This window comes from Citrobacter sp. MGH 55 (genome assembly GCF_016906145.1).
Lineage (GTDB): Bacteria > Pseudomonadota > Gammaproteobacteria > Enterobacterales > Enterobacteriaceae > Citrobacter_A > Citrobacter_A amalonaticus.
On the sequence record NZ_CP070239.1, the window covers coordinates 3,614,821 to 3,670,986 of the forward strand.

The following is a 56,166-nucleotide window of genomic DNA, read 5'->3' on the forward strand; positions in this document are numbered from 1 at the left end:
AGCGCTAAATCTGATGTTTTTTGAGCAATGCGCGCAACTGGTGATAGGTCAGCCCGAGTAATTCCGCCGCCCGTTTCTGATTAAATTTTGCCTGTTCCAGACTGGTTTGCAGCAGCTCTTTCTCCTGTTGCTGCTGAAACGCACGTAAATCGAGGGGCAGCGAAGGACCCGTTGCTGCGGTTTCAGCGGCAGGGGGCGTTGGCGCGTGGCGTTTAAATGGGTCGATCACAATCTCATCCAGCGGCGTTTCGCTGGTGCCATGCCGGTATACCGAACGTTCGACCACGTTTTTTAATTCGCGGATATTTCCCGGCCAGGCGTAGTTCAGCAGCGTCTCTCTGGCATACGCTGTAAATCCGGGGAACAGCGGCAGACGAATTTCCCGGCACATCTGAATAGCAAAGTGTTCCGCCATGAGCATGATATCCGCCTGACGTTCGCGCAGCGGCGGCAGTTGCACCACGTCGAACGCCAGTCGGTCGAGCAAATCAGCCCGGAAGGACCCTTCGTTAACCATCGACGGAAGATCCGCATTGGTCGCACAAACCAGACGGACGTTTACCTGTAATGGCTGACTGCCGCCGACGCGCTCGAGCTCGCCGTACTCAATCACTCTGAGCAGCTTTTCCTGTACCAGCATTGGGGCGGTGGCGAGTTCATCCAGGAACAGCGTGCCGCCGTCGGCCCGTTCAAAACGTCCGGGATGGCGCTTTTGCGCGCCGGTAAACGCCCCGGCTTCATGACCGAACAGTTCACTGTCGAGTAAATTTTCATTCAGCGCCGCGCAGTTAAGCGAAATAAACGGCCCCTGCCAACGAGAGGAGAGATAATGCAGACGGTTGGCAATCAGTTCCTTACCGGTACCGCGCTCGCCGATAATCAGTACCGGTTTGTCCAGCGGTGCGAGGCGGGAAACCTGCTCCAGTACCTCCAGAAAGCTGTTGGCTTCCCCTAACAAATTATCTTTGTATTCTGCCATGATGAATTTCGCCACATGTTAGTGTATTTCACCACTTTACTCTGTTTTCTCGTCGAGGTAAAACCGTACATCTCAATATAAATCAATAAATTAAAAAGTTGGCACGCGGATTGTATTAGAGAATCAGCAGGGCATCGCCCGACATCAGAAAAATGTGAGGATAGAATTATGGGTATTTTTTCTCGTTTCGCCGACATCGTGAATGCCAACATCAACGCACTGCTCGAGAAAGCGGAAGATCCGCAGAAGCTGGTTCGTCTGATGATTCAGGAAATGGAAGATACGCTGGTTGAAGTGCGTTCCAATTCGGCACGTGCGCTGGCGGAAAAGAAACAGTTATCACGCCGCATCGAACAGGCGACGGCTCAGCAGGCAGAGTGGCAGGAGAAAGCGGAGCTTGCGCTGCGTAAAGAGAAGGACGATCTGGCCCGCGCCGCGCTGATCGAAAAACAGAAGTTGACCGATCTGATTGGCAATCTGGAGCATGAAGTGACGCTGGTGGACGATACGCTCACGCGCATGAAAAAAGAGATTGGCGAGCTGGAGAACAAACTCAGCGAAACCCGTGCCCGTCAGCAGGCGCTGACGTTGCGCCATCAGGCCGCAAGCTCATCCCGTGACGTGCGTCGTCAACTGGACAGCGGTAAGCTGGATGAAGCGATGGCGCGCTTTGAATCTTTCGAGCGTCGCATCGACCACATGGAAGCGGAAGCTGAAAGCCACAACTTTGGCAAACAGAAAACGTTGGATCAGCAGTTTGCCGACCTGAAAGCGGATGATGAAATCAGCGAACAACTGGCGCAACTGAAAGCCAAAATGCAGCAAGACAAGCAATAATAATACCTGGCGGCGCCCGAACGCGCCGCCGCTCATCACCTGTAAGGAGACCTCATGAGCGCGCTATTTCTGGCCATTCCGTTAACCATCTTCGTGCTGTTTGTGTTACCGATTTGGCTATGGCTGCATTACAGCAACCGTTCCAGTCGCGGAGAATTATCGCAAAGCGAACAGCAACGTTTAGTTCAGTTGACCGATGACGCGCAGCGCATGCGTGAACGTATTCAGGCGCTGGAAGATATTCTCGATGCGGAACATCCGAACTGGAGGGATCGTTAATGGGCGGCATTGATCTGAACAAAAAATTATGGCGTATTCCGCAGCGGGGCATGCTGCGAGGCGTGTGCGCAGGGATCGCGCAGTATCTGGATGTGCCGGTAAAACTGGTGCGTATTTTAGTGGTGTTGTCGATCTTCTTCGGGCTGGCCTTTTTTACCCTGGTCGTCTACATCATTCTGGCATTTGTGCTTGATCCGATGCCGGATAACCTTGCCGCAGGCGAGCAGCAACCGTCCAGCGGTGAGCTATTGGATATCGTCGATAAAGAACTGGCGGCGGGGGAGAAACGCTTACGTGAAATGGAGCGTTATGTCACCTCGGACACGTTTACTTTGCGTAGCCGTTTCCGTCAATTGTAAGTCATTAAGAGAGCTGAGATGAATAATCGCTGGCAACGCGCCGGGCAAAAGGTAAAACCCGGTATGAAAATAGCAGGTAAGCTGGTGCTTCTGACTGCGCTACGCTACGGCCCCGCGGGTGTCGCAGGGTGGGCAGTAAAATCCGTCACCCGTCGTCCGCTAAAAATGTTGCTGGCGTTGGCTCTGGAACCGTTTTTAAGCCGTATGGCGGCGAAAATTTCAAAACGTTATTCTGGAAGTTAATTTCCATTGCCTTCTTTTTAACAATTAAATCACATCCTGGTTATTAATTTGCGGCAGCTCACAAATCGATTGTTGAGCTGCTAAAATTCTATTAATTCCTGCTTTTAACCTCTTTCACTGCATTGACAGTTAATTTCCTCGAGAGTAGTCTTTTTTGCCATGGGACCGCTACCACGGAAAAACAAAGTGAACCGAAAAATTAAGGAATGCCTCAGCGCCGTCTATGGCGATACATGGACAGGGCTTCACGATGGGTCATTAAAAATGCGCATGGAAAGGGCGCGTAAGATTATTAATAAAAAGCGTAAACCTCATTGGGATGAAAGTGATGTGGTGCTCATTACGTATGCCGATCAATTTCATAGCGAGAAAGAAAAACCGCTGCCAACCTTTAATCAGTTCTGGACGCGCTGGTTTTCCTCGGTATTCTCACATGTTCACCTTTTGCCATTTTACCCCTGGTCATCAGATGATGGCTTTTCGGTTATTGATTACTATCAGGTGTCTCCCGAAGCCGGCGAGTGGAATGATATTAGTGAGTTAAACCGCTCCTGTTGTTTGATGTTTGATTTTGTTTGCAATCATATGTCAGCAAAAAGTGACTGGTTTGAACGGTATTTGCGGCAAGCTCCTGGATACGAAAACTTTTTTATTGAGATGGACCCAGAAACTGATTTACATGCAGTAACGCGTCCACGGGCATTGCCGTTATTAACACCGTTTACCATGCAAGATAAATCCGTTCGTTATTTATGGACGACATTTAGCGAAGACCAGGTTGATCTCAACTACAGTAACCCGGACGTGCTACTTGCCATGATTGACGTACTGCTGACCTACCTGGAACACGGAGCCGATTATGTACGTCTGGATGCCGTTGGCTACATGTGGAAAACACCGGGTACGACCTGCATTCATCTGGAAAAAACGCATCAACTGATCAAGCTGTTTCGCGCGCTGGCAGATGAGGTTGCCCCCGGCACGGTCATCATTACTGAGACCAATGTCCCGCACAAAGACAATGTTTCCTATCTGGGTAACGGGCATGACGAAGCACATATGGTTTATCAGTTCTCTTTGCCGCCACTTGTCCTGCACTCCCTGCATCGCCAGGATTGCCGGGTGCTGTGCCAATGGGCGCAGTCATTATCATTGCCTTCGACAGAGACCACCTGGTTCAACTTTCTGGCTTCGCATGATGGCATTGGATTGAATCCACTGCGCGGGCTGTTAGCGGAAGACGATATTCTGACACTGGTGACGGATCTGCAGAAAGAAGGGGCCTTAGTGAACTGGAAAAATAATCCAGATGGCACCCGGAGTCCGTATGAATTAAATGTGACCTGGATGGATGCGTTAGGCCATCAGGATGACAGCGATGAAGAACGTCTTGCCAAATTTATTCTCACCCATGTTCTGCTATTAACCTTCCCTGGCGTTCCTGCGATTTATATTCAGAGCATTCTGGGGTCGCGCAATGACTACGAAGGCGTCGAAAAACACGGTTATAACCGGGCTATTAACCGAAAAAAATATGAGCAAAAATCAATTGAACAGGAATTGATGACTGAAGGTTCTCTTCGTCATGAGATTTATCAGGCGTTGTCCCGATTAATTGTTATTCGCAGGGGTAATAAGGCGTTTCATCCCGAGAGCATGTTTGATATTCGCTGTCTGACACCTTCTGTTCTGCGGATTATTCGCTCGGCCGATGAACATGAAAAAATCAATGCACTTTTTAATTTTAGCGATCGCCAACAAATCATTGATGCCGGTATTTATACGGGCGTTGATTTAATTAGCGGAGTGAGTGTTTCCGGAGAGACATTAACACTGCAACCCTGGCAGGTTATGTGGATTAAAAAATAAAAAGGAATATCTGATGATCAAAACTAAAATGGTGCTGTTATCAGCACTGGTTTCCTGCGCCCTGATTTCTGGTTGTAAGGACGATAAACCCGCCCATGTTTCAATTGAGTTTATGCACTCTTCTGTGGAACAGGAGCGCCAGGCCGTTATTACCACGCTGATTAAACGCTTTGAAAAAGCGAACCCGGATATCAGTGTTAAACAGGTTCCGGTTGAAGAAGATGCCTATAACACCAAAGTTATTACGCTGGCGAGAAGCGGGTCGCTACCGGAAGTGATCGAAACCAGTCATGACTATGCCAAGGTCATGGATAAAGAGCAGTTAATCGATCGGGATGCGGTGGCGAACGTCATTCAGAAGGTCGGGGAAGATATCTTCTACGATGGCGTATTGCGCATCGTTCGTACCGAAGATGGCAGCGCGTGGACAGGGGTTCCGGTGAGCGCCTGGATCGGCGGTATCTGGTATCGTAAAGACATCCTTGCTCAGGCGGGACTGGATGAACCGAAAAACTGGGAAACGCTGCTTGCCGCTGCGCAAAAACTCTATGATCCGGCGCATAAAAAATATGGCATTGCCCTGCCGACTGCAGAAAGCGTGCTGACGGAGCAATCTTTCTCGCAGTTTGCCTTATCCAATAATGCCAACGTCTTTGATGCCCAGGGCCACATCACGTTCAACACGCCTGAAATGAATCAGGCGTTGGGATATTACCGCGATCTGGCCGCCACCACGATGCCGGGCTCTAACGACATCATGGAGGTGAAAGATGCCTTTATGAATGGTACTGCGCCGATGGCGATTTATTCCACCTACATTCTCCCCGCGATAATTAAAGAAGGGGATCCCCAGAACGTGGGCTTTGTGGTTCCGACCGAAAAGACAGCGGCCGTTTATGGCATGTTGACCTCACTGACGATCACGAATGGGCAAAAAGAAGAGGAGACGGCGGCAGCCGAGAAGTTTGTCGCGTTTATGGAACAGGCAGACAACATCGCTGACTGGGTAATGATGTCGCCGGGCGCTGCGTTGCCGGTCAATAAGGAGGTCGTAAAAACCCAAACCTGGCAAAACAACAGCGTGATTAAAGCGTTAGGTGAGCTCCCGGCACAACTCATTGCTGAGCTACCGAATATTCAGGTTTTTGGCGCGGTAGGGGATAAGAACTTCACCCGTATGGGGGACGTCACCGGTTCTGGCGTGATAAGCACGACGGTACATAACGTGACGGTAGGCAAAGCCGATCTCCCGACAACGCTTCAGAAAAGCCAGCAAAAACTGGATGCCCTGGTAGGGCAGCGTTGATGGGTAAGAGGAACGTCGTTATGGCCCGATTATTCTCCGGTCGCTCCGATATGCCCTTTGCGATGCTATTGCTGGCACCCAGTTTGATTCTGTTGGGTGGCCTCGTGGCATGGCCGATGCTATCGAATATTGAAATCAGCTTTCTGCGCCTGCCGCTGAATCCGCGTATCAACGCCACGTTTGTTGGGGTCGCGAATTACGTTCGCATCCTTTCCGATCCGGATTTCTGGCATTCGTTGTGGATGACGGTCTGGTATACCGCGCTGGTGGTGACGGGCAGTACCGTGCTCGGACTCGGGGTGGCGATGTTCTTTAATCGCGAGTTCCGGTTACGCAAGACGGCGCGCTCACTGGTGATTCTCTCTTATGTCACGCCGTCTATCTCGCTGGTCTTTGCCTGGAAGTACATGTTCAACAGCGGATACGGCATCGTGAACTATCTGGGAGTCGATCTGCTGCATTTGTACGATCAGGCCCCCTTGTGGTTCGACAATCCCGGTAGCAGTTTCGTGCTGGTGGTGCTGTTTGCCATCTGGCGCTATTTCCCGTACGCCTTTATTTCGTTTCTGGCAATTTTGCAGACCATCGATAAATCGCTCTATGAAGCGGCCGAAATGGATGGCGCAAATGCCTGGCAGCGTTTTCGTATCGTCACGCTGCCCGCCATTATGCCGGTCCTGGCGACGGTGGTTACCCTGCGTACCATCTGGATGTTTTATATGTTTGCCGATGTGTATCTGCTGACGACAAAGGTCGACATTCTCGGGGTGTATCTCTACAAAACAGCGTTTGCTTTTAATGATTTAGGTAAAGCTGCAGCCATTTCCGTCGTGCTTTTTATCATTATTTTCGCCGTCATTTTACTGACCAGAAATAGGGTGAACCTCAATGGCAACAAATAAACGCAGACTCGGACGCGTGGGCTTTTATTGTGGCCTGATTGTGTTTTTGATCATCACATTGTTTCCCTTTTTTGTGATGTTAATGACGTCGTTCAAAAGCGCGAAAGAAGCGATTTCATTGCACCCGACATTGCTGCCGCAAGAGTGGACGCTTGAGCATTACATCGACATTTTTAATCCACTGATTTTTCCGTTTATTGATTACTTTCGTAACAGCCTGCTGGTCTCCGTTGTGTCATCGGTGGTGGCGGTATTCCTGGGCACGCTCGGTGCCTACGCGCTGTCCAGACTGCGTTTTAAAGGGCGGATGACCATCAATGCCAGTTTTTACACCGTCTACATGTTCTCCGGTATTTTGCTGGTGGTCCCGCTGTTCAAAATCATTACCGCGCTGGGCATTTACGACACAGAAATGGCCTTGATTGTCACCATGGTCACCCAGACGTTGCCGACCGCCGTATTCATGCTGAAAAGTTATTTCGACACGATTCCGGATGAGATTGAAGAAGCAGCGATGATGGATGGGCTGAATCGCCTGCAAATCATCTTTCGCATTACCGTGCCGCTGGCGATGTCCGGACTGGTATCGGTTTTTGTCTACTGCTTTATGGTGGCCTGGAACGATTATCTGTTCGCCTCGATCTTTCTTTCCAGCGCCAGCAATTTCACGTTGCCGGTGGGCCTGAACACCCTGTTCAGTACGCCGGATTACATCTGGGGGCGGATGATGGCGGCGTCGCTGGTGACGGCATTACCGGTTGTCATTATGTATGCGCTTTCGGAACGGTTTATTAAGAGTGGTTTGACCGCGGGTGGCGTGAAGGGCTAAAGCGGCCAGTTTAAACAAGGAGTGGTAAATGAAGAAGTTAGTCGCAACAGAACCGCGCGTCGCGGCGCTGGTAGAGTATGACGATCGCGCCGTCATGGCGAATGAGGTGAAAATTCGCGTGCGGTTTGGCGCACCGAAACACGGTACGGAAGTGGCGGATTTTCGCGCCGCCAGTCCGTTTATTGATGAAGATTTTAATAGCGAATGGCAAATGTTTATGCCGCGTGCGAAAGACGCGCCGCGCGGTATTGAGTTTGGTAAGTTCCAGCTCGGCAATATGGTCGTTGGCGACATTATCGAGTGCGGGAGCGACGTCACTGACTATGCCATTGGTGATAGCGTCTGTGGTTACGCCCCTTTAGCCGAAACGGTCATTATTAACGGCGTCAATAACTACAAACTCCGCAAGATGCCGCAGGGGGCGAGCTGGAAAAACGCGGTGTGCTACGACCCTGCTCAGTTTGCGATGAGCGGCGTGCGTGATGCCAACGTGCGGGTAGGTGATTTCGTCGTCATCGTTGGTCTTGGCGCGATTGGGCAGATAGCCGTCCAGTTGGCAAAGAAAGCTGGCGCGTCGGTAGTCATCGGCATCGATCCGATCGCCCATCGTTGTGATATCGCTCGCCGCCACGGCGCGGATTTCTGCCTGAATCCGATGGGTACTGATGTCGGTAAAGAGATCAAAATGCTGACCGGTAAGCAGGGGGCGGATGTCATCATCGAAACCAGCGGCTATGCCGACGCGTTGCAGTCCGCGCTACGTGGTCTGGCTTATGGCGGCACTATCTCTTATGTCGCGTTTGCCAAACCCTTTGCCGAAGGTTTCAATCTCGGGCGCGAAGCCCATTTCAATAACGCCAGAATTGTCTTCTCGCGCGCGTGCAGCGAGCCGAACCCGGACTATCCGCGCTGGAGTCGCAAACGTATTGAGGAGACCTGCTGGGAACTGCTGATGAATGGTTATCTTAACTGTGAGGATCTTATCGACCCGGTGGTGACCTTTGCGGCTAGTCCGGAAAGCTATATGCAGTATGTCGACAGACATCCGGAACAGAGCATCAAAATGGGCGTCACATTTTAAGCGTAAAGGAAGACGAGCAATGAAAATCGGCACACAGAATCAGGCATTTTTCCCGAAAAATATTCTGGAGAAGTTTCGCTATATCAAAGAGATGGGTTTTGATGGCTTTGAGATCGACGGCAAATTGCTGGTTAATCACCTTGATGAAGTCAAGGCTGCCATTAAAGAAACGGGTCTGCCAGTCACGACCGCCTGCGGTGGTTATGATGGCTGGATCGGCGATTTCATCGAAGAGCGTCGTCTGAACGGATTACAGCAGATCGAACGCATTCTTGAAGCGCTGGCGGAAGTGGGTGGGCAGGGCATCATTGTGCCTGCGGCATGGGGAATGTTTACCTTCCGTCTACCGCCAATGACCTCGCCGCGCAGTCTGGCTGGCGATCGCAAAGCAGTCAGCGACTCGCTACGTTACCTTGACAGTGTGGCAGCACGTACCGGTACCACCGTATATCTCGAGCCGCTTAACCGTTATCAGGATCATATGATCAACACGCTGGCGGATGCGCGTCGGTACATTGTGGAAAACAATCTGAAGCACGTAGAGATCATCGGCGATTTCTACCACATGAATATCGAAGAAGATGATATGGCGAAGGCGCTGCACGATAACCGCGATCTGCTGGGACATGTGCATATCGCGGATAATCATCGCTATCAACCGGGCAGCGGCAGCCTGAACTTCAGCATGCTGTTTGATCAGTTGCGCGAAGATAACTATCAGGGCTACGTGGTGTATGAAGGGCGGGTGCGGGCAGAAAATCTGCCGGAAGCCTACCGTCAGTCATTGGCCTGGTTGCGTACCTGCTAAGAGGTTGCCGTGAAAAGTGCAATGACTCGTTCTCCGCTTCGTGTTGCCATCATTGGCGCCGGACAGGTAGCGGATAAAGTTCATGCTTCGTACTACTGCACCCGCGAGGATCTGGAACTGGTGGCTGTCTGTGACAGCCGCCGTTCTCAGGCGCAAACGCTGGCAGATAAATACGGTAATGCGCAGGTCTGGGACGATCCGCAGGCGATGCTTCAGAAGGTAAAGCCCGATATCGTCAGCATCTGTTCACCGAATCGTTTTCATTACCAGCATACTTTGCTGGCACTGGAGGCCGGTTGTCACGTGATGTGTGAGAAACCGCCAGCGATGACCCCGGATCAGGCGCTGGAGATGCGTAATACCGCGCGTCGTATGGGTAAAGTACTGGCTTATGATTTCCACCATCGGTTCGCGCTGGATACGCAGTTACTGCGTGAGCAGGTCATGGCGGGCGTTCTCGGTGAAATCTACATGACCAACGCCAGAGCGCTGCGTCGCTGCGGCGTTCCCGGATGGGGGGTTTTTACCAATAAAGCGCTGCAGGGCGGCGGGCCGCTGATCGATCTTGGTATTCACATGCTGGATGCTGCGATGTATGTGCTGGGGTTCCCAATGGTGAAACGGGTCTGGGCCCACAGTTTTCAGAAAATTGGCACACAGAAAAATTGTGGCCAGTTCGGTGAGTGGGATCCGACGACCTATACCGTAGAGGATTCTCTGTTTGGCACCGTCGAGTTCCACAACGGCAGCATTCTGCGTCTTGAAACCTCCTTTGCGTTGAATATCCCCGAACAATCCATCATGAATGTGAATTTTTGTGGTGACAAAGCGGGGGCAACGCTGTTCCCGGCGCAGGTCTATACCGATAAGGGCGGCGAACTGGAGACGCTATTTGCCCGCGAATGTGCAGACGATCAGCGTCATTTTCGCAGTATGGAAGCTTTCGTGAATCATGTTCGCGGTGAGCCGGTCATTATCGCGGACGCCGAACAGGGATGGCTGATCCAGCAACTGGTGGCGGCGCTGTATCAGTCTGCAGAAACAGGGATGTGTGTTGAATTATGAGTAAGCCAGTTACGTTATCCGAATCGGGTTTTTGTCCGCACAGCCTGAATAAATATGCCTCACTACTGGCGACAGGTAATGGTTACCTGGGGTGTCGAGCCAGCCACGAAGAAGCTTATACCCATCAAACGCGTGGGATGTATCTGGCCGGGTTGTATCACCGGTCCGGGAAGGGGGAAATCAATGAACGGGTGAACCTTCCGGACGTTATTGGCGTCGACATCTTCCTGAATGGTGAGCTTTTCTCGTTGCTCAGCGGAACTCTCGAAAGCTGGCAGCGAGAGATCGACTTCGCTACCGGCGAGTTAACGCGTTCGCTGATCTGGCGTGCGCCTGACGGGGCGCGTTTCGCCATTGAGAGTCGACGCTTTGTCTCAGCAGAGCAATTGCCACTCCTGGCGACGACGTTGTCGATTACCCCGCTCGACAGCGATGCCATAATTGCGTTATCGACCGGCATTGACGCAACAATCACCAACCATGGTCGCCAGCATCTGGATGAAACGCAGTTGCGGGTGTTCGGCCAACATCTCCTGCAAGGGATTTACACCACTCAGGATGGTCGAAGTCATGTCGCTGTTTCCACACATTGCCGCGTCAACGGTGATGCGCAGTCCTGCTTTACAGCAAAAGAACGGCGGCTGATGCAGCACACCAGCTCGTTGATGAAAGCAGGGGAATGCCTGACACTGGAAAAACTCACGTGGGTGGACTGGACCACAGAGTGCGATGTCTCACTGGAAAGCTGGGGGCAAAAGGGGATTCTGCACCTGAATGCCTGCGTGGGGCTGGGTTATGACGCGTTACTGGCGCAATCCGCCGCCAACTGGCAGCGCTGGTGGCAGCATTGTCGAGTAGAAGTGAATAGCGTAAACGCAGACGATCAGCGTGCGCTGGACTTCGCCCTGTATCATTTACGGATTATGACGCCTGCCCATGATGAGCGTTGTAGCATCGGCGCGAAGGGGATGACCGGTGAAGGTTATAAAGGACACGTTTTCTGGGATACCGAAGTCTTTCTGCTTCCTTTTCATCTGTTCACTTACCCTGACGTCGCGCGGAATTTGTTGCGCTACCGTTGGCATAATCTGGCCGGGGCGCGGGAAAAAGCGCGAATCAACGGCTGGCAGGGGGCGCTGTTTCCGTGGGAAAGCGCGCGCAGCGGTGATGAAGAGACGCCGGAGTTCGCGGCGATCAACATTCGAACCGGATTGCGTCAGAAGGTGGCCTCTGCGCAGGCGGAACATCATCTGGTGGCCGATATTGCCTGGGCCGTTGTGGCGTACTGGCAGGTCACAGGCGATGAGCAATTTATGTCCCATGAAGGACTAACGCTTTTACTGGAAACGGCACGGTTCTGGCTGAGCCGTACAACGGAAGTGAAGGGACGACTTGAGAACCATGATGTCATTGGCCCGGATGAATACACCGAACACGTGAATAATAACGCCTTCACTAACTATATGGCGTATTACAACGTCGAGCAGGCACTGCATTTTGCCCGTCGCTATGGTTGCACGGACGACGCGTTTATTCATCGTGCCGAGCATTTTCTCCAGTTCTTATGGCGACCAGAGGTTCTGGCAGATGGCATTTTACCGCAGGATGATACGTTTCTCAGCAAACCGGCTATTGATCTGAGCGCGTACAAGACAACGGCGGGCAAGCAGACGATCCTGTTGAATTACTCGCGGGCGGAAGTCAATGAACTGCAAATTCTGAAGCAAGCGGATGTGGTCATGCTGACCTATATGCTCCCGGAGTTGTTCACAGCGGAAGTTTGCCTCAACAATCTCCATTTCTACGAAGCGCGCACCATACATGATTCCTCTTTAAGTAAAGCGATCCACGGGATCGTGGCGGCACGCTGTGGCAACCCAGAACAGGGTTATCAGTTCTGGCATGAAGGCGCGCAGATCGATCTTGGCGACGATCCGCACAGTTGCGACGACGGTATCCACGCGGCGGCAACGGGGGCCATCTGGCTGGGGGTGATTCAGGGATTTGCGGGGCTGAGCGTACGTAACGGTGCACTGCACCTCGATCCGGCGCTGCCAGAGGGATGGAAAAAACTGACGTTCCCTCTGTACTGGCAGGGAAGCGAGATGATGATTTCGCTCAGCAAAAGTCACGTGACGATAAGCAGTTCACGACCGGTTACGCTGTGGCTTAATGCAAAGCCAATCATTATTGACGGTGAATACAAACTCGCATTTCCTGACATGATTTTGCCTGTTTTTGGGACCGCTACCACGGAAAGGGGAAAAGAATGAAACCACAGGCAATAGTGTTTGATCTTGATGGGGTCATTACCGATACGGCACATCTGCATTTTCTTGCCTGGCGAGAGGTGGCTGCTGAATTGGGAATCGTGATTGATGAGGTGTTCAACGATCGCCTGAAAGGCATCAGTCGTGGTGAGTCGCTGCTGCGTATTTTGCGTCACGGTGGAAAAGAAGGGGTATTCACCCAGGCGGAACGGGAGCAGATCGCCGCGCGTAAAAATGCGCTTTATGTTGACTCGCTGCGCTCACTGAGGCCGGAGGCGGTACTGCCGGGAATTAAGGAACTGCTGACTACGCTGCGTACGGAACAGATAAAAACCGGACTGGCGTCAGTGTCACTGAATGCGCCCGCGATCTTACAGGCGTTGCAAATGACATCGTTATTCGATTTTTGCGCCAATGCCGCGCTGATCCGCCGTTCTAAACCGGATCCGGAGATTTTTCTCGCGGCGTGCAACGGTCTGCACGTTAATCCGCGAGCATGTATTGGAATAGAGGATGCGCAGGCGGGGATTGAGGCGATTAATGCCAGCGGAATGCGTTCGGTGGGTATTGGATCCACCTTAACCGGCGCAGATTTGCTACTTCCGACAACGGAATTTTTGACGTGGCCGCGCTTATCGGCTTTCTGGCAACTCGACAAGTAAAGGAATCAACATGGCACAGCTTTCGTTGCAGCATATACAGAAAATTTATGACAACCAGGTGCATGTGGTTAAAGACTTCAATCTGGAAATTGAAGACAAAGAATTCATCGTGTTTGTCGGCCCGTCGGGATGCGGAAAATCAACCACGCTACGAATGATTGCGGGGCTTGAGGAGATCAGCGCCGGCGAACTGTTGATCGACGGCAAGCGGATGAATGATGTGCCCGCAAAGGCGCGCAATATTGCAATGGTCTTCCAGAACTACGCGCTGTATCCGCACATGAGTGTCTATGACAACATGGCGTTCGGTCTGAAGATGCAAAAGATTGATCCCGGCGTTATTGACGAACGCGTCAACTGGGCAGCGCAGATTCTTGGTTTACGGGAGTACCTCAAGCGCAAACCTGGCGCATTGTCGGGCGGGCAACGCCAGCGTGTTGCGCTGGGCCGGGCCATTGTGCGTGAAGCTGGCGTGTTTCTGATGGATGAGCCGCTCTCTAATCTCGACGCCAAACTCCGTGTCCAGATGCGCGCAGAGATCAGCAAACTACACCAGAAGTTGAATACCACCATGATTTACGTCACGCACGACCAGACAGAAGCCATGACCATGGCGACGCGGATTGTGATCATGAAAGATGGGATCGTCCAGCAGGTTGGAGCGCCCAAAATGGTTTATAACCATCCCGCAAATATGTTTGTTGCAGGTTTTATCGGTTCTCCGGCAATGAATTTTATCCGTGGTGCGATTGACAGAAATAAATTTGTTACGGAAACCCTTAAATTAACCCTTCCGGAAGACAAATTACGGATATTAAAAGCGAAGGGTTATGAACATAAAGCTGTCGTGCTGGGGATCCGCCCGGAGGATATTCACCCTGGAATACAAGAAGAGAATAGCGTGACAGCAAAAATAAGCGTGGCGGAACTGACCGGCGCAGAATTTATGTTGTACAGCACGATTGGGGGGCACGAGCTGGTGGTCCGTGCCGGGTCTGTTAATGACTATTATGCAGGAGACAATATCACCATCCATTTTGATATGGCGAAATGCCATTTCTTTGACGTAGAGACGGAATTCGCTATTTAACAATAAATATCTCCAGGGGCGTGGCCCCCTGGCTTTCGCGATATTTTATTTATCTGTACTTTAACAAGGAATAAAAATGAAAACCTTACTGTCCTCTTCAGCGCTGCTGATATGCGCTGGGATGGCCTGCGCGCAGGCTGCCGATAATAAAGACTGGCATTTTAATATTGGTGCCATGTACGAAATTGAAAACGTTGAAGGTTACGGCGAAGATATGGACGGACTTGCTGAACCGTCTGTCTATTTTAATGCCTCGAACGGTCCGTGGAGAATATCCCTGGCCTATTATCAGGAAGGCCCGGTTGACTATAGTGCTGGCAAACGCGGTACCTGGTTTGATCGCCCGGAACTGGAAGTTCACTATCAGATCCTGGAAAGTGATGATTTCAGTTTTGGTTTGACGGGTGGCTTTCGTAACTACGGCTATCACTATGTGAATGAAGCGGGCAAAGACACCGCAAATATGCAGCGCTGGAAAGTGGCGCCGGACTGGAATGTGAAGCTCACGGATGATTTGCGCTTTAGCGGATGGCTGGCGATGTATCAATTCGTCAACGATCTGAGTACCACCGGCTATTCAGACAGTCGTATCGAAAGCGAAACGGGCCTGAATTATTCCTTTAATGAAACGGTGGGACTGACGGTAAATTACTATCTGGAGCGCGGTTTCAACCTTGCTGAACATCGTAATAATGGCGAGTTTTCTACTCAGGAAATTCGCGCCTATTTACCGATTTCGCTGGGCAATACCACGCTGACACCCTATACCCGTATAGGTCTGGATCGGTGGTCAAACTGGGACTGGCGAGACGATCCGGAGCGTGAAGGTCATGACTTCAACCGTCTCGGATTACAGTATGCCTATGATTTCCAGAATGGTCTGTCGATGACGCTGGAATACGCCTATGAGTGGGAAGATCACGATGAAGGTGACAGTGACCGGTTCCATTATGCGGGCATAGGCGTTAACTACGCCTTCTGATAGCCCTGGCTGCCCGTCAATTACGGGCAGCCATTCGCTCAGGCCAGAGATGCGGTCAGAGAGATACGGGTTTCGACGGTGATGGAGCGAGCGTCAGTTTTCCCGGCAATATGCTTAAACAACAGATCGCAGCTTTGCTCGCCGAGTTCACGTGTCGGGACGTCAATGCCGCCGGGCGGAGGGGTGAGAATAAAAGAGAGCATTTCGTTGCTGTAACCGACGACCGCCAGCTGCTGCGGAATGGCAATTTTTCTCTCCGACGCTGCGCGATATAAACTGAGGATCTTAATGCTGTCGGTGGCAAAAACAGCATCCGGTAAGGGGTGCTGGTTTAATAATGCTCTCGCCGCTTCCAGCGCACTTTCGTGCGTATAGCCACCATCAATAATCCAGCGTTTATTCTCTGCCAGTTGATGCGTCGCCAGACTGCGCTTATAGCCATTTACGCGATCAACAGAAACATGGTATTCCAGCGGCGCATGCAAACAGGCAATATTCTGATGGCCGCTGTCAATCAGGGCATCAGTCAGTGCAATACTGTCACGATAATTATCGGTATCGACCGAGTAAACGTGAGTGTATTGACCTTCTACCTTACCGATGACCACCACTGGAATATCATATTTATCCAGACGCTCGAAAAAAGTCTCATCTGCGGGCGAACTAAGCATGATAATGCCTTTGATCATCTTCTGCTTAATTTTGCTCTCGCACTTTTGCAGATCGTCTTCAGTACTACGTGACGTTTGTAGGATCACGTCGAAACCTTCCTCCTCTGCTTTTGCGGTAATGGCGTGCAAAACTTCAGAGAAGAAGGGGTTACCAGCAGTTGTTTTGGTCGAGCGTGTTGAAATCACCATGATGGCGTCAAACCCGGATGAGGTCAGGGCGCGGGCCAGTTTATTCGGCTGATACTGCAGTTCATCAATAGCGCGCTGCACTTTTTCCAGCGCTTCCGGTGAGATATTGGTTTGCTTGTTTAATACGCGCGAGACCGTCGACTTCGACACACCCGCCACGCGAGCAATATCATAAATAGTGGGGGTCATACTCCTGCAACTCCATCGGAGAGTTAATACTATACATCTTAGGGAGTTAGTCTGCGGTTGACAACACAGCGTGGTGGATTGTGCCGTGTAGCAATGAACTTCATGAATCAGCATTTCTGTGGCAGCCCGAACCTGGCGCGGCAGATTGATTGCAGACCATTGCATGAAGTTATCGGGTTTGATAAAACCTGATATCCCATCCTTTAATAATGCGACGCTCATGATGCAAAGCCACTCTTTCCTGGTCCCTTTTCAGGGCGAAACGCTTTACGCTGAAAGTACGTTTGGCCGCAATGGACATGTCCTGATGCTACACGGCGGCGGGAAAGACAGAACCATTTTCCACAAGTATCGCGTTATGTTGGATGAGTCAGGTTTTGGAACGACGATATTCGATTTTTTAGGTCATGGAGAAACCGGCGGCGACATTCGCGATTCCTCGTTGTTGAGCCGCACCCAACAGGCAACGGCGGTGATGGATTATCAGGGGCAGATTTTTACCGGTTGTGTGGGCGTCAGCATGGGGGCGTACAATGCGCTTCAACTCAGTAAAATGGTTCCGCTGCGCTCGCTGATTCTGATGGTGCCAGGTGTCTATGCAACGCCTGCGTATCCGGTTAAATTTGGCCCCGATTTTTCGGCCATCATACGCCAGGATCGCAGTTGGGACGCGACGGATGCGTGGGCCATCGCCGCTGAATTTACCGGTGATTTGTTGGTTATCGCTGCCGAAAATGACACCATCATCCCTGCCGATATACCGAAAAAACTGGTCTCGTCGGCAGCGCTGGCCTGCCAAAAGACACTACTCACGATCGATGGGGCGGGTCATAACTCGATCTGGGAGCAGTTGATGCGTTCAAGAGCATGCTATGAAAGTGTTCGCTCGGCTTTTGAACGCTGCTTAGCTCATTAGCATACTTTTATTTCAGCCTGTCCTGTTTTCCCTTAACGGGGTCAGTCGGGTGAACATCCCACTCGACACAACCCGATTGAAAATCAACGACCTGCCCCTATATTAGAGGGATGCGTTATACTTTTTTTTGGTCTTCAGGCATAACGGGATGGCGATGAAGAGACTCACCAATGAACTCAATGCGCTGGTTAATCGCGGTGTAGACCGGCATTTGCGCCTCGCGGTCACGGGGCTGAGCCGGAGCGGAAAAACCGCATTTATCACGGCGATGGTTAACCAGTTGCTCAATATTCATGCCGGGGCGCGACTGCCTTTGCTCAGCGCGGTGCGTGAAGAGCGCCTGCTCGGGGTGAAACGCGTTCCGCAGCGCGATTTTGGCATTCCTCGCTTTACCTACGATGAAGGGCTGGCCCAGCTGTATGGCGATCCGCCGACGTGGCCGACGCCCACCCGTGGGGTCAGCGAAATTCGCCTGGCGCTGCGCTATAAATCCAATGATTCCCTGTTGCGTCACTTCAAAGAGACGTCGACGCTGTACCTGGAAATTGTCGATTATCCCGGCGAATGGCTGCTCGACCTGCCGATGCTGGCGCAGGATTATCTGAGCTGGTCGCGGCAGATGACCGGGTTGCTCACCGGGCAGCGGGCGGAATGGTCGGTGAAATGGCGACAGCTGACGCAAGGGCTGGATCCGCTGGCACCCGCCGATGAGAACCGCCTGGCCGACATTGCGGCAGCGTGGACGGAATACCTGCATCAGTGTAAACAGCAGGGGCTTCACTTTATCCAGCCGGGCCGATTTGTCCTGCCCGGCGATATGGCGGGTGCACCGGCGCTGCAATTCTTCCCCTGGCCGGATGTGGAGGCGTGGGGGGAATCCAGACTGGCTCAGGCGGATAAACACACCAACGCCGGGATGCTGCGTGAGCGTTTTAACTACTACTGTGAAAAAGTGGTGAAAGGGTTTTATAAGAACCATTTTCTGCGCTTCGATCGTCAGATTGTGCTGGTGGATTGCCTGCAACCGCTCAACAGCGGGCCGCAGGCGTTCAACGACATGCGTCTTGCCTTAACCCAACTGATGCAAAGTTTCCATTACGGTCAGCGTACGCTGTTCCGTCGGCTGTTTTCACCGGTGATCGACAAACTGCTGTTTGCTGCCACCAAAGCGGATCATGTGACGATCGATCAGCACGCCAATATGGTGTCGCTGCTGCAACAGTTGATTCAGGATGCCTGGCAGAACGCCGCGTTTGAAGGAATCAGCATGGATTGTCTGGGGTTGGCCTCCGTTCAGGCTACCACCAGCGGACTGATTGACGTTAACGGCGAGAAGATCCCGGCGCTGCGCGGAAATCGCTTAAGCGATGGCTCGCCGCTGACGGTCTACCCCGGTGAAGTGCCGGCACGTTTGCCGGGACAGGCGTTCTGGGACCGCCAGGGATTTCAGTTTGAAGCGTTTCGACCGCAGAAAATGGACGTCGATAAGCCGCTGCCGCACATTCGCCTGGATGCCGCGCTGGAGTTTTTAATAGGAGATAAATTGCGATGAGCGAACCGATAAAACCGCGGATTGATTTCGCCGGTCCGCTTGACGTCGAGCAGAGCCCGGCTTTTAAAGCGCAACAAACGTTTAGCGAGACGCAAGCTCAGTCCTTTGCCCCGGCCACCGTTGATGAACCGCCGGAAGAAGAGGGACAAGCCGAAGCGGTGATTGACGCAGCGCTACGCCCGAAGCGCAGTCTGTGGCGCAAGATGGTGATGGGCGGCCTGGCGCTGTTCGGCGTAAGCGTGGTGGGACAAGGTGTTCAGTGGACAATGAACGCCTGGCAAACCCAGGACTGGGTGGCGCTCGGCGGTTGCGCGGCCGGGGCGCTGATTATTGGGGCGGGAGTCGGATCGGTGGCAACCGAATGGCGACGTCTGTGGCGTTTGCGTCAGCGTGCTCACGAGCGCGATGAAGCGCGTGACCTGCTGCACAGCCACGGTGCCGGCAAAGGACGGGCCTTCTGTGAGAAACTGGCGCAGCAGGCCGGAATCGACCAGTCGCACCCGGCGTTGCAGCGCTGGTATGCCTCGATTCACGAAACGCAGAACGATCGCGAAGTGGTCAGTCTTTACGCCCATCTGGTTCAGCCGGTGCTGGATGCCCAGGCGCGGCGAGAAATCAGCCGTTCGGCGGCGGAGTCGACGCTGATGATCGCAGTCAGTCCGCTGGCGCTGGTGGATATGGCATTTATTGCCTGGCGCAATTTACGACTAATTAACCGCATCGCCACGCTGTACGGGATAGAGCTGGGCTATTACAGCCGTTTGCGTCTGTTCCGACTGGTGTTGCTCAACATCGCTTTTGCCGGAGCCAGCGAACTGGTGCGGGAAGTGGGGATGGACTGGATGTCGCAGGATCTCGCGGCGCGCCTGTCGACCCGAGCCGCGCAGGGGATCGGCGCGGGGTTGTTAACCGCACGACTGGGGATCAAAGCGATGGAGCTTTGCCGCCCGTTGCCGTGGCTGGACGATGACAAACCGCGCCTGGGTGATTTCCGGCGTCAATTGATCGGGCAGCTCAAAGAGACGTTGCAGAAAAACGGATCCCCGCGAGAAAAGTAATCTAATCACAGGCGTTGACCGCGTAACTTTACGCCGAAACGCCTGTTTTTCCGTCATGCTGTCAATATTTGTTGACAGAATCCTTCCTGGTTCCCCATTCCTGGCTTATCATCATATCTATAGCTCATTATTCAGTTGAAGGTTCCCCCATGCGTCTGGAAGTCTTTTGTGAAGACCGACTTGGTCTGACTCGCGAATTACTTGATTTACTGGTGCTACGCAGCATCGATTTGCGCGGTATCGAGATTGACCCCATCGGGCGAATCTACCTTAACTTTGCTGAACTGGAGTTCACTAACTTCAGCAGTTTGATGGCGGAAATTCGCCGCATTGCAGGCGTCACCGATGTACGCACTGTGCCATGGATGCCGTCAGAGCGGGAGCACCTCGCGCTCAGCGCGCTGCTTGAGGCGCTGCCTGAACCTGTTCTGTCGCTGGATCTGAAAAGCAAGATTGAGATGGCGAACCCGGCAAGCTGCCAGCTGTTTGCGCTTAACCCGGAGCGGATGCGCAACCATACCGCTGCACAACTGATCAACGGTTTTAACTTCCAGCGCTGGCTGGAAGGCAATCCGCAGGCGTCCCATAACGAACATGTGGTGATCAACGGGCAGAATTTCCTGATGGAAATCACGCCGGTTTATCTGCAAGGGGAAACTGACGAAACCATGCTCACCGGTGCGGTGGTCATGCTGCGTTCAACACTCCGGATGGGACGTCAGTTGCAGAATCTGGCAACCCAGGATGTCAGCGCTTTTAGCCAAATCATCGCCGTCAGCGGCAAAATGAAGCATGTTGTCGAACAGGCGCGCAAACTGGCGATGCTGAGTGCGCCGCTGTTGATTACCGGCGATACCGGCACCGGTAAAGATCTGTTTGCGTATGCCTGTCACCAGTCCAGCCCGCGCGCGGGCAAACCGTATCTGGCGCTCAACTGCGCGTCGATCCCTGAAGATGCGGTGGAAAGCGAACTGTTTGGTCATGCGCCAGAAGGCAAAAAAGGCTTCTTCGAGCAGGCAAACGGCGGTTCGGTGCTGCTTGATGAGATTGGTGAAATGTCGCCGCGCATGCAGACCAAGCTACTGCGGTTCCTCAATGACGGTACGTTTCGTCGGGTTGGGGAAGATCATGAGGTACATGTCGATGTGCGCGTGATCTGTGCGACGCAAAAGAATCTCGTTGAACTGGTGCAGAAAGGGCTGTTTCGCGAAGATCTCTATTATCGCCTTAACGTGCTGACGCTGAATCTGCCGCCGCTGCGCGATTGTCCGCAGGACATCATGCCGCTGACTGAACTGTTTGTGGCGCGTTTCGCCGATGAGCAGGGCGTGCCGCGTCCTAAACTGGCTGCCGATCTCAGTACGGTATTGACCCGTTACGGCTGGCCCGGCAACGTGCGTCAACTGAAAAACGCCATCTACCGGGCGCTGACGCAGCTTGAAGGTTACGAGCTGCGGCCGCAGGATATTTTGCTGCCTGACTACGATGCGACGACGGTTGCGGTAGGTGAAGATGCGATGGAGGGGTCGCTGGATGATATCACCAGCCGTTTTGAGCGCTCAGTGTTAACCCAGCTTTACCGCAGTTATCCCAGTACCCGCAAGCTGGCGAAACGCCTGGGGGTTTCCCATACCGCGATTGCGAATAAGCTGCGTGAATATGGCCTGAATCAGAAGAAGGGCGAAGAGTAAAAAAATGCCTCCGAAATGGAGGCATTTTTGTATGACGGGGACCTTACGCTTTCAGGACTTCCAGCGCAGCGGCATAGTCAGGTTCGTTGGTAATTTCATTCACCAGTTGGCTGAAGATGACGTTGTCATTTTCATCCAGAACGACGACCGCACGCGCGGCCAGACCTTTCAGCGGGCCTTCGGTGATTTCAACGCCGTAGTTTTTCAGGAATTCAGCGTTACGCAGCGTGGACAGCGTGATAACGTTGCTCAGACCTTCAGCGCCGCAGAAGCGGGACTGGGCAAACGGCAGATCGGCAGAAACACACAGCACCACGGTATTGTCGATTTCGGTGGCCAGTTGGTTAAACTTACGTACCGATGCCGCGCAAACGCCGGTATCGATGCTCGGGAAAATGTTCAGGACTTTGCGTTTGCCAGCAAACTGGCTCAGTGCGACGTCAGACAGATCTTTTGCCACGAGGGTAAAAGGCTGCGCTTTGCTACCCGCTTGAGGAATGGAGTTGGCGACTGCAACCGGGTTGCCCTGGAAATGAACGGTTTGTGACATGGTTATCTTCCTGTTTACATATAGTTAACGTCACAGCTAGTTTATGCCAACAGCCGATAACACGGCAAACGCTATTTCGGTGAAGCGCACAAACCACCACGTCATTGCTTAAGGAGAAAAAATGCGTTCTGTGAAGGTATACGAGGAAGCCTGGCCGTTACATACCCCTTTTGTGATTGCCCGTGGCAGCCGCAGTGAGGCGCGTGTCGTGGTGGTTGAACTGGAAGAAGAGGGTGTGAAAGGGATTGGTGAGTGCACGCCCTATCCGCGTTACGGGGAAAGCGATGCCTCCGTAATGGCACAGATCATGAGCATTGTCCCGCAACTGGAAAAGGGGTTGACCCGGGAAGCGCTGCAAAAACTGCTCCCGGCAGGTGCGGCACGCAACGCGGTTGACTGTGCGCTGTGGGATCTCCAGGCACGCCAGCAGCAACAAACGCTGACGGAAACCCTTAACGTGGCGCTGCCGACGACAATTGCCACCGCACAGACCGTCGTGATTGGTACCCCGGAACAAATGGCGGCCAGCGCAGCGGCGCTGTGGGAAGCCGGAGCCCGGCTGCTGAAGGTGAAACTGGACGATCGGATGATCAGCGAACGTATGGTGGCGATTCGGTCGGCAGTACCGGAGGCGACCTTAATTGTCGATGCCAATGAGTCCTGGCGGGCGGAAGGGCTGGCGGCGCGCTGCCTGCTGTTAGCTGATTTGGGTGTCGCGATGCTGGAACAACCGCTTCCGGCACAGGATGATGCTGCGCTGGAAAATTTTATCCATCCGCTGCCGATCTGCGCCGATGAGAGCTGTCATACCCGTAGCAGCCTGAAAGCGCTGCATGGGCGTTATGAAATGGTCAATATCAAGCTGGACAAAACCGGCGGACTGACCGAGGCGCTGGCGCTGGCTACCGATGCCCGCGAACAAGGATTTGCCCTGATGCTGGGCTGCATGCTTTGCACGTCACGGGCCATTTCTGCCGCATTACCGCTGACGCCGCAGGTCAGCTTTGCCGATCTTGATGGTCCTACCTGGCTTGCGGTCGATGTGGAGCCCGCATTGCACTTTACGACCGGACAACTGCATCTTTAGGATGCCAGCGCAGAAGCGTGGACATCGCCTGGAGATATTTCTCGCTGGCCTCATCTGATGAGATCGGCGGGAATTCCGCTGTGATGCAGTGTAAATTCAGATCCGCACACCAACTGCCGAAAGAGCCGGGCGTTTCGTAACCAACGCTTGTCACCAGCGGTAGTTCGAACGCCTGCGCCAGCCATTCACTGAGCTCGCTGCTTTTGGGATCTTCAATACAGGCCAGTGGGTCATGGAAAGAGACCACCCACGCGGGGTGAATGCGGTGAATGAGCTGACATAACGCCTGAGTTTCCGGTTCCGAACCCGGATGATCTCCCGTCAACAGCACCACGTCACGCGTTTCCGCAGCGCTGTTCCAGCGATAAACCGTCTCGCCGGCTTTCCAGTTAGCTGACGGAAAATTGCGATTAAGGTCGACGCCGTTAGCGTTCGCACGCAAACCGAGCTGACAGCCGTCCGGGTTCACTGCGAGGATCACATGGTGGCGGCGCAGTGAAGGCGTCAGCGTGCGCAGTGCGCAGGAGAGCGTGACCACCGATGCATTTTCGTCACCATGCGTTCCCGCGATAATCAAGCCACTGTCACGACTGGCGACGGCTGCCGGAAACCAGATCAGCGGTGCACCCAACAGTGAACGACCATAATGTTCAGTTCCTGGCGGGAAGGCGCCGCGTTCGGCGCGAGGGCGGGTAACGGTCATAAGCGTCTCTGAATTCAGGGATTATTACTCGCAGTGTTGTGCAAATTGGGTCGATAATCAAATCGTTTTCGCATGGACGGATTTTTAGTCGTAATATCAATTTTCTGCAGGAAGATGTTTGCATTTCCTTCAGGCGAAACAAATAATTACGCCATCGTGAATAAGCCGGATTGAGGGGACTCTATGAAGCACGCTGTTTCAGTAACCTGTTGTGCGCTGTTGGTTAGCAGCATTTCTCTGTCATATGCTGCGGATGTTCCCAGCGGAACGGTACTGGCAGAGAAGCAGGAGCTGGTTCGCCATATAAAAGATGAACCGGCGACGCTTGATCCGGCAAAAGCGGTTGGCCTGCCGGAAATTCAGGTTATTCGCGATCTGTTTGAAGGACTGGTGAACCAGAACGAGAAGGGTGAAATCGTACCTGGCGTCGCCACGCAATGGAAAAGCAACGACAATCGCATCTGGACGTTTACGCTGCGGGATAATGCGCGTTGGTCAGATGGTACGCCGGTGACCGCCCAGGATTTTGTCTATAGCTGGCAACGCCTGGTGGATCCGAAAACGTTGTCCCCCTTTGCCTGGTTTGCCGCGCTGGCAGGGGTCAATAACGCCCAGGCGATCATTGATGGCAAAGTGACGCCCGATAAGCTCGGTGTGACCGCCATTGATGCCCGCACCCTGAGAGTGCAACTGGATAAGCCGCTGCCGTGGTTCGCCAATCTCACTGCCAGTTTTGCGTTCTATCCGGTGCAAAAAGCCAACGTGGCAAGCGGTAAAGACTGGACCAAACCGGGCAACCTGGTGGGGAATGGCGCCTACGTGTTGCAGGATCGCGTGGTGAATGAAAAGCTGGTGGTGGTGCCGAATACGCAGTACTGGGATAACGGAAAAACGGTGCTGCAAAAAGTGACTTTCCTGCCGATTAATCAGGAGTCATCGGCCACTAAACGTTACCTGGCGGGTGATATTGATATCACCGAATCATTCCCGAAAAATATGTACCAGAAGCTGTTAAAGGACATTACAGGGCAGGTTTATACGCCACCGCAGTTGGGAACCTATTACTACGCCTTTAACACACAAAAAGGGCCAACGGCGGATTCCCGCGTGCGTCTGGCGCTGAGCATGACCATTGACCGTCGCATTATGGCGGAGAAAGTGTTGGGAACCGGGGAAAAACCGGCCTGGCACTTTACGCCGGACGTCACTGCCGGTTTTACGCCTGAACCGTCTCCGTTCGAACAGATGAGCCAGGAAGAGCTGAATGCCCAGGCGAAAACGCTGTTGCGTGCGGCGGGATACGGTCCGCAGAAACCGCTTAACCTGACGCTGTTATACAACACCTCTGAGAACCACCAGAAAATTGCCATCGCGGTGGCTTCGATGTGGAAGAAAAACTTAGGTGTGGATGTGAAGCTGCAAAACCAGGAGTGGAAAACTTACATCGACAGCCGTAATACCGGGAACTTCGATGTGATTCGTGCTTCCTGGGTGGGGGATTACAACGAGCCTTCGACCTTCCTGTCGCTGCTGACGTCGACGCACTCAGGCAATATTTCGCGTTTTAACAACCCGGCGTATGACAAAATCATCACTCAGGCGACGATGGAAAACACGGATAAAGCGCGTAATGCGGACTACAATGCGGCGGAAAAAATCCTCATGGAGCAGGCACCCATTGCGCCAATTTATCAGTATACCAACGGGCGCTTAATCAAACCGTGGCTGAAAGGGTATCCGATCATGAACCCGGAAGATGTGGCCTACAGCCGGACCATGTATATCATCAAGCACTAACCCTCCGTCAGCGGGCGCGGAAACGCGCCTGCCGTTCACACCGTATAAATGCGGATATCATGTTCGCGAAACGCCTCGCAATACGCCTTGCTGATATTCGCTTCAACTACCATGACATCGATCTCACTGCTCTGGGCGACGACATAACGCGCCACCGCCGGGATCTTGTCCGCCGTCAGCGCGACTATGGTCTCATTACACTGTCGGATCACTGCGCGTTTGAATTCACAATCGGCGTAATCAAACCCGGTCAGACCGGATTCCGGCGCCATCGCACAGCCGCCGATAAACCCCTGGTCGAATAACATCCCCTTAACCTGCGCAATCGCCGAAGCGCCGACGCAACCACCAGAAGAGCGCTGCAGCTGACCGCCGAGCATGATGACGTCATACAGGGGCTTTTTTAACAGTACGGCAGCGATTTCCGGCGAGTTGGTCACCACGGTCAGAGACAGTTCTGCCGGAAGCGCCTCCGCCATCGCCAGGTTGGTCGTACCGGTGTCGATAAAAATACAGCTACCGGATTTGACCAGTCGTGCACATTTTTGCGCGATGCTGCTCTTTTGGTCGGGCTTCTTCGTTTTGCGAATGGAATAGTCACCCGCTTCCGGCAGCATCATGACCGCGCCGCCATACACCTTCTTGCAGATGCCTTCCTTGCTGAGTTCATGGAGATCGCGGCGAATTGTGTGCTCCGAGACGTTCAGCCGGGAGGCGAGGTCACTGCATACCACGCGCCCATTCTCCTGCAGGATCTGCTGAATCAGGGCTTGTCGTTGTTCCGGGAAAGCTGCATAATCGAGCATAATAAATCCTGAAAACCATATCATCGAGCAATATAGAGCATGATCGGGCAAAACGGTCAGTGCTGTCAACATTCTGACGGGTTGAAACGAGGTGAAACATGAAAATCGCACATATGGCGTTATGGACCACAGAACTGGAAGCGCAGGCGCGCTTCTGGACCGGTTTTTTTGGCGGGACGCTTAATGAGAAATACATCAGCAAGAACAACCCCGGATTTGAGTCTTATTTTGTGCGCATCGGTGATGATATTGCGATTGAACTGATGACGAAACCCGCCCTGCGAGCCCTGCGCCCGGATAACCAGACGACCGGGTGGGTGCATCTGGCAATCGCGGTTGGCAGTGCTAAAAAAGTGGATGCGCTGGCAAAAAAAGCACGGGCGCTGGGGATCCTGGTTTCACCACCGCGCACGACCGGGGACGGTTATTATGAAGCGGTCATCAAAGACCCGGACGGGAATTTCATCGAAATTGTTGAATGAACAGAAAATAACGCATTGTCTGAGTAAGGAGCCTCAGATAAATATGTCCTGAGGCTATCACGAGTCGGGCAGGAGCGTCTTACATTAACCCTGACTGCTATTATTGAGATAGAGTGTCTGGCTCGGGAAGGCGAAATCAGCGCCATGGCTCTGCACGATATCAATAATGTTAAGATAAACCTGTTGTTGAACCGCTAACCACTCTTCCCAGACCGTTGTTCGGGTAAAACAATACACCATAATATTTAATGAAGAGTCACCAAAGCCGTTAAAATAGACCAGCAGCGTTTGTTGCTGATCGATATCGGCATGGGTTTGTAGCATTTGTCGAATAGCATTGACGATCGTGCCCACTTTGCTGGCATCTTCGTAACGTAACCCGACAACCGTGTTGATTCGACGGTTACTCATCCGACCGGGATTCTCTACGCTAATCGAGGAAAATACAGAGTTTGGAACGTATAACGGACGGTGATCAAAGGTGGTGATTTTGGTCATCCGCCAGCCAATTTCCGCCACGGTGCCTTCGATATTGCGATCCGGGGAACGTACCCAGTCGCCGATACTGAAGGGGCGATCGAAATAAAGCATAATGCCGGAAAAGAAGTTACTCAGGATATCTTTCCCTGCCATGCCCACGGCGATGCCGCCGATGCCGCCAAAGGTGAGTAACCCCGACAGGCTCATGCCGAAGTGTTCACCATAAAGCAAAATAATGACGACAATGAGGGTGATTTTGATAATCCGCGATAAAATTCGCGCGCTGGTGACGTCTCGCCCTTTTTTAATTTGCGATTTTTCAAACTGATTAATCACCAGAAACAATTTAATAGTCAGAATCAGGGCGATCAACGACGTACAGACAAAGTCGATAATACTGGATGAAACCGCGCTGATATTATAGTAGCTAATAATGGTATTAGCGATTCGTCCTAATGTACCGATAATCAGCGCATAAATAAGAAACTGAGCCGTATGGAAGACAAACCCTTTCTTGCGTTTATGTGCATGACGAAAGAAAACATTCATCAGAATCAAGCTAAAGACGCTACTCAAAATAACCGTCAGATTGAAGATGTTTTTTACGAACAGCTCTGCAAACATATTTATCCCCGGCTTTCCGCTGCCACTGACATGACAAAAAATAAACTACAATTCGATAATGGTACTCAGGATAAACATTCAAGTCATCAATAAAAAGGGGGAATAAATAGCGCTTTTAGCGTTTTTACGCAAAGGCGCTTTCAATGTGACGGATTTGTCAGGGGAACTGATGCAGACTTTTTCATATTGTCATGGTATTGTTGCGCTAAGGTGACAAAAGTTTGGTGACAGAAGGACACTATGATGATAATGGAAAAGCTGAAGACGGCGAAGGGCAAAAAGTTTCTGCTCTGCCTGCTGGGTGTGTTTATTATTGCCGCATCGGTTGTCACGCGCGCCACGATCGGTGGGGTGATTGAACAGTATGATATTCCGCTTTCTGACTGGACGACGTCGATGTATGTCATTCAGTCATCAATGATTTTCGTCTATAGCCTGGTTTTCACTGTGCTGCTGGCCATCCCGTTGGGAATTTATTTCCTCGGCGGTGAGGACAAGCATTAAAAGAAAAGGCCCAAATCATTGGGCCTTTCGTTTTTTACACAACGCGTTAGTCGTCTTCCTCGTCGTCAAGCTCAACGGGCGTCTGGTACTGGTCGGGTTTGATGACCAGCAGGTCACAACGCAAATGATCGATGACCTGTTCTGCTGTATTCCCCAGGAAGGCAGCGGAAATGCCCGTGCGGCCCACTGTACCCAGAACCACAATCCCCGCCTGCAGATGTTCCGCCAAATCGGGGATTACCTCCTCCGGTAATCCTTTCTCAACGTGTGTGACTTTCTCGTCGATACTGAATTTTTGCCGCAGCGCTTTCATTGCCAGCAGGTGCTGACCGCGAATCGCATCGTTGTAGACGCTGGGATCAAATTCCGGCAGTTCAATCGCGATGTTGATCGGCGTGACAGGGTAGGCCCCGACCAGATGCACCTCTGTATGGTTGACCTGTTCGGCGAGTTGCAGCGTCTCTTTTACCAGCTTCTCATTCAACGCATTATGGTAGGGTTCTTCACTGGCCAGGTTTACCGCCACCAGCGCTTTACCGCCTTCCGGCCAGGGTTGATCTTTCACCATCCACACCGGACTTGGGCATTTACGCAGCAGATGCCAGTCGGTAGGAGTGAAGATCACTGCTTCCAGTCGGTCATGCTGGTGCGCCATTTTCAGCACCAGATCGTGTCCGCCGCTGATCACTTCCTGAATAATGGCTTCAAAAGGACGGTTGTGCCAGACCACTTTAATTTCAACAGGAACGCCTGCTTCAATATAGTATTTTGCTTGTTCGCGTATCCACGCCGTCCGCTGACTAATGACGCCCTGACGCATTGCCGTACGCTCATCAGGCGACAACAGGGTGGTCATCTCGTAGGAAAAGTCATAGATCGGCAAAAAGGCTTTAATTTTGCCACCAATCCGTTGATGCAAATAAACCGCACGCCGTAACGCAGGTTGATCGTCCTGATTCGGATCGATAACCACCAGCATGTTTTGATACATAGCCATACAGGGTCTCCTTACAACTGTCATCGCAGTTTGTAACTAAAAGAGTAACCCAAGAATGTGAATTGAAACAGGGAAGAACCTTCTGTCAGATCAATAAATCAGGAAAATTTAACGATTCGACAGAAGGGTTTCAGAAGGGTTGCGGAAAGATTAAGCTACGTTGCGGGTGTGTCCGGCGAGAACCGCCAGCGCATCACTGTTTTCGATAGTGATGTATTTCCCTTTCACCGCCAGCATTCCGCTTTTCTGGAAACGACCCAACAAACGGCTGATGGTTTCAACGGTCAGGCCCAGGTAGTTACCGATATCGCCACGGGTCATGGTCAGACGGAATTCACGTGGAGAGAAGCCACGCTGCGCAAAGCGACGAGACAGGTTATAGATAAATGCCGCCAGACGCTCTTCCGCGTTTTTCTTCGACAGCAACAGGATCATATCCTGGTCACCTTTGATCTCACCACTCATCAGACGCATCATCTGCTGACGCAGATTAGGCATTTTGCCGGACAGATCATCAAGTGTCTCAAACGGGATTTCACAAACCATTGAGGTTTCCAGTGCCTGCGCAAAACTCGGATGATGGCCGCTACCAATCGCGTCGAAACCGACCAGGTCGCCCGCGAGATGGAAGCCGGTGATTTGCTCATCGCCTTGTTCAGTAATGGTATAGCTCTTGATCGTACCGGAACGAATGGCATAGAGCGATTTCAGCTCATCACCCGCTTTAAACAGCGTCTGGCCTTTCTGGATCGGCTTTTTACGCTCGATAATATTATCAAGCTGATCAAGCTCATGCTCGTTAAGTGTGAACGGGATGCAAAGCTGGCTGATACTGCAATCCTGGCAATGGATAGCACAACCGCCAGACTGAATGCGCCGTATAATTCGCTTTTCCGGGATCATAGGTCTGCTCAAGCCGTAATTGATATTTGTCAATTTTAACATCTTTTTGGTGAGCACGTAAGTCTGAGGTCACCCCAATAGCGGATAATTCCGACATGTGTGAATAAAATATTTCTATCCCTTTGAAAAACCTTACTTTCCCTGTGGCGTCTTTACGTAAAAGTGTGAGCAAGAAGGCACGAATTGCCTGGATACTACAGCAACAGGTAACCTTCATGGCGCAACAACCACTCTTTCCGCTGCACGCCACCGGCGTAACCGGTCATGGTGCCGTTACGTCCGATCACGCGGTGGCAGGGCACCACGATGCTGATCGGATTTGAACCGTTCGCCGCGCCAACCGCTCGCGCCGCACCAGGGCGTCCCAGTTGCTCAGCCAACTGACCGTAGTGCATCACCTGACCACAAGGAATAGTGCGCAAGGTTTGCCAGACTTCCCGCTGAAAAGGGGTGCCGCCGGTGGCGGTTGGCAGCGTATCGATCGCGCTGAGGTTACCGGCAAAATAGTCGGCAAGTTTGTCGCACAGACCGCCCGGATTGGTCGCACTAATACGGGTATAACCTTGTGCGCGGTAATGAATATCCAGCAGTTGCACCATGCGTTCACTGTACTGTTCCCACTCGATAGCGCGAAGTTTGAACTGCTCGTCGCAAATGACCCAAAGTGGGCCCAGCGGGGTCATCATTTTCTCTTCCAGTAGTGTCAGCATCGGTTGCCTCGTTGGCATGCAGTCGGTGGGGCATCAACGTATCATGGTCACTGCCAGCAGTGCTATACCCCTGATTTGGGATAAAAAAATAGAGCCTGTCGACATCCGCCAGACTCTACAGTACACACAGCAGTTTATCCTTCATCTATGCCCGTTATTATTCCTGGTGGCGGGTAATGTCTTATAGCAAGAACCGTTTAACTATGCCAGCAAACTGGAGTGATTGATTTCACGAAAATCTAAGGTAAATCAACCAGATTAAACGGCACTGCTGCACTGTTTTACTCTGAGTAAAACCAGCGTTAATTAGTAAAGCAAAGGTATGTGACACGTGGATGTTTACTGGAAGCATCTGTAAACCGTTGTCGCCCTCCAGGGGGACGGCTATGATAGTAGCTGCCTTTAAAAAGCGGGAGGACACAGCATGAATCTTGACGACAAATCGTTATTTCTTGACGCCATGGAGGATGTTCAGCCGCTGAAACGTTGCGCCGACGTACACTGGCAGCCCGTGCGCAATGTGCGGACCCCGCAACGTATTGATACACTCCAGCTTGATAATTTTCTCACCACCGGTTTTCTGGAGATCGTCCCGCTGGCGCAACCTTTAGAGTTTCGCCGTGAGGGGCTGCAACAGGGCGTACTCGATAAGCTGCGTACGGGGAAATACAGCCAGCAGGCGAGCCTCAATCTGTTGCGTCAGCCAGTGGAAGCCTGTCGTCAACAGCTGTACAGCTTTCTGCTCCAGTCGTTACGCGATGGACTGCGCAATGTGCTGATCATTCACGGTAAAGGGCGAGACGATAACTCACATGCCAACATCGTGCGCAGCTATCTGGCACGCTGGTTGACCGAATTCGACGAGGTTCAGGCCTACTGCACGGCGCTGCCACATCACGGCGGCAGCGGAGCGTGCTATGTGGCGTTGCGTAAATCCGCACAGGCGAAGCAGGAAAACTGGGAACGTCACGCCAAGCGCAGCCGTTAATGCAGTAAAAGCGACAACTCCTGCGCGGCTTTTTGCAGCTCGTGCAGTACGCGGCTGCGCAGCTCGTCCGCCGTCACCTGTCCGGCATGTACACCCACATTCAGCGCCGCCTGGACCTGACCCTGGCTGTTCATCAGCGGCACAGCAATGGACCGCAGCCCCATTTCCAGTTCCTGATCGTTGAGCGCATAGCCCTGCTGCCGGACTCTCTTCAGTTCGGCGCGCAGGGCGGGGACGGAATCCACAGTCTGCGAGGTGTAGCGGATCATGGTGATGCGCCCGAGCATGTCGTTCAGCTTGTCCTCAGAAAGATGGCTAAGCAAAACGCGTCCCATTGAGGTGGACCACGCGGGCAGCCGACTGCCGATGTCCAGATCGATGGTCATAATGCGTGAGCTGGAGGCGCGGGCGATATACAAAATATCGTCACCGTCGAGGGTGGCGATGGAACAGGATTCATTGAGCATTTCGCTCAGATGTTTCAGAACCGGTTGAGTGGCGCGAGCCAGCGGAGTGGAGGCCAGATAGGCATGTCCCAGTGCCAGGATCCGCGGACGCAGTTCGAAATTTTTCCCATCTTCGGCATAAACGAAACCCAGTTTTCCCAGCGTATACAGACAGCGTCTGACTGCCGCGCGCGGGATCCCGGTTTTCTGGCTAATCTGCGATATCGACATAACCCGTCGCTGCGGCGTGAACGCCTGAATCACCTCCAGCCCGCGTGCCAGTGATGCCATATAGTTTGGATCGCCCTTAAACGGATCGGTCTCGTTGTTCAGTCGGTCATCAGGATGTTTTTCCACTGTTTTCCTCTCGTTGTTCGCCACGGATCACATTCTTCGTACAAACATAAACGATGTTCGATTATCGCACCATATTTCGATTATCGCCCTTGCCTGACTTCGTTAAGTGGGTCACATTTTGTGCGAACAACGCAAAAATGTGCGAAATCCGCACCACAAGGAGCGAGCTGATGATTGATAAAAGTGTGCCTTCGCTGGAGGAGGCCATCGCCGGGATCCCGGACGGTGCGACCATCATGATTGGTGGTTTTGGTACGGCCGGACAACCCACCACATTGATTGATGCGCTCATCGCGCAGGGGGCTCGCGACCTTACCATCATCAATAACAATGCGGGTAACGGTGAAGTCGGTCTCGCGGCACTGTTGAAGGCCAGACGCGTACGCAAAATGATCTGCTCTTTTCCGCGTCAGGTGGATTCACAGATTTTCGATGACCTGTATCGCCGTGGCGAGGTTGAACTGGAGCTGGTACCCCAGGGGAATTTGGCGGCGCGCATTCAGGCTGCCGGGGCTGGCCTGGGGGCTATCTATACGCCAACAGGCTACGGTACGCCGCTGGCTGAAGGCAAAGAAACCCGCCACATCGAAGGGAAAAACTATGTGCTCGAATACCCGATTAACGCCGATTTTGCCCTGATAAAGGCGCATCAGGCCGATCGCTGGGGGAATCTGGTGTACCGCAAAGCGGCACGAAACTTTGGTCCGATCATGGCGACCGCCGCGCAAACCACGGTGGTGGAGGTGAATCAGATTGTCCCTCTCGGCGAGCTTGATCCCGAGCACGTCATCACGCCGGGGATTTTTGTCCAGCGCGTGTTTTCTCTGGAAAACCTCACCCACGCCGCGCTGCGCGCCTAAGGAGTAAACGATGAAGAAATTATCCCGTGACGAAATGGCCAGACGCGTAGCGCAGGATATCCCGGAAGGGGCATACGTCAATCTGGGGATTGGTTTACCAACCCGTATCGCCAACTACCTGCCTGCGGAAAAAGAGATTTTCCTGCACAGTGAAAATGGCCTGCTCGGGATGGGGCCAAAACCGGCGGAAGGGGAAGAAGATCCGGAGTTGATTAATGCCGGGAAAGAGTACGTCACGCTGTTGCAGGGCGGTTGCTATTTCCATCACGGTGACTCCTTCGCCATGATGCGCGGCGGGCATCTGGATATCTGCGTGCTGGGGGCGTATCAGGTCTCAGCCTCCGGGGATCTCGCCAACTGGAGCACCGGCGCGCCGGACGCCATTCCCGCCGTGGGCGGCGCGATGGATCTGGCGATCGGCGCACGTCAGGTATTTGTGATGATGGACCATCTGACCCGCGACGGCGAGTGCAAACTGGTTGAACACTGTACCTATCCCTTAACCGGCATGGGCTGCGTCAGCCGCATTTATACGGACCTGGCGGTGATTGACATTACCGATTCGGGACCGGTTGTCCGGGAAATTTTCAATGGTCTGTCTTTTGAGGAACTGCAACGTCTGACGCCAGTGACTCTGAGCTGTGAACCGCTGGCGCAAAGCGCATAAGGAACTATGATGAATCAGGCATTTATCTGCGATGCAGTGCGCACACCGTTTGGTCGATTCGGCGGAACGCTGGCGAACGTCAGGGCCGACGATCTGGCCGCTATTCCACTGAAAGCACTGCTTGAACGCAACCCAGGCCTTGATCCTGCGGCGATCGATGACGTGATTTGCGGCTGTGCGAATCAGGCGGGAGAAGATAACCGCAACGTGGCGCGGATGGCGCTGCTGCTGGCCGGGTTGCCGGAAAGCGTCCCGGGCAGTACGGTAAACCGTCTGTGTGGTTCCAGTCTCGATGCCATTGGTATTGCCGCGAGAGCGATTAAAAGCGGCGAAACACAGCTAATGATCGCCGGTGGTGTGGAGAGCATGTCACGTGCGCCGTTTGTGATGGGCAAAGCGGAAAATGCGTTCAGCCGCAACATGAAAATCGAAGACACTACGATTGGCTGGCGCTTTATCAACGCGCAAATGAAAGCCCGCTATGGCGTGGATTCTATGCCGGAAACGGCGGAAAACGTGGCGCAGGAGTTTGGCATAACGCGTGCCGATCAGGATGCGTTTGCGCTGCGCAGCCAGTTGAGAACCGCTGCCGCTCAGGAACAGGGGCTGTTCGCACAAGAGTTAATTTCAGTGACAGTGTCACAAAAAAGAGGCGAGCCGCTGCTTTTTGGCAAAGATGAACATCCGCGTGCGACATCGCTGGAGGCGCTCGCCAGGCTGAAAGGGGTCGTCCGTCCTGACGGTACCGTGTCGGCGGGCAATGCGTCTGGCGTTAACGACGGTGCCTGTGCGCTCCTCATCGCCAGCGAGCAGGCGATGGCACAGCAAAGTCTGCACCCGCTGGCGCGGATTGTCGGCGTGGCAACTGCCGGCGTCGCCCCGCGAATTATGGGGTTTGGCCCGGCGCCAGCGGTCCGTAAAGTACTGGCGCAGACGGGCTTAACGCTTGGTCAGATGGATGTTATCGAGCTTAACGAGGCGTTTGCCGCGCAGGCACTGGCGGTGATGCGTGATTTGGGGCTACCCGATGATGCCGCGCAGGTGAATCCTAACGGCGGAGCGATTGCCCTCGGTCACCCGTTGGGGGCATCAGGTGGGCGTCTGGCGATGACTGCCGCTTACCAGTTGCAGCGTACCGGCGGACGCTATGCACTCTGTACCATGTGCATTGGCGTCGGCCAGGGGATCGCATTGATTATTGAACGTGTGTAAGGAGCAGGAATGACCTTGCTAACTCCGTTGATGCGCGGAACGGCGCTCACGGCAGAATTTTCAGACATCCAGCTTCTTCAGGGGATGCTCGATTTTGAGGCCGCGCTTGCTCGAGCGCAGGCGGCCTGTGGTGTGATACCGGCAACGGCTGTCGGGCCTATCACCCAGGCCTGCCATGCGCAGGAGTTTGATCGACAAGCACTGGCAGAATCGGCGCGGGCGGCGGGCAATCTGGCCATTCCGTTGGTGAAACACTTAACCGCGCGAGTGAAGCGCGAGGCTCCTGATGCCGCACGTTACGTACACTGGGGGGCAACCAGCCAGGATGTGATCGATACTGGACTGGTCCTGCAATTGCGAGCGGCGCTCAATCACACGCAACGTGCGCTGAGCCAATTGACGGCGGTCTTTGCTCAGCAGGCGCATCGCTATCAGCATACCGTCATGCCGGGTCGCACCTGGATGCAGCAGGCGCTGCCGGTGACCTGGGGGCTGAAACTGGCCGGTACGCTTGATGCGCTGCTGCGCTGGCAGGAACGCCTGCAACCGTTGTTGCCGCGTGTACTGGTGCTGCAGTTTGGCGGTGCGGCGGGAACGCTGGCGTCACTTGGGCAGAACGCGCTACCGGTGGCAGAGCGGCTCGCGCAGGAACTGGCGTTGACGTTGCCAGATACGCCCTGGCATACCCAGCGCGATCGGCTGCTGGAAGTGGGGGCATGGTACGCCGGTGTCGGCGGTACTCTCGGTAAGTTTGCTCAGGACTTTGCGCTGCTGATGCAGACCGAAGTGGCGGAAGTGAGCGAACCCGCCGTCTCGGGTCGGGGCGGATCGTCGGCGATGCCGCACAAGCGAAATCCGGTGAGCTGCGCGGCGATCCTCACTGCCATGCAGAAAACGCCGGGACTGATGGCCACACTCTACAACAGTCAGTTACAGCAGCATGAACGTGCGCTCGGCGGCTGGCAGGCTGAATGGGAAGTCCTGCCGGAGATCGTCATGCTGGTCGGGCACGCAATTGAAGAAACCCAACCGCTCGTCCTGAATATGCAGGTCTTCCCGCAAAAGATGCGTGACAACCTGGATATCACTCAGGGCCTGATGATGGCGGAATCGGTCACGCTGGCATTGGCGGCGTTTATCGGCAAGCAGGATGCCCATCATCTGATAGAAAGGCTGTGCCATCGCGCGGTGACAAGCGGTCATTCCCTGCATTCAGTACTCGTTGAGGAGTCGCAGGTGATGGCCCATCTTAATGAATCTCAACTGGCGGCGTTACTGGACCCAGGCACGGCAACGGGCTGCGCGGCGCAGTTTGTGCAACGCGTGCTTGCACGTTATGAGGAACAACAGCATGGAACTGAATTACCAGATTGATGGCCCGGACGACGCGCCGGTGGTAGTGCTATCCAATTCTCTCGGTACGACGCTTGCGATGTGGGCGCCACAGCTTGCGGCACTGAGCGCGCAATATCGAGTGCTGCGTTATGACACCCACGGACATGGCGCGACGAAGAATGCGGGGCCAACCGATCTCGCCCGGCTGGGGCAGGATGTGATTGCGTTACTCGATCACCTGGATATCCCGGCAGCGCATTTTTGCGGGATCTCGATGGGAGGACTCACCGGGCTGTGGCTGGCCTGTCATCAGCCGCAACGATTGCTGAGCGTAACAGTGATTAACAGCGCTGCACGTATAGGCGACGAGGCGAGTTGGCGCGCCCGCGCGCAAAGCGTTCGTCAGAATGGACTGCGCGAGATTGCCGCCAGCGCCCCGGAACGCTGGTTCAGCCCTGCTTTTCGTCAGTCGGCACCGCAAACGGTCGCCGCATTGTGTGAGCAACTCGCCGCGTCGTCAGCCGAAGGGTACGCCGCCTGCTGTGAAGCGCTGGCAACGGCCGATTTGCGTGAGCAAATTGCCGGGATCACACGGCCAGTGCTGCTGATTGCCGGTGAAAATGACCCCGTCACCACGGTGGACGACGCTCAGTTTATGCACCAGCGTATTGCCGGTTCTGTACTGGCTGTGGTGAAGGCGTCCCATTTATCCACTATTGAAGCGCCGGGTGCGGTGAACGCGGCGTTGTTATCGTTTCTGGGAGGACAATATGCAGGATGAAGAACGTTATCAGCAGGGAATGGCCGTACGCAGGGCGGTTCTGGGCGATGCGCATGTTGACAGGACGGTGCAAAACCTGACGCCGCTGAATGAAGAATTTCAACACTTTATTACCCGTTATGCCTGGGGCGATATCTGGAGCCGCCCCGGACTGGATCGGCATACGCGCAGTATGATAACCATTGCGATGCTGATTGCGTTAAACCGCGAAGCGGAGCTAAAAATGCATCTCAATGCCGCGTTCAACAACGGCGTGACGCGTGAGGAGTTGAAAGAGCTGATCATGCATTCGGCACTTTATTGCGGTCTGCCCGCCGCCAATGCGACATTGCATCTGGCACAGCAAGTTTTTGACCAGCGCGACGCCGACGGGAAGTAAATCAGGCCCCCGGCGGCGGTGCGTGTCGTCGGGGGCGCGGTTTCTCAGGCGGCCAGTACCCGGTTTCTGCCATCATTTTTGGCCCGGTAAAGCGCAGCATCCATCCGCTTAAACAGTTCATCGATACTTTCGTTCGGTTCGCGGTGTGCCACGCCAATGCTCACGGTAAAGCGCGGCAGGCCGGGAAGCCCGATTTTCGCGACCGACGCGCGGATGGATTCGGCTAACTGCAACGCGGTCTCCAGCGGCGTGCGCGGTAACAACAGGACAAACTCCTCGCCGCCCCAGCGAAACACTAAATCCCCTTTGCGTGCGCAGGACTCCAGGTTTCGCGCCAGCTCGCAGAGAACCTCATCGCCTTTCAGGTGACCGTACAGGTCATTAATGCTTTTAAACCGATCGGTATCAATGAGCAGCAGGCTGTAGTCCTGGGTAAGGGTGAGATGCTGCATCTGCCCCTGTTCGGTCAGTTGATAGAACTGGCGGCGATTGAGCAGTCCGGTGAGTGCGTCATGCAGGGCGGCGCGCTCCAGTTCCTGTTCAAGACGTTTCTGCTCGGTAATATCGTGAATGATGCACAACATCAGTCTGTCGCCGTAGATTTCAATCGGCCCGGCATAGGTTTGCACATGGCGGGTGGTGCCATCGGCAATTTTATGGACAAAATTCAGCGGCTTATGCCCACCCGGCAGTCGCGCAATTTCATGCATAACAGGCAGAACCTGGCGACCCAACATATTGATTTCCCATGTGTGTTTTTGGCACATCGCCTCCAGGCTGTAGCCGTAGAAATTGAGCGCCGCCAGGTTGGCGTCGACAATCAGACCATCTCTTGACGGATCGATCAGCAGCATCGGGGCGGAGTTCGTGAGAAAAAATCGGGCATAAAATCCCTGCTTTTTACGCTGATAGGTGGCAGACCGGCTGGCTTTCAACCCCTGTACCGCCGGGATATCAATGCCTTCGAACAGAATGACTTCACCGGTTCCTGGCAGATCGTTAATCGATAACCGACAGGTGAGTGCGGCCTGATGATTTTCACGGGGCACCGTCAGAATCTCGACAATATCCCGCTGGCGACGAAGATCGGTAATATAGTTCGGCAACGTATTCTGCGCATGGGTGGAATACACCCCTTTACGCAGTTGGCTGAAGGTGTACCCTTGCATCACCTCTCTGGCGATACGATTGGCAAAAACTAATTCTTCGGTACAGGGGGAGACGATCCAGACCGGCTGTGTTAATAAATCCAGTGCATTCAGGTTGTGCGCAATCATCAGTAATCCTGTTCTTTTTATTAATTATTGTGCGAGCATGCCGATGAAATGCATTGACCAGATCCCCATACCAAGCGTAATACCGCCCGATAAGCGCCAGAATGCCGATTCTCGCCGCACAGAAATAGCCACTTTACACGCGCGCGCTGTCGAGGGAGACAAATGCAGCGATGAACGCAACAAGAAACGAGATGCTGATTCAAACGGGCGCCCATGATACGTGCAACATCTGGCTTTCCATCGAATGTCTGTCGTGCAGTTAAATTTAGCAGGAATTCATCCATTCGCATGAGAAATGAAAGGTCAGCTACTGGAATTTTTGCCCACCTCATTAACGTCCAGAGGCGAAAAGCGGCAAGAGCACGAGTGCGCTTATTAACACGTTATGAAATCTAATCATTTAAGCCAGATTAAACGTTCATCAATGATGAGTGTCGTATCACTTAATTGTTAAGCAGTAGAATCGCTTGGGAGGGTAGGGGAAAGCGGCCTCACCTCATGATGAACAATAAGCATAAGGTAAACTTAATCGGCAATATCCTTCTTTAAGGTAAATTTTATGGATCTCTGCGTGAAGTTTGGACAGAGAGCGGAACGAGAAGAATATATGCTTTTCTGATGCTATATAAATATGACCTGCCATATTAACCTCTAACAGGTTTAAAATGTTAAAACACATTAGCGTCAGAACATTTATTATCGTATTTCTACTATTTACCTTTGGCCTGATTAACACTGTGCAAATAATGTACTCGGTCAGGCTACCGGTTATTATTTCAATGAACGTGATTTTTTTGTTGGCGCTATTCGCCTTATGGTGCTACATGACAATATATCTTGTCACGCCCATTAATACCGTAAAGAAAAGTATTGAACAGGTGACAGCGGGAAATCTCGCCGTTTATATTCCCGAATTTGGTAATAACTGTGCCGGGAGACTGATTCCGGGTATCAACAGCTTATCCGGCAGTATCGCGACGCTGGTACGTGAGATCCGACTTTCCTCGAAGACGGCGCTGTTGTTGTCAGAGCAACTGACCGCCCGAAGCGCTGAATTATCCGTAAAAACGGAGCAGCAGTCTGCCTCTTTAATCCAGACGGCGGCCAGCATGGAACAGATGGCCGCCAGCACGCGTAACAACGCTGACCACACGCGACTCGCTAACCAGCAGGCCAATAGCGCGATGCAATGTGCATACAAAGGCAGCGAATTAATGGTTCAGGTTGCCAGCAACATGCATTCGATTACGACTTGTACCCAGCAAATGACAGAAATAATTACCCTGATTGATGATATTGCGTTTCAGACCAATATTCTGGCCCTGAATGCCGCAGTCGAAGCGGCGCGCGCCGGTGAGCAGGGAAAAGGATTTTCCGTGGTGGCGACGGAGGTGCGAAATCTGGCGCACAGAAGTGCCGAAGCCGCAAAAAATATTCGGGGGCTTATCGACGTCACCCATCAAAATGTGCAGCAAGGCGCAACGGTTGTGGGTGAGACAGAAAAGAATATGCAGGAAATCGTCCAGGGCGCTGGGCAGTTAAGTCAGTTGATGCATGAAATATCAACCACCACGGCGGAACAGGAAAAAGGAATAAATCAGATAACCCAGGCAATGAATGAACTGGAAAAAGTTACTCAAAGTAACGCGTTGATGGTGGATGAATTATCCGGATCGTCGGATGTACTGAAATCACAAGTTGTCGATCTCCAGTCGAAAACCCATCAGTTCCGTTTAAGTGATGCAACAGAAGCGATTTCTCCCTCAGCGCACAAGCGCTACGCTCGCGGGTTTTCATAAGTCCTGATAACACATTGGGAGAATGAGTGGTTGCTTAACATGCGTCGACAGCTAGACTAACCAGAAAAGCGCGAAGTATGGGAGGCAAAATGGAAGCCATTAAAGGGTCTCAAGTTAGTGTGCCGGATGCAGTATTTGCCTGGTTGCTGGATGGCAAGGGCGGTGTGAAACCGCTGGAAGATGATGATGTGATCAGCCGTGAGCATCCTTGCTGGCTGCATCTGAACTACACGCATCCGGACAGCGCGCAATGGCTGGCGACGACGCCGCTACTGCCGAATAATGTCAGGGATGCGCTGGCGGGGGAAAGCCTTCGTCCACGCGTCAGTCGTCTGGGTGAAGGGACGCTTATTACGCTGCGCTGCATCAATGGCAGCACGGATGAGCGCCCGGACCAACTGGTGGCGATGCGTCTGTATATGGATGAACGGCTAATTGTCTCCACGCGTCAGCGGAAGGTGCTGGCGCTCGACGATGTCGTCAGCGATCTCCAGGAAGGCACCGGGCCAGTTGACTGCGGCGGTTGGCTGGTGGACGTATGCGATGCGCTGACCGATCACGCCAGCGAATTTATCGAACAGTTACACGATAAAATCATCGATCTTGAAGACAATCTGCTCGATCAGCAAATCCCGCCGCGCGGCTTCCTCGCGTTATTACGAAAACAACTGATTGTGATGCGCCGCTATATGGCGCCGCAGCGCGATGTCTATTCGCGACTGGCTAGCGAGCGTCTGGCGTGGATGACGGACGATCAGCGACGCCGGATGCAGGACATTGCCGACCGACTGGGTAGGGGGCTGGATGAAATTGATGCCTGTATCGCCCGCACGGGCGTTATGGCCGATGAAATTGCCCAGGTAATGCAGGAGTCGCTGGCAAGACGTACCTATACCATGTCATTGATGGCGATGGTTTTCCTTCCCAGCACGTTTCTGACCGGACTGTTCGGCGTCAATCTCGGCGGCATACCCGGTGGAGGGTGGCAATTTGGCTTTTCACTCTTTTGTATTCTGTTAGTGGTTCTGATTGGTGGTGTTACTTTATGGTTGCATCGTAGTAAATGGTTGTAAAAACGGGTGTTTTAAGAGATTTCTCTGCCTAAAAACGGCTTTAAGATTGAGCGAAGTCAATAAATAGCACGCCTGTTCGGGGCAATATCACTCTTGCAGGTGAATGCAACGTCAAGCGATGGGCGTTGCGCTCCATATTGTCTTACTTCCTTTTTTGAATTACTGCATAGCACAATTGATTCGTACGACGCCGACTTAAATAAGTCGGCTTTTTTTTGCCTGTACGTTTTCAGCGACTACCCTGAAAGGGAGCCAATGAAATCCCGGAGGCAAAAATGTTCCATCTGTTAACTCACCGCCAACAAGACATTCATTTCTCGGATCCCGTTCCCACCGATCCCGTTCCTGTGCCCGATCCGATCCCTCGTCCACAGCCGATGCCCGACCCGCCCCCCGACGAAGTACCGATTAAGTTGTCGCATCACAGCCGCAGATCTGCGAGGATACGCGCCTGCCGACTGTGAGTCGTTTACCGTGAGATTAAATTGTGACTGCTTTTGCTACCCTGAATGTATTACCCGCCGCCCAGCTCGAGAATCTGAACGAGTTGGGGTATCTGTCCATGACCCCTGTCCAGGCGGCGGCGCTGCCAGCGATCCTTGCCGGGCAGGATGTGCGGGTGCAGGCAAAAACCGGCAGCGGTAAAACGGCAGCATTTGGTCTTGGTTTGTTACAGCATATTGATGCCACTCTGTTTCAGACGCAGTCGCTGGTTCTGTGTCCGACGCGCGAACTGGCGGATCAGGTGGCCGGTGAACTACGTCGTCTGGCGCGTTTCTTACCGAATACCAAAATCCTGACGCTTTGCGGTGGACAACCCTTCGGAGCACAGCGCGATTCTCTTCAGCACGCGCCGCATATTATCGTCGCCACGCCTGGTCGTTTGCTCGACCATTTGCAAAAGGGTACCGTTTCGCTGGACGCGTTGACCACGCTGGTGATGGATGAAGCAGACCGGATGCTGGATATGGGATTCAGTGAGGCAATCGACGAGGTGATCCGTTTCGCGCCCGCGTCGCGTCAGACGCTATTGTTTTCGGCCACCTGGCCGGAAGCGATTGCCGCAATCAGCGGTCGCGTGCAGCGAAATCCGCTCGCTATCGAAATTGACACGGTGGATGCGCTCCCCGCCGTCGAACAGCAATTCTTTGAAACCTCTGCGCACGGTAAGATACCGCTGTTGCAAACGTTGCTCAGTCAGCATCAGCCGGCTTCCTGCGTGGTGTTCTGTAATACTAAAAAGGATTGTCAGGCGGTGTGCGATGCGCTCAATGAGGCCGGGCAAAGCGCCCTGGCGCTTCATGGCGATCTCGAACAGCGAGACCGCGATCAGACGCTGGTGCGTTTTGCCAACGGCAGCGCGCGGGTGCTGGTGGCGACGGATGTTGCGGCCCGCGGGCTTGATATCAAATCGCTGGAGCTGGTGGTGAATTTCGAACTGGCGTGGGATCCGGAGGTGCACGTCCACCGGATTGGCCGTACCGCGCGCGCCGGGAACAGCGGTCTGGCTATCAGTTTTTGTGCTCCGGAAGAGGCGCAGCGGGCGAATATTCTCTCTGAAATGCTGCAGATCCGCCTTAACTGGGTCCCTGCGCCAACGCAACGCAGCGTTACGCCGCTGGTCGCTGAAATGATGACATTGTGTATCGACGGTGGCAAGAAAGCCAAAATGCGTCCAGGCGATGTGCTGGGGGCGTTAACCGGAGATATGGGGCTGGATGGCGCGGACATTGGCAAAATTACCGTGCATCCGGCGCATGTCTATGTGGCGGTCCGTCAGTCGGTCGCGCATAAGGCATGGAAACAACTGCAGAATGGGAAGATTAAAGGTAAAACCTGTCGGGTGCGTTTACTGAAATAAACCCGTGTTGGGCCGGAGATGAAAACGATCCGGCCCATGGCTATTACTTCACTTCGACAACGTTCAGGCGAAGTTCATCAAGCTGATTGTCATCTTCTTCCGGTTGCCAGCCTGCAGGCTGGAGCGGGATCTCTTCACGATCAAATGCCAGATCGCCGCCATCAATAACGTCAGAACCGTGCTTAATCCCTTTGAAGTCGAACAGGTTAATGTCGCTCAGGTGTGAAGGCACCACGTTCTGCATGGCGCTGAACATGGTTTCAATACGGCCTGGATAACGCTTATCCCAGTCACGCAGCATATCGGCAATCACCTGACGTTGCAGGTTTGGTTGCGAACCGCACAGGTTGCAAGGGATGATCGGGAAGCCTTTGGCTTCAGCAAAGCGTTCGATATCCTTCTCACGGCAGTAAGCCAGTGGGCGGATCACGATATGTTTACCATCATCGCTCATCAGTTTCGGCGGCATCCCTTTCATTTTCCCGCCGTAGAACATATTCAGGAACAGGGTTTGCAGAATGTCGTCGCGATGGTGACCCAGCGCAATTTTAGTCGCACCCAGCTCCGTCGCCGTGCGATACAGAATACCGCGACGCAGGCGTGAACAAAGAGAGCAGGTGGTTTTGCCTTCCGGGATCTTATCTTTCACGATCCCATACGTGTTCTCTTCAACTATTTTGTACTCAACGCCCAGTTGCTCAAGATACTCAGGCAGAATGTGTTCAGGGAAACCGGGTTGTTTCTGATCCAGGTTAACGGCAACCAGCGAAAAGCTAATCGGGGCGCTTTGCTGTAGATTGCGCAAAATTTCCAGCATGGTGTAGCTGTCTTTACCACCGGACAGGCAGACCATGATCCGGTCGCCATCTTCAATCATATTGAAATCGGCAATCGCTTCGCCGACGTTACGGCGCAGACGTTTCTGCAATTTATTCAGGTTGTACTGTTCTTTCTTCGTCGCTTGTTGATTTTCTAACATTATTTACTGTCTCGAACACCGGAAAGGGGCATGTCACGACACGCGTATCACCGTGCCAGTTTTGCGTTTCGCCTGGCAGTCTGCTCGTCGTCAATACGTCGATTCAGGCTACGTCAATTTCATATATCACCTGCGCGCGTTTCATGCCCCATCGGGTTTGCAATAAAAAACGTGAACGCTTCGGTTGAGCGTAGCCTACAGGCAAAAGTATGTCGCGTATGGTACGGATTACGGCGACGAATACCAGCACCTTTTACACGTCCGACGGTAAACGGCTTAAACTTACTTCTGAATCCTGGTCAGGCAATGATTTTCTGTCACTGGTGCGACGCTGACGATGATTAGCCTGGTCACGGTGCGACAGAATCAGGGCATTACGGATCCTGCAAAAAGTCAATACGCCATTCTGGAGCGTAATGATCATATTTCCGTTATTCCTGATGAAAGCTAAGGAGAAGAAGGATGAATGAAGCAGCCTATAACGAAGCGAAAACCACCGGCGAACTCACGAAACAGCTAGCCAAGGTGTTCATTGACCGAGGATTATCGTTAACCACCGCTGAGTCCTGCACCGGCGGTAATCTGGCGACGGCACTCTGTGCGGAAACCGATACCGCCGCCTTTTATGATATTGGTGTTATTACCTTCAGTGACAGGGCGAAGCAGACACTGCTCGGCGTACAGGCCAGTACGCTGGAAAAATATACCGCAGTGAGCGAACAGACGGTCAAAGAGATGTCCACGGGCATACGCGAGCGTGCCGGGACCGATATCAGCATTGCCATCAGTGGGTACGCCGGTCCGGACGGTGGGGAAGACGGAACGCCCGCCGGAACGGTCTGGTTTGCGTGGAATCTCCGCGGGGAGATTGTCACAAAGCGTGAGCTTTTTTCTGGTGAGTGTCAGGATGTTATCGAAAAAGCAGTCCGTTTCAGCCTTGCAGTGCTCCTGGAAGAGATCTCTGCCTGGGAGGGGCGTTGACCCCAGTGATCAATAACGCTCTGCGATCTGACGCTCAATGATAGCCTTCACCCCCGGAAACCTTGCCACGGAAGACAAAGTAGCTCCAGGCGGTGTACATCAAAATAACCGGGATAATCAGCAGGGTCCCCACCAGCATAAACCGTTGACTGGCAGGCGGTGCTGCCGCCTCCCACAGCGTGATATGCGGTGGGATAATATGCGGCCATAAGCTGATGCCCAGCCCGCTGAAGCCGAGGAAAATTAAACCCAGCGTCAGAATAAAGGGTCGCGCATGGCTGTTCACCTCTGCGCTCAGTCGCCAAATCCACAGGCTCAATACCAGCACAAGAATGGGCACCGGGACAAACCAGAAAAAATTGGGTAGGGTAAACCACCGTTCGGCGATAGCGGGCCAGCCGAGCGGCGTCCAGACGCTCACCACCGCAATAACCCCCAACAGGGCGAGGAGGACTTTACGGGTCAGGACGCGCATTCGCGCTTGCAGCGAACCCTCGCTTTTCATAATCAGCCAACTGGTGCCGAGCAGCAGATAGGCGACGATCAGGCCGAGGCCGCAGAACATGTTGAAGGGGGTGAGCCAGTCCAGTGCTGAACCCGCAAAACGGCGTTCTGTCACCTCGAAGCCGTTAATCACCGCGCCCACCACAATGCCCTGGCTGAATGTCGCGAGCAGCGAACCGCCGGCAAAGGCGTAATCCCAGAATGGTCGGTGGGAAGGTGTCGCCTTAAAGCGAAACTCAAAGGCCACACCACGAAAAATCAGGCCGATGAGCATCATTGTCAGCGGAATTGCCAGTGCGTCGGTGATCACCGCATAGGCCAGCGGGAACGCGCCAAAAAGGCCCGCGCCGCCGAGCACCAGCCAGGTCTCATTACCGTCCCAGACGGGCGCCACGCTGTTTACCATCACGTCACGCTCGCCAGCGTCGTGAACCATGCTGAACAACATCCCAATGCCCAGATCGAAACCATCCATCACGATGTACATCAGGGTGGCAAAGATAATGATGACAAACCACATTACGGTGATATCGATACCCATTACACCTTCTCCTCTTCATCCGTCACCGGTTCTGCCGCCGAGAGGGGGCGAGCCGGGGTGCCATCCGTTTGTGACGTCAGTTCACTGACAGGTTGCGGACCTTTGCGAATGAGCCTGAAAATGTAGTAATAGCCCACGCCAAAAACAGCACCGTAGACGATGATAAAGACCAGCAAGCTGATGACCATTTGCATCGTGCTGTGTAATGACACCGCATCGCGGGTGCGTAAGAATCCGTAGATCACCCACGGTTGACGTCCTGCTTCCGTCGTGACCCAACCCGCCAACAGCGCCAGTAGTCCGGCAGGGCCCATTCCCAGCGCAAACCACAGGAACGGGCGAGACTGATACAGGCGCTGGCGCCAGCGCAGCCAGACGCTACAGAGACCCAGCGCAATCATGAGTAAACCTATGCCCACCATGATACGAAACGACCAGAAGACAACAGGGGAGTTAGGGCGATCTTCTTTGGGATAATCCTTCAGTGCAGGAACCTGTTTATCCAGACTGTGGGTCAGGATCAGACTACCCAGCGCCGGGATCTCCAGACCGTATTTTGTGCGCTCCTCTTCCATGTCCGGCATCCCAAACAGCAAGAGCGGCGTAGCCTCGCCGGGTGTGTTTTCCCAGTGGCCTTCGATAGCGGCGATTTTTACCGGCTGATGCTCAAGGGTATTGAGACCGTGCATATCGCCGACCACCGCCTGAATCGGCGCGACGATTAACGCCATCCACATCGCCATGGAAAACATTTTGCGGATGGCCGGCGTGTCGTTGCCGCGAAGTAAATGCCAGGCGGCAGAGGCTCCCACAAACATCGCGCTACTCAGGAAGGCGGCGATCGACATATGGAACAGACGATACGGAAAGGAGGGGTTGAAAATGATCGCCATCCAGTCCTGCGGGATCACATGACCGTTTTCAATGCTGAAACCTTGCGGCGTCTGCATCCAGCTGTTTGACGCGAGGATCCAGAAAGTGGACATCAGCGTTCCCAGTGCCACCATGCAGGTGGTGAAAAAATGCAGCGCTGGAGAAACTCTGTTCCAGCCAAACAGCATCACGCCCAGAAAACCCGCCTCCAGGAAGAAGGCGGTGAGTACTTCGTAAAGCAGCAGTGGGCCGGTAATACTGCCGGCAAACTGGGAAAATCCGCTCCAGTTTGTGCCGAACTGGTAAGCCATCACCAGACCGGAAACGACGCCCATGCCAAAATTGACGGCAAAGATTTTTAGCCAGAAGTTGTAAAGCGAACGCCAGAGGTTGTTGTGCGTGCGCAGCCACATTCCTTCCAGTACCACCAGATAGCTGGCCAGCCCGATGGTAATCGCCGGGAAAAGAATGTGAAAAGAGACAGTGAAGGCGAACTGAAAACGGGCCAGATGAAAAGCATCAAGTTCAGGCACGGTATGCTACCCCATGACAAAGCGCTGCCATAAGCAGAGCGCAACAAAACTGTTTTTTCTTACCAACCAATAACCTCGGGCGCGGTTATCGTTTCTCCGCACTTTTATTGATATTACCGACCGCCAGGTCAGTTAATTTCAAATCGGTTTCTTTTTCTTCTTCAAGCGTTTGCGCCAGAAGTTTTACCGCGGCGGGATAGCCCAACTGTTCGGCGAGGGTTGCCAGCGTGCCGTAACTGGCAATTTCATAGTGCTCAACTTTTTGGGCGGCCGCAATTAATGCAGCATCGCGAACTTCATTTTTTTCTGTACTTTCGATGACCTCATTGGCTTCTTCAATTAAGCCTTCCATCGCCACGCATTTCATGCGTTTAATCTTAATCTTCGGTTCCTGTTCAATTATCTGGTCTATACGCGCAATTTGCCCTTGAGTTTCTTCCAGGTGCGCATTAAACGCGGCGCTGAGTTTTTCGTCAGAGGCCGCGCGGGCCAGTTTCGCCAGACCACGGGTTAATTGTTTTTCCGCGCTATAGGTGTCTGAAAGTAAATGGATGAAAACATCCTCGAGCGTTTTCATATTCATAACATCCTCTCCCGGTTCAGAAAAAATAACTGCGAGTCTACAGACAGACCCGCAGGACACTTTATTTATTAACGGCTAAAGCAGTCTTACAATCAGGAGTTATCAGACTTACGTCCGCCACTATGGCTGTTCTGACCGCCTTTTTTTCCTGCTTCGGATGCACGCTGCGGATCGTTTTTGAAGTTCCCGCCGCTGTGCTGACCGCCTTTTTTACCCGCTTCAGATGCTTTATCACGGTCTTCTGCGAAATTACCGGAACCACCACGATGCTCTGCCATATCTCACCTCTTGTATATCGGTTATGTCAGTCAGATACAAAAATGTAATTTGTATCCGTCGTTGTTCAGGGCTTAAAGTTAGCGGCTATCCGCGAGGAGTCAAATTTCCACAAAAAATCAGAAAAAATTGACGGGTTACTTTTCAATATATTATCGAAAACACCCGCCTCGCTTATTTTATGGGGGTTTTGTAAATGTTGGTATGTAACTGTCTGAGCGCAGGGCGATTAAAAAAATAGTCTTCAGAATAAAACAGTATTCATTAACAGGCGGCGTTTGAATGACCGAAAATTAATCACTCAGACGTCTTTGAGAACCTTCTCGCCAATTTTGTTCTACGCTTAAAAGTCCGTAGGAAAAATAACGAGAGGTAAACGCATGGCTGACCAGAATAATCAAAAGCAGATCACCAATAAAACGCATTCTGAGCATTTTCCGGCTCCGCCATTTCCGCACCAAAAACAACCTTTTCCAGGACTTGCCAGTAAAATGCAGCCTCGTCCCGATCATGGCGAAGAGAGCTATCAAGGGAGCGGCAGGCTTAACGGCAAGAAAGTCTTAATCACCGGGGGCGATTCCGGTATTGGTCGCGCGGTGGCGATTGCTTATGCGCGGGAAGGTGCCGATGTGGCAATTAATTATTTACCTGATGAAGAAGAAGATGCCCGTGAAGTGGTTGAACTGATTCAAAAAGCAGGCAGGAACGTGGCCGCGATTCCGGGTGATATCCGCGATGAAACCTTCTGCCAGACGCTGGTTAACCAGGCGGTAGATGCGTTAGGTGGGCTGGATATCCTGGTGAATAACGCGGGGCGCCAGCAATTCTGTGAGTCAATTGACGATCTCACTACCGAAGCGTTTGATGCCACGTTCAAGACCAATGTTTACGCGACATTCTGGATTACGAAGGCTGCACTTCGTCATCTCACATCGGGCAGTGTGATCATTAACACCACCTCAGTCCAGGCGTACGAACCGAGCGATATCCTGTTGGATTATGCGCAGACCAAAGCGGCGATCGCCGTCTTCACCAAATCGCTGGCGAAACAACTGGCGCCGAAGGGGATTCGGGTTAACGCTGTCGCGCCGGGTCCCTACTGGACGGTGTTGCAGTGCTGCGGAGGTCAGCCACAGGAAAAAATCGAGAAATTTGGCGCGCAGTCCCCGCTTGGTCGACCCGGTCAACCGGCGGAGATCGCACCGCTGTATGTCACACTGGCTGCGTCAGAGAACAGCTACACGTCCGGTCAGGTCTGGTGTTCAGACGGTGGCACCGGGACCTTATAACGCGCTGTTTGCCAGCCAATGACGACAGGAGAAATGTGAATGAAAGCACTCACTTATCATGGCCCGCATCACGTTAGCGTTGATTCTGTGCCCGATCCGGGCCTTGAGGCGCCGGACGATATTATTCTTCGCGTGACCGCCACCGCCATTTGCGGATCGGATTTGCATCTTTACCGCGGCAAAATCCCTGGTACGCATCATGGCGATATTTTTGGTCATGAGTTTATGGGCGAAGTGGTGGAGACCGGTCCGGAGGTGACGGCAGTCAGTAAAGGCGATCGGGTGGTGATACCTTTTGTCATTGCCTGCGGTGAGTGCTTTTTCTGTCATCTGCATCAATATGCCGCCTGTGAAAATACCAACAACGGCAAAGGTGCTGCACTGAACCGTAAAAACATCACGCCGCCCGCCGCGCTGTTTGGCTACAGCGATCTCTACGGCGGGATCCCCGGCGGGCAGGCAGAATTTGTCCGCGTCCCAAAGGCGAATGCCGGCCCCTTCAAAGTGCCGGAGACATTGCCGGATGAAAAGGTGCTTTTTCTGTCAGATATTTTGCCAACAGCGTGGCAAGCGGTGAAGAATGCCGACATCAGGCAGGGTTCAAGCGTGGCTATCTTTGGCGCGGGCCCGGTGGGTTTACTCTGCGCCGCCTGTGCCCGGCTGAACGGTGCGGAGCATATTTTTATCATTGATCATAACGACTACCGGCTCGAGTTTGCGCATCAGCGTTACGGCGCGATCCCGATTAATTTTGATCAAAACGACGATCCGGCAGAATGGATCATTGATAACACGCCCGGACATCGCGGTGTGGATGCGGTGATTGATGCTGTCGGTTTTGAGGCGAAGGGCAGTCTGACAGAAACCGTACTAAGCACGTTGAAAATTGAAGGCAGCAGCGGTAAAGCGCTTCGGCAATGCATCGCCGCTGTGCGCCGTGGTGGGGTCGTCAGCGTCCCTGGCGTGTATGCCGGTTTTATTCATGGATTCATGTTTGGTGATGCCTTTGACAAAGGACTGACCTTCAAAATGGGTCAGACCCACGTGCATGCTTATCTGCCGGATCTGCTTAGTCTCATTGAACAGGGGCTACTGACACCGGAAGAAATCGTGACTCACCATATGCCACTCGAAGAGGCCGCGCGGGGTTACGAAATATTTGAAAAGCGTGAAGAGGCGTGTCGAAAAGTGATTCTGGTGCCTGGTCTGACGCAAGAAAAGGCCACCGTCTGAGGCGTGGATTGATCAGCAACACCGGTTATGGCACAACGAAAAGCCCGCAGCGATGTGCGGGCTGAAAATGTTAGCGTACGACCAGAACGGAACACTCTGCATGGCGTACCACGGCAGCGGCGTTCGACCCTAACAGATAGGTGGTAATGTCCGGACGGTGGGATGCGATAATCACCATATCCGCAGGCAGTGTTTTCGCCATTTCCAGAATCTTATCTTTTGGCGAGCCTTCAACGACATGGATCTGCACTCTGTCCGACGGGATAGTGAACTTCTTGATAATCTCTTCCAGTTGAGATTTCGCTTCGGCTTTCAGATCGTCCATGGCAGGCAACTCCGCAGAGTAGGCCAGGCCCAGTGCAGAATAGTAAGGCAGAGACGGAATGACGGTCAGGAAATGAACCTGAGCATCGTCAATTTTCGCCTCGGCTTCGACATGATTAATCACACGTTGAGTTAATTCTGAGTCTGAAATATCGATAGGTACAAGAATTGTTCTGTTCATTAAACCTCCTGTTTGAGTATCCCTATAAAGTGTAACGTCTTATCACCGATTCAGTACAATGACAAAGATCACAATTCAACATTATTTGCTTTTGATTTCCGGGTACTTTCCCTTAATAACCCCGTCATAAAATCGGCCTTTTGAGACCACAGAAAGAAAATTTCGGTATATATGCGCAGGAACTCCGCGATATTGCAGAACACCGGTCTGGTAGAAACGAATTTCAAGCGTAGAGGATTTCTCGTCATAGCCGACGGAGGCAATTCGTGATGATTTTACAGGCTGATGGTTCATGGCGGCATCCTCGACGGCAGGTCATACCATGAATATATCATTTAACCTACTGGGATTTTAGTCTTCGTGATATCGCATTTTATTATAGGCAAAACGAATGGGTTATGACGGTGAGGGAAAGGGCAGAAGCCCGCCGTTACCAGCGGGCAGAAGGGCTTAGAACTGATAGACCATACCGAGTGCGACGACGTCATCGGTATTAATATTGTTACGAGAATAGAAGTTGTCGTCGTTATCCAGCAGGTTGATTTTATAATCAACATAGGTGGACATGTTTTTGTTGAAGTAGTAAGTCGCGCCAACATCCGCGTATTTCACCAGATCTTTGCTGTCGTCATTGCCCTGACCGGTCAGATCTTTACCTTTTGACATCAGGAAGGACACCGCCGGACGCAGACCGAAGTCGAACTGGTATTGCGCCGTCACTTCAAAGTTCTGGGTTTTGTTTGCTACGCCGTCATCACCGTACGGGGTCATGTTACGGGTTTCAGAGTACATGGTAGCCAGATAAATGTTGTTGGCGTCATATTTCAGACCCGCTGTCCAGGCATCTGCCTTATCGCCACCCGCGACGCGGCCACCCGCATTGACTTGCTCGTTGGTACGGTCGGAGGTGGTGTAGGCTGCACCGAAGCTAACGCCCATTCCGAAGTCATAGGTCGACGAGATACCGAAACCGTCGCCGTTGGAGTTCTGGACAGTACGATCGCCGCCGTTGCCAGTACCTTCCTGCTCATTGGTGATTTGATCTTCGTTGGCACCCTGATACTGCAGTGCGAAGTTCAGACCGTTAACCAGACCGAAGAAGTCCGTGTTACGGTAAGTGGCAACACCGTTGGTGCGACCTACCATAAAGTTATCGGAATAGGTGTAGGAGTCGCCGCCGAATTCAGGCAGCATATCGGTCCAGCCTTCCACGTCATACATCACGCCGTAGTTACGACCGTAGTCGAATGAACCGTATTCACCAAATTTCAGGCCAGCAAAAGCAAGACGCGTGAAGCTGTTGCCGTGGTCGCCTTCGGTGGTGTTGGCGTTAACCTGATATTCCCACTGACCGTAACCGGTCAGTTGATCATTAATTTGTGTTTCACCTTTAAAGCCCATACGAACATAAGTTTGATCGCCATCACTGTTGGCATTATCAGAGAAATAATGCAGACCATCAACTTTGCCATAAAGATCTAATTTGTTGCCGTCTTTATTATAAACTTCAGCAGCATGTGCTGCGCCTGCTGCTAACAGGGCAGGGATGACAAGGGCCAGTACTTTTCTTTTCATCGCAGTAATCCTTTAGTTTTATATTTGGCTTTCACTCCCTCTGTTGGGGAGTAAAAACATGCTAAAGGAGAAGTTCCGTAAAGAGATAAGTATCAATTGTTACGTCTTAAGTGAAACCTTAAATAAATAATTCCATCGAAATAGCAATAATTGGTGTGAATATAATTGCATAAAGCATATAAAATAAAAATTATACAAAATAAATCCAGTGCGATATTCTTCGTTCGTTATATGCCTTTATTGTCACATACTGCTTTTTTGTTGGTCCAATGCGACGCGTACTGATTTGCCGACAAAGAAATTGACAAGCCCGAACGGATGTTCGGGCTTTTTTTTGGCCGACGTGAACCCTCCGATCAGTCAGTACTGGTCTTCTCCGCTTTACCGGCCAGTTGCGCCAGGAAGTCATAGCGCTTTTGCAGATCGGCCGCGGCGTCCTTCCATAACTGCTCTGCCACTTCTGGTTGCTGCGCATTCAGGCGACGGAAACGCTGCTCGTTGAGTAATGTCTCTGCCAGCGCATCTGACGGCGGGCGAGAGTCCAGCGCCAGCGGCAATTTGCCTTCATCCGCACGACGTGGGTCAAAGCGGTAGAGTGGCCAGAAGCCGGTCGCCGTCAACTGACGCATCTGATCGTGACTCAGTGCGAGGTCATAGCCGTGTTCTTCACACGGGCTGTAGGCGATGATCAGCGACGGACCAGGATACGCTTCCGCTTCCTGAATCGCCTTCACGGTCTGGTTGAGTTGCGCCCCGAGCGAAATCTGTGCGACATAGACATGACCGTACATCATCATGCTGACGCCCAGATCTTTACGCGCCTTCCGTTTGCCGTGCTCACCAAATTTCGTTACCGCGCCAAGCGGTGTGGCTTTTGAGGCCTGACCGCCCGTGTTGGAGTAGCACTGCGTATCCAGCACCAGAATATTGACGTTTTCAGTCAGGCTCATTACATGATCCAGCCCGCCGAAGCCAATATCGTAGGCCCAGCCATCGCCGCCGATCAGCCAGATGGATTTTTCAACCAGCGCATCGGCGTCGGTGAGCAGTTCACGTGCGCCATCGACATCCTTCAGATGCTGACGCAGCGCGGCAACTTGCTCACGACGCACGTCAGGAGTCGCATCGGTATGTAAAGCGTCATTCAGTTCAGCCGGGATCTGGTCGGCAAACTGTTCGAGCAGACGCAGCACGCGTACGCGATGCTGATCGACCGTCAGACGAAAGCCCAGACCGAACTCTGCGTTATCCTCAAACAGCGAGTTTGCCCATGCGGGACCGCGCCCATTGGCATCGGTTGTGTACGGTGTGGAAGGCAGGTTCCCACCGTAAATTGACGAACACCCCGTGGCGTTGGCAATCAGCATTCTGTCGCCATAGAGTTGGGTCAGTAACTTGATATACGGCGTTTCGCCACAGCCGGAACAGGCACCGGAATATTCAAACAGCGGCGTAATCAACTGAGAGGTACGAATATCGATACGTTCGAGTTTATTGCGGTCAATTTCCGGCAGGCTGAGGAAAAAGTCATAATTCACTTTCTCTTCTTCGACGTGCTCAAGGCGCGACATCATATTGATGGCCTTGATTTCCGGATTCTGACGGTCTTTCGCCGGGCACACTTCCACACACAGATTACAGCCAGTGCAGTCTTCCGGCGCGACCTGCAGAACGTATTTCTGTCCGCGCATATCGCGTGATTTCACATCCAGCGAATGCAGGCTGGCGGGAGCATTCTCCATTGCTTCCGGCGAAACCACTTTGGCACGAATAGCCGAGTGCGGGCAGG

Annotated in this window: 57 protein-coding genes and 3 pseudogenes (1 of these 60 only partly in view); 38 read left to right on the top strand and 22 right to left on the bottom strand. The window is 52.9% G+C overall.

From position 1 onward, the window contains the following. Positions 1-4 precede the first annotated feature (4 nt). Positions 5-979, bottom strand: a complete 975-nt coding sequence (gene pspF / locus JTI98_RS14765) for a phage shock protein operon transcriptional activator (RefSeq protein ID WP_044267222.1) — start codon at positions 977-979, stop codon at positions 5-7. Positions 980-1,147: 168 nt separating this feature from the next. Between pspF and pspA the strand changes: the two genes are divergently transcribed. From pspA to JTI98_RS14840, 15 genes are all read left to right on the top strand, one after another. Then, positions 1,148-1,816, top strand: coding sequence for a phage shock protein PspA (gene pspA / locus JTI98_RS14770; RefSeq protein ID WP_043000554.1), 669 nt, complete (start codon positions 1,148-1,150; stop codon positions 1,814-1,816). 54 nt (positions 1,817-1,870) lie between these two features. Then, complete coding sequence (gene pspB, locus JTI98_RS14775) at positions 1,871-2,095, top strand: envelope stress response membrane protein PspB (protein ID WP_042318763.1); 225 nt, start codon at positions 1,871-1,873, stop codon at positions 2,093-2,095. Next, the gene (pspC, locus tag JTI98_RS14780; RefSeq protein ID WP_216081426.1) at positions 2,095-2,454 is read left to right on the top strand and encodes an envelope stress response membrane protein PspC; all 360 of its coding nucleotides are present in this window, start codon (positions 2,095-2,097) and stop codon (positions 2,452-2,454) included. The genes pspB and pspC overlap by 1 nt, the downstream gene beginning before the upstream one ends. Positions 2,455-2,472: 18 nt before the next feature. Then, on the top strand, positions 2,473-2,697 hold the full coding sequence (pspD, locus tag JTI98_RS14785) for a phage shock protein PspD (RefSeq protein ID WP_216081427.1): 225 nt from the start codon (positions 2,473-2,475) through the stop codon (positions 2,695-2,697). Positions 2,698-2,856: 159 nt separating this feature from the next. Beyond that, positions 2,857-4,566 carry a sugar phosphorylase gene (locus JTI98_RS14790; protein ID WP_305852752.1) on the top strand — a complete coding sequence of 570 codons (1,710 nt, stop codon included), beginning with the start codon at positions 2,857-2,859 and terminating at the stop codon, positions 4,564-4,566. 13 nt (positions 4,567-4,579) lie between these two features. Then, a complete protein-coding gene (locus JTI98_RS14795) occupies positions 4,580-5,872 on the top strand; it encodes an ABC transporter substrate-binding protein (RefSeq protein ID WP_104446497.1) in 1,293 nt (430 codons plus the stop codon). Between the two features lie 20 nt (positions 5,873-5,892). Next, on the top strand, positions 5,893-6,774 hold the full coding sequence (locus tag JTI98_RS14800; RefSeq protein ID WP_043000559.1) for a carbohydrate ABC transporter permease: 882 nt from the start codon (positions 5,893-5,895) through the stop codon (positions 6,772-6,774). Next, positions 6,761-7,603: a carbohydrate ABC transporter permease gene (locus tag JTI98_RS14805; RefSeq protein WP_044267167.1), complete on the top strand. Its 843-nt coding sequence runs from the start codon at positions 6,761-6,763 to the stop codon at positions 7,601-7,603. The genes JTI98_RS14800 and JTI98_RS14805 overlap by 14 nt, the downstream gene beginning before the upstream one ends. Positions 7,604-7,631: 28 nt before the next feature. Beyond that, complete coding sequence (locus tag JTI98_RS14810) at positions 7,632-8,684, top strand: zinc-binding alcohol dehydrogenase (RefSeq protein ID WP_216081429.1); 1,053 nt, start codon at positions 7,632-7,634, stop codon at positions 8,682-8,684. A gap of 19 nt (positions 8,685-8,703) precedes the next feature. Next, on the top strand, positions 8,704-9,492 hold the full coding sequence (locus JTI98_RS14815) for a sugar phosphate isomerase/epimerase (RefSeq protein ID WP_216081430.1): 789 nt from the start codon (positions 8,704-8,706) through the stop codon (positions 9,490-9,492). A gap of 9 nt (positions 9,493-9,501) precedes the next feature. Continuing rightward, complete coding sequence (locus tag JTI98_RS14820; RefSeq protein ID WP_156595193.1) at positions 9,502-10,557, top strand: Gfo/Idh/MocA family protein; 1,056 nt, start codon at positions 9,502-9,504, stop codon at positions 10,555-10,557. Continuing rightward, a complete protein-coding gene (locus JTI98_RS14825; protein WP_216081431.1) occupies positions 10,554-12,830 on the top strand; it encodes a glycoside hydrolase family 65 protein in 2,277 nt (758 codons plus the stop codon). The genes JTI98_RS14820 and JTI98_RS14825 overlap by 4 nt, the downstream gene beginning before the upstream one ends. Beyond that, positions 12,827-13,489 (top strand): beta-phosphoglucomutase, encoded by a 663-nt coding sequence (gene pgmB / locus JTI98_RS14830; protein WP_216081432.1) that lies wholly within the window; start codon positions 12,827-12,829, stop codon positions 13,487-13,489. Before JTI98_RS14825 ends, pgmB begins: the two co-directional genes overlap by 4 nt. 10 nt (positions 13,490-13,499) lie before the next feature. Next, the gene (locus JTI98_RS14835; RefSeq protein WP_216081433.1) at positions 13,500-14,579 is read left to right on the top strand and encodes an ABC transporter ATP-binding protein; all 1,080 of its coding nucleotides are present in this window, start codon (positions 13,500-13,502) and stop codon (positions 14,577-14,579) included. A gap of 76 nt (positions 14,580-14,655) precedes the next feature. Next, positions 14,656-15,561: an OmpG family monomeric porin gene (locus JTI98_RS14840; RefSeq protein ID WP_216081434.1), complete on the top strand. Its 906-nt coding sequence runs from the start codon at positions 14,656-14,658 to the stop codon at positions 15,559-15,561. A 38-nt stretch (positions 15,562-15,599) separates the two neighbouring features. On the opposite strand, the gene JTI98_RS14845 is transcribed toward JTI98_RS14840, so the two are convergent. Continuing rightward, entirely contained in the window at positions 15,600-16,610 is a 1,011-nt protein-coding gene (locus JTI98_RS14845; protein WP_043000568.1) for a LacI family DNA-binding transcriptional regulator, read from the bottom strand. A gap of 220 nt (positions 16,611-16,830) precedes the next feature. Between JTI98_RS14845 and JTI98_RS14850 the strand changes: the two genes are divergently transcribed. The 4 genes from JTI98_RS14850 to tyrR all read left to right on the top strand — a co-directional run bounded on the left by JTI98_RS14850 (position 16,831) and on the right by tyrR (position 21,827). Further along, positions 16,831-17,526, top strand: a complete 696-nt coding sequence (locus tag JTI98_RS14850) for an alpha/beta fold hydrolase (protein ID WP_165589446.1) — start codon at positions 16,831-16,833, stop codon at positions 17,524-17,526. Positions 17,527-17,680: 154 nt separating this feature from the next. Continuing rightward, positions 17,681-19,078, top strand: a complete 1,398-nt coding sequence (locus tag JTI98_RS14855) for a YcjX family protein (RefSeq protein WP_216081435.1) — start codon at positions 17,681-17,683, stop codon at positions 19,076-19,078. After that, a complete protein-coding gene (locus JTI98_RS14860; RefSeq protein WP_216081436.1) occupies positions 19,075-20,136 on the top strand; it encodes a YcjF family protein in 1,062 nt (353 codons plus the stop codon). Before JTI98_RS14855 ends, JTI98_RS14860 begins: the two co-directional genes overlap by 4 nt. 149 nt (positions 20,137-20,285) lie before the next feature. Then, complete coding sequence (tyrR, locus tag JTI98_RS14865) at positions 20,286-21,827, top strand: transcriptional regulator TyrR (RefSeq protein ID WP_216081437.1); 1,542 nt, start codon at positions 20,286-20,288, stop codon at positions 21,825-21,827. Positions 21,828-21,870: 43 nt separating this feature from the next. On the opposite strand, the gene tpx is transcribed toward tyrR, so the two are convergent. Further along, entirely contained in the window at positions 21,871-22,377 is a 507-nt protein-coding gene (tpx, locus tag JTI98_RS14870; protein WP_043000571.1) for a thiol peroxidase, read from the bottom strand. Between the two features lie 121 nt (positions 22,378-22,498). Between tpx and ycjG the strand changes: the two genes are divergently transcribed. Beyond that, positions 22,499-23,464, top strand: coding sequence for an L-Ala-D/L-Glu epimerase (gene ycjG / locus JTI98_RS14875; RefSeq protein WP_216081438.1), 966 nt, complete (start codon positions 22,499-22,501; stop codon positions 23,462-23,464). Here the strand turns inward: ycjG and mpaA are convergent. Next, positions 23,439-24,167 carry a murein tripeptide amidase MpaA gene (gene mpaA, locus JTI98_RS14880; protein ID WP_216081439.1) on the bottom strand — a complete coding sequence of 243 codons (729 nt, stop codon included), beginning with the start codon at positions 24,165-24,167 and terminating at the stop codon, positions 23,439-23,441. The genes ycjG and mpaA overlap by 26 nt on opposite strands. 183 nt (positions 24,168-24,350) lie before the next feature. Here mpaA and JTI98_RS14885 point away from each other — a divergent pair, with 183 nt between their 5' ends. Then, positions 24,351-25,964 (top strand): ABC transporter substrate-binding protein, encoded by a 1,614-nt coding sequence (locus JTI98_RS14885; protein WP_216081440.1) that lies wholly within the window; start codon positions 24,351-24,353, stop codon positions 25,962-25,964. 35 nt (positions 25,965-25,999) lie between these two features. Here the strand turns inward: JTI98_RS14885 and JTI98_RS14890 are convergent, their stop codons facing one another. After that, positions 26,000-26,770, bottom strand: a complete 771-nt coding sequence (locus tag JTI98_RS14890; RefSeq protein ID WP_216081441.1) for a DeoR/GlpR family DNA-binding transcription regulator — start codon at positions 26,768-26,770, stop codon at positions 26,000-26,002. 98 nt (positions 26,771-26,868) lie between these two features. On the opposite strand from JTI98_RS14890, the gene JTI98_RS14895 reads away from it, so the two are divergent. Continuing rightward, positions 26,869-27,252, top strand: coding sequence for a VOC family protein (locus JTI98_RS14895; protein ID WP_043000576.1), 384 nt, complete (start codon positions 26,869-26,871; stop codon positions 27,250-27,252). Positions 27,253-27,336: 84 nt separating this feature from the next. Here JTI98_RS14895 and JTI98_RS14900 read toward each other — a convergent pair whose 3' ends face one another. Further along, positions 27,337-28,356 (bottom strand): mechanosensitive ion channel family protein, encoded by a 1,020-nt coding sequence (locus JTI98_RS14900; RefSeq protein ID WP_104446491.1) that lies wholly within the window; start codon positions 28,354-28,356, stop codon positions 27,337-27,339. Between the two features lie 243 nt (positions 28,357-28,599). Between JTI98_RS14900 and JTI98_RS14905 the strand changes: the two genes are divergently transcribed. After that, entirely contained in the window at positions 28,600-28,860 is a 261-nt protein-coding gene (locus JTI98_RS14905) for a DUF2534 family protein (RefSeq protein WP_043001925.1), read from the top strand. Between the two features lie 46 nt (positions 28,861-28,906). On the opposite strand, the gene uspE is transcribed toward JTI98_RS14905, so the two are convergent. The 3 genes from uspE to ogt all read right to left on the bottom strand — a co-directional run bounded on the left by uspE (position 28,907) and on the right by ogt (position 31,470). After that, complete coding sequence (gene uspE / locus JTI98_RS14910) at positions 28,907-29,857, bottom strand: universal stress protein UspE (RefSeq protein ID WP_043000578.1); 951 nt, start codon at positions 29,855-29,857, stop codon at positions 28,907-28,909. A 150-nt stretch (positions 29,858-30,007) separates the two neighbouring features. Further along, positions 30,008-30,760 carry a fumarate/nitrate reduction transcriptional regulator Fnr gene (gene fnr / locus JTI98_RS14915; RefSeq protein WP_003020397.1) on the bottom strand — a complete coding sequence of 251 codons (753 nt, stop codon included), beginning with the start codon at positions 30,758-30,760 and terminating at the stop codon, positions 30,008-30,010. 194 nt (positions 30,761-30,954) lie between these two features. Beyond that, on the bottom strand, positions 30,955-31,470 hold the full coding sequence (ogt, locus tag JTI98_RS14920) for a methylated-DNA--[protein]-cysteine S-methyltransferase (protein WP_044327245.1): 516 nt from the start codon (positions 31,468-31,470) through the stop codon (positions 30,955-30,957). 424 nt (positions 31,471-31,894) lie between these two features. Between ogt and smrA the strand changes: the two genes are divergently transcribed. Next, positions 31,895-32,458: a DNA endonuclease SmrA gene (gene smrA, locus JTI98_RS14925; RefSeq protein ID WP_043000580.1), complete on the top strand. Its 564-nt coding sequence runs from the start codon at positions 31,895-31,897 to the stop codon at positions 32,456-32,458. On the opposite strand, the gene JTI98_RS14930 is transcribed toward smrA, so the two are convergent. After that, a complete protein-coding gene (locus JTI98_RS14930) occupies positions 32,455-33,261 on the bottom strand; it encodes an IclR family transcriptional regulator C-terminal domain-containing protein (RefSeq protein WP_216081442.1) in 807 nt (268 codons plus the stop codon). The genes smrA and JTI98_RS14930 overlap by 4 nt on opposite strands. Before the next feature lie 170 nt (positions 33,262-33,431). Here JTI98_RS14930 and JTI98_RS14935 point away from each other — a divergent pair, with 170 nt between their 5' ends. Genes JTI98_RS14935 through pcaC form a run of 6 tightly spaced genes read left to right on the top strand, consistent with a single transcriptional unit; the run spans position 33,432 to position 38,495 of the window. Next, on the top strand, positions 33,432-34,121 hold the full coding sequence (locus tag JTI98_RS14935) for a 3-oxoacid CoA-transferase subunit A (protein ID WP_044257772.1): 690 nt from the start codon (positions 33,432-33,434) through the stop codon (positions 34,119-34,121). 10 nt (positions 34,122-34,131) lie between these two features. Beyond that, positions 34,132-34,788 (top strand): 3-oxoacid CoA-transferase subunit B, encoded by a 657-nt coding sequence (locus JTI98_RS14940; RefSeq protein ID WP_043000583.1) that lies wholly within the window; start codon positions 34,132-34,134, stop codon positions 34,786-34,788. 9 nt (positions 34,789-34,797) lie between these two features. Then, on the top strand, positions 34,798-36,000 hold the full coding sequence (pcaF, locus tag JTI98_RS14945; RefSeq protein ID WP_044327243.1) for a 3-oxoadipyl-CoA thiolase: 1,203 nt from the start codon (positions 34,798-34,800) through the stop codon (positions 35,998-36,000). Between the two features lie 9 nt (positions 36,001-36,009). Beyond that, a complete protein-coding gene (locus tag JTI98_RS14950; protein WP_216081443.1) occupies positions 36,010-37,374 on the top strand; it encodes a 3-carboxy-cis,cis-muconate cycloisomerase in 1,365 nt (454 codons plus the stop codon). Next, positions 37,352-38,116 (top strand): 3-oxoadipate enol-lactonase, encoded by a 765-nt coding sequence (pcaD, locus tag JTI98_RS14955; RefSeq protein ID WP_061070070.1) that lies wholly within the window; start codon positions 37,352-37,354, stop codon positions 38,114-38,116. Before JTI98_RS14950 ends, pcaD begins: the two co-directional genes overlap by 23 nt. After that, positions 38,106-38,495, top strand: a complete 390-nt coding sequence (pcaC, locus tag JTI98_RS14960; protein ID WP_216081444.1) for a 4-carboxymuconolactone decarboxylase — start codon at positions 38,106-38,108, stop codon at positions 38,493-38,495. Before pcaD ends, pcaC begins: the two co-directional genes overlap by 11 nt. Before the next feature lie 44 nt (positions 38,496-38,539). On the opposite strand, the gene JTI98_RS14965 is transcribed toward pcaC, so the two are convergent. Together JTI98_RS14965 and JTI98_RS14970 are read right to left on the bottom strand one after the other, a co-directional pair. Then, a complete protein-coding gene (locus JTI98_RS14965; RefSeq protein WP_216081445.1) occupies positions 38,540-39,772 on the bottom strand; it encodes a sensor domain-containing diguanylate cyclase in 1,233 nt (410 codons plus the stop codon). A 30-nt stretch (positions 39,773-39,802) separates the two neighbouring features. Beyond that, positions 39,803-39,971 (bottom strand): annotated as a pseudogene (locus tag JTI98_RS14970) (MHYT domain-containing protein); the annotation flags it as partial. Positions 39,972-40,437: 466 nt separating this feature from the next. Between JTI98_RS14970 and JTI98_RS14975 the strand changes: the two are divergent. From JTI98_RS14975 to dbpA, 4 genes are all read left to right on the top strand, one after another. Further along, a complete protein-coding gene (locus JTI98_RS14975; protein ID WP_216081446.1) occupies positions 40,438-41,571 on the top strand; it encodes a methyl-accepting chemotaxis protein in 1,134 nt (377 codons plus the stop codon). A gap of 89 nt (positions 41,572-41,660) precedes the next feature. After that, the gene (gene zntB / locus JTI98_RS14980) at positions 41,661-42,644 is read left to right on the top strand and encodes a zinc transporter ZntB (RefSeq protein ID WP_043000590.1); all 984 of its coding nucleotides are present in this window, start codon (positions 41,661-41,663) and stop codon (positions 42,642-42,644) included. 284 nt (positions 42,645-42,928) lie between these two features. Beyond that, entirely contained in the window at positions 42,929-43,108 is a 180-nt protein-coding gene (locus JTI98_RS21355) for a hypothetical protein (protein ID WP_305764052.1), read from the top strand. 23 nt (positions 43,109-43,131) lie between these two features. After that, on the top strand, positions 43,132-44,505 hold the full coding sequence (dbpA, locus tag JTI98_RS14985) for an ATP-dependent RNA helicase DbpA (RefSeq protein WP_044328876.1): 1,374 nt from the start codon (positions 43,132-43,134) through the stop codon (positions 44,503-44,505). A gap of 43 nt (positions 44,506-44,548) precedes the next feature. Here the strand turns inward: dbpA and ttcA are convergent, their stop codons facing one another. Both ttcA and JTI98_RS21465 read right to left on the bottom strand, forming a co-directional pair. Beyond that, positions 44,549-45,484: a tRNA 2-thiocytidine(32) synthetase TtcA gene (ttcA, locus tag JTI98_RS14990; protein ID WP_043000592.1), complete on the bottom strand. Its 936-nt coding sequence runs from the start codon at positions 45,482-45,484 to the stop codon at positions 44,549-44,551. Positions 45,485-45,531: 47 nt separating this feature from the next. Beyond that, a pseudogene (locus JTI98_RS21465) lies at positions 45,532-45,741 on the bottom strand (site-specific integrase); the annotation flags it as partial. An 89-nt stretch (positions 45,742-45,830) separates the two neighbouring features. On the opposite strand from JTI98_RS21465, the pseudogene JTI98_RS21470 reads away from it, so the two are divergent. Together JTI98_RS21470 and JTI98_RS14995 are read left to right on the top strand one after the other, a co-directional pair. Beyond that, positions 45,831-45,935 (top strand): annotated as a pseudogene (locus JTI98_RS21470) (DUF421 domain-containing protein); the annotation flags it as partial. A gap of 11 nt (positions 45,936-45,946) precedes the next feature. Then, a complete protein-coding gene (locus tag JTI98_RS14995) occupies positions 45,947-46,465 on the top strand; it encodes a 2-oxo-tetronate isomerase (protein ID WP_216081447.1) in 519 nt (172 codons plus the stop codon). A 34-nt stretch (positions 46,466-46,499) separates the two neighbouring features. Here JTI98_RS14995 and cydB read toward each other — a convergent pair whose 3' ends face one another. The 4 genes from cydB to JTI98_RS15015 all read right to left on the bottom strand — a co-directional run bounded on the left by cydB (position 46,500) and on the right by JTI98_RS15015 (position 49,777). Continuing rightward, positions 46,500-47,510 (bottom strand): cytochrome d ubiquinol oxidase subunit II, encoded by a 1,011-nt coding sequence (gene cydB, locus JTI98_RS15000; protein WP_216081448.1) that lies wholly within the window; start codon positions 47,508-47,510, stop codon positions 46,500-46,502. Then, entirely contained in the window at positions 47,510-48,916 is a 1,407-nt protein-coding gene (locus tag JTI98_RS15005; protein ID WP_216081449.1) for a cytochrome ubiquinol oxidase subunit I, read from the bottom strand. The genes cydB and JTI98_RS15005 overlap by 1 nt, the downstream gene beginning before the upstream one ends. Before the next feature lie 85 nt (positions 48,917-49,001). Then, complete coding sequence (locus JTI98_RS15010; RefSeq protein WP_043000596.1) at positions 49,002-49,499, bottom strand: ferritin-like domain-containing protein; 498 nt, start codon at positions 49,497-49,499, stop codon at positions 49,002-49,004. A 92-nt stretch (positions 49,500-49,591) separates the two neighbouring features. After that, the gene (locus tag JTI98_RS15015; RefSeq protein ID WP_043000597.1) at positions 49,592-49,777 is read right to left on the bottom strand and encodes a general stress protein; all 186 of its coding nucleotides are present in this window, start codon (positions 49,775-49,777) and stop codon (positions 49,592-49,594) included. A gap of 378 nt (positions 49,778-50,155) precedes the next feature. On the opposite strand from JTI98_RS15015, the gene JTI98_RS15020 reads away from it, so the two are divergent. Next, complete coding sequence (locus tag JTI98_RS15020) at positions 50,156-51,064, top strand: SDR family oxidoreductase (protein WP_216081450.1); 909 nt, start codon at positions 50,156-50,158, stop codon at positions 51,062-51,064. A gap of 39 nt (positions 51,065-51,103) precedes the next feature. After that, positions 51,104-52,297: a zinc-dependent alcohol dehydrogenase gene (locus tag JTI98_RS15025; protein WP_216081451.1), complete on the top strand. Its 1,194-nt coding sequence runs from the start codon at positions 51,104-51,106 to the stop codon at positions 52,295-52,297. A 70-nt stretch (positions 52,298-52,367) separates the two neighbouring features. On the opposite strand, the gene uspF is transcribed toward JTI98_RS15025, so the two are convergent. The 4 genes from uspF to nifJ form a co-directional block, all read right to left on the bottom strand. Beyond that, positions 52,368-52,802 carry a universal stress protein UspF gene (uspF, locus tag JTI98_RS15030; RefSeq protein ID WP_043000600.1) on the bottom strand — a complete coding sequence of 145 codons (435 nt, stop codon included), beginning with the start codon at positions 52,800-52,802 and terminating at the stop codon, positions 52,368-52,370. Between the two features lie 81 nt (positions 52,803-52,883). After that, a complete protein-coding gene (locus tag JTI98_RS15035) occupies positions 52,884-53,096 on the bottom strand; it encodes a KTSC domain-containing protein (protein ID WP_043000601.1) in 213 nt (70 codons plus the stop codon). 156 nt (positions 53,097-53,252) lie between these two features. Continuing rightward, complete coding sequence (ompC, locus tag JTI98_RS15040; RefSeq protein ID WP_043000602.1) at positions 53,253-54,377, bottom strand: porin OmpC; 1,125 nt, start codon at positions 54,375-54,377, stop codon at positions 53,253-53,255. A 356-nt stretch (positions 54,378-54,733) separates the two neighbouring features. Further along, positions 54,734-56,166, bottom strand: the final stretch of a protein-coding gene (gene nifJ / locus JTI98_RS15045; RefSeq protein ID WP_216081452.1) for a pyruvate:ferredoxin (flavodoxin) oxidoreductase. It continues 2,092 nt past the right edge of the window; 1,433 of the gene's 3,525 nt are visible here — the last part of the coding sequence; the start codon falls outside the window, past its right edge; its stop codon occupies positions 54,734-54,736.

Excerpts from the sequence above, each read along its gene's own strand:
- pspF (WP_044267222.1), bottom strand. The coding sequence starts at position 979 with ATGGCAGAATACAAAGATAATTTGTTAGGGGAAGCCAACAGCTTTCTG.
- pspA (WP_043000554.1), top strand. The coding sequence starts at position 1,148 with ATGGGTATTTTTTCTCGTTTCGCCGACATCGTGAATGCCAACATCAAC.
- pspB (WP_042318763.1), top strand. The coding sequence starts at position 1,871 with ATGAGCGCGCTATTTCTGGCCATTCCGTTAACCATCTTCGTGCTGTTT.
- pspC (WP_216081426.1), top strand. The coding sequence starts at position 2,095 with ATGGGCGGCATTGATCTGAACAAAAAATTATGGCGTATTCCGCAGCGG.
- pspD (WP_216081427.1), top strand. The coding sequence starts at position 2,473 with ATGAATAATCGCTGGCAACGCGCCGGGCAAAAGGTAAAACCCGGTATG.
- JTI98_RS14790 (WP_305852752.1), top strand. The coding sequence starts at position 2,857 with ATGGGACCGCTACCACGGAAAAACAAAGTGAACCGAAAAATTAAGGAA.
- JTI98_RS14795 (WP_104446497.1), top strand. The coding sequence starts at position 4,580 with ATGATCAAAACTAAAATGGTGCTGTTATCAGCACTGGTTTCCTGCGCC.
- JTI98_RS14800 (WP_043000559.1), top strand. The coding sequence starts at position 5,893 with ATGGCCCGATTATTCTCCGGTCGCTCCGATATGCCCTTTGCGATGCTA.
- JTI98_RS14805 (WP_044267167.1), top strand. The coding sequence starts at position 6,761 with ATGGCAACAAATAAACGCAGACTCGGACGCGTGGGCTTTTATTGTGGC.
- JTI98_RS14810 (WP_216081429.1), top strand. The coding sequence starts at position 7,632 with ATGAAGAAGTTAGTCGCAACAGAACCGCGCGTCGCGGCGCTGGTAGAG.
- JTI98_RS14815 (WP_216081430.1), top strand. The coding sequence starts at position 8,704 with ATGAAAATCGGCACACAGAATCAGGCATTTTTCCCGAAAAATATTCTG.
- JTI98_RS14825 (WP_216081431.1), top strand. The coding sequence starts at position 10,554 with ATGAGTAAGCCAGTTACGTTATCCGAATCGGGTTTTTGTCCGCACAGC.
- pgmB (WP_216081432.1), top strand. The coding sequence starts at position 12,827 with ATGAAACCACAGGCAATAGTGTTTGATCTTGATGGGGTCATTACCGAT.
- JTI98_RS14835 (WP_216081433.1), top strand. The coding sequence starts at position 13,500 with ATGGCACAGCTTTCGTTGCAGCATATACAGAAAATTTATGACAACCAG.
- JTI98_RS14840 (WP_216081434.1), top strand. The coding sequence starts at position 14,656 with ATGAAAACCTTACTGTCCTCTTCAGCGCTGCTGATATGCGCTGGGATG.
- JTI98_RS14845 (WP_043000568.1), bottom strand. The coding sequence starts at position 16,610 with ATGACCCCCACTATTTATGATATTGCTCGCGTGGCGGGTGTGTCGAAG.
- JTI98_RS14850 (WP_165589446.1), top strand. The coding sequence starts at position 16,831 with ATGATGCAAAGCCACTCTTTCCTGGTCCCTTTTCAGGGCGAAACGCTT.
- JTI98_RS14855 (WP_216081435.1), top strand. The coding sequence starts at position 17,681 with ATGAAGAGACTCACCAATGAACTCAATGCGCTGGTTAATCGCGGTGTA.
- JTI98_RS14860 (WP_216081436.1), top strand. The coding sequence starts at position 19,075 with ATGAGCGAACCGATAAAACCGCGGATTGATTTCGCCGGTCCGCTTGAC.
- tyrR (WP_216081437.1), top strand. The coding sequence starts at position 20,286 with ATGCGTCTGGAAGTCTTTTGTGAAGACCGACTTGGTCTGACTCGCGAA.
- tpx (WP_043000571.1), bottom strand. The coding sequence starts at position 22,377 with ATGTCACAAACCGTTCATTTCCAGGGCAACCCGGTTGCAGTCGCCAAC.
- ycjG (WP_216081438.1), top strand. The coding sequence starts at position 22,499 with ATGCGTTCTGTGAAGGTATACGAGGAAGCCTGGCCGTTACATACCCCT.
- mpaA (WP_216081439.1), bottom strand. The coding sequence starts at position 24,167 with ATGACCGTTACCCGCCCTCGCGCCGAACGCGGCGCCTTCCCGCCAGGA.
- JTI98_RS14885 (WP_216081440.1), top strand. The coding sequence starts at position 24,351 with ATGAAGCACGCTGTTTCAGTAACCTGTTGTGCGCTGTTGGTTAGCAGC.
- JTI98_RS14890 (WP_216081441.1), bottom strand. The coding sequence starts at position 26,770 with ATGCTCGATTATGCAGCTTTCCCGGAACAACGACAAGCCCTGATTCAG.
- JTI98_RS14895 (WP_043000576.1), top strand. The coding sequence starts at position 26,869 with ATGAAAATCGCACATATGGCGTTATGGACCACAGAACTGGAAGCGCAG.
- JTI98_RS14900 (WP_104446491.1), bottom strand. The coding sequence starts at position 28,356 with ATGTTTGCAGAGCTGTTCGTAAAAAACATCTTCAATCTGACGGTTATT.
- JTI98_RS14905 (WP_043001925.1), top strand. The coding sequence starts at position 28,600 with ATGATAATGGAAAAGCTGAAGACGGCGAAGGGCAAAAAGTTTCTGCTC.
- uspE (WP_043000578.1), bottom strand. The coding sequence starts at position 29,857 with ATGGCTATGTATCAAAACATGCTGGTGGTTATCGATCCGAATCAGGAC.
- fnr (WP_003020397.1), bottom strand. The coding sequence starts at position 30,760 with ATGATCCCGGAAAAGCGAATTATACGGCGCATTCAGTCTGGCGGTTGT.
- ogt (WP_044327245.1), bottom strand. The coding sequence starts at position 31,470 with ATGCTGACACTACTGGAAGAGAAAATGATGACCCCGCTGGGCCCACTT.
- smrA (WP_043000580.1), top strand. The coding sequence starts at position 31,895 with ATGAATCTTGACGACAAATCGTTATTTCTTGACGCCATGGAGGATGTT.
- JTI98_RS14935 (WP_044257772.1), top strand. The coding sequence starts at position 33,432 with ATGATTGATAAAAGTGTGCCTTCGCTGGAGGAGGCCATCGCCGGGATC.
- JTI98_RS14940 (WP_043000583.1), top strand. The coding sequence starts at position 34,132 with ATGAAGAAATTATCCCGTGACGAAATGGCCAGACGCGTAGCGCAGGAT.
- pcaF (WP_044327243.1), top strand. The coding sequence starts at position 34,798 with ATGAATCAGGCATTTATCTGCGATGCAGTGCGCACACCGTTTGGTCGA.
- JTI98_RS14950 (WP_216081443.1), top strand. The coding sequence starts at position 36,010 with ATGACCTTGCTAACTCCGTTGATGCGCGGAACGGCGCTCACGGCAGAA.
- pcaD (WP_061070070.1), top strand. The coding sequence starts at position 37,352 with ATGGAACTGAATTACCAGATTGATGGCCCGGACGACGCGCCGGTGGTA.
- pcaC (WP_216081444.1), top strand. The coding sequence starts at position 38,106 with ATGCAGGATGAAGAACGTTATCAGCAGGGAATGGCCGTACGCAGGGCG.
- JTI98_RS14965 (WP_216081445.1), bottom strand. The coding sequence starts at position 39,772 with ATGATTGCGCACAACCTGAATGCACTGGATTTATTAACACAGCCGGTC.
- JTI98_RS14975 (WP_216081446.1), top strand. The coding sequence starts at position 40,438 with ATGTTAAAACACATTAGCGTCAGAACATTTATTATCGTATTTCTACTA.
- zntB (WP_043000590.1), top strand. The coding sequence starts at position 41,661 with ATGGAAGCCATTAAAGGGTCTCAAGTTAGTGTGCCGGATGCAGTATTT.
- ttcA (WP_043000592.1), bottom strand. The coding sequence starts at position 45,484 with ATGTTAGAAAATCAACAAGCGACGAAGAAAGAACAGTACAACCTGAAT.
- JTI98_RS14995 (WP_216081447.1), top strand. The coding sequence starts at position 45,947 with ATGAATGAAGCAGCCTATAACGAAGCGAAAACCACCGGCGAACTCACG.
- cydB (WP_216081448.1), bottom strand. The coding sequence starts at position 47,510 with ATGGGTATCGATATCACCGTAATGTGGTTTGTCATCATTATCTTTGCC.
- JTI98_RS15010 (WP_043000596.1), bottom strand. The coding sequence starts at position 49,499 with ATGAATATGAAAACGCTCGAGGATGTTTTCATCCATTTACTTTCAGAC.
- JTI98_RS15015 (WP_043000597.1), bottom strand. The coding sequence starts at position 49,777 with ATGGCAGAGCATCGTGGTGGTTCCGGTAATTTCGCAGAAGACCGTGAT.
- JTI98_RS15020 (WP_216081450.1), top strand. The coding sequence starts at position 50,156 with ATGGCTGACCAGAATAATCAAAAGCAGATCACCAATAAAACGCATTCT.
- JTI98_RS15025 (WP_216081451.1), top strand. The coding sequence starts at position 51,104 with ATGAAAGCACTCACTTATCATGGCCCGCATCACGTTAGCGTTGATTCT.
- uspF (WP_043000600.1), bottom strand. The coding sequence starts at position 52,802 with ATGAACAGAACAATTCTTGTACCTATCGATATTTCAGACTCAGAATTA.
- JTI98_RS15035 (WP_043000601.1), bottom strand. The coding sequence starts at position 53,096 with ATGAACCATCAGCCTGTAAAATCATCACGAATTGCCTCCGTCGGCTAT.
- ompC (WP_043000602.1), bottom strand. The coding sequence starts at position 54,377 with ATGAAAAGAAAAGTACTGGCCCTTGTCATCCCTGCCCTGTTAGCAGCA.